Source organism: Pseudobdellovibrionaceae bacterium (assembly GCA_019637875.1).
In the GTDB taxonomy this organism is placed as follows: domain Bacteria; phylum Bdellovibrionota; class Bdellovibrionia; order Bdellovibrionales; family Bdellovibrionaceae; genus JAHBUW01.
In genome coordinates, this window is the sequence record JAHBUW010000001.1 from 168,382 (window position 1) to 224,458 (window position 56,077).

57 protein-coding genes (2 of these 57 running past the window's edge) are annotated in these 56,077 nt (G+C 59.9%); 32 read left to right on the plus strand and 25 right to left on the minus strand.

Annotated features, from left to right (window positions below):
- The 4 genes from KF767_00900 to KF767_00915 all read left to right on the plus strand — a co-directional run.
- A protein-coding gene (locus KF767_00900) for a helix-turn-helix domain-containing protein (GenBank protein ID MBX3016416.1) crosses the window boundary here: on the plus strand, positions 1-78 show its 3' portion. The gene continues 258 nt to the left of window position 1, outside the view; only the last 78 of its 336 coding nucleotides appear in the window; the start codon falls outside the window, past its left edge; it ends in the stop codon at positions 76-78.
- 208 nt (positions 79-286) lie between these two features.
- A complete protein-coding gene (locus KF767_00905; GenBank protein MBX3016417.1) occupies positions 287-2,932 on the plus strand; it encodes a hypothetical protein in 2,646 nt (881 codons plus the stop codon).
- Positions 2,923-3,801 (plus strand): hypothetical protein, encoded by an 879-nt coding sequence (locus KF767_00910; GenBank protein ID MBX3016418.1) that lies wholly within the window; start codon positions 2,923-2,925, stop codon positions 3,799-3,801. Before KF767_00905 ends, KF767_00910 begins: the two co-directional genes overlap by 10 nt.
- 52 nt (positions 3,802-3,853) lie before the next feature.
- A complete protein-coding gene (locus KF767_00915) occupies positions 3,854-4,981 on the plus strand; it encodes a YcaQ family DNA glycosylase (protein MBX3016419.1) in 1,128 nt (375 codons plus the stop codon).
- Here KF767_00915 and KF767_00920 read toward each other — a convergent pair.
- Positions 4,966-6,972 (minus strand): response regulator, encoded by a 2,007-nt coding sequence (locus tag KF767_00920; protein ID MBX3016420.1) that lies wholly within the window; start codon positions 6,970-6,972, stop codon positions 4,966-4,968. The genes KF767_00915 and KF767_00920 overlap by 16 nt on opposite strands.
- Before the next feature lie 49 nt (positions 6,973-7,021).
- Here KF767_00920 and KF767_00925 point away from each other — a divergent pair, with 49 nt between their 5' ends.
- Positions 7,022-7,699 (plus strand): glutathione S-transferase, encoded by a 678-nt coding sequence (locus KF767_00925; protein ID MBX3016421.1) that lies wholly within the window; start codon positions 7,022-7,024, stop codon positions 7,697-7,699.
- Positions 7,696-8,544, plus strand: a complete 849-nt coding sequence (locus KF767_00930; GenBank protein MBX3016422.1) for an EcsC family protein — start codon at positions 7,696-7,698, stop codon at positions 8,542-8,544. Before KF767_00925 ends, KF767_00930 begins: the two co-directional genes overlap by 4 nt.
- Before the next feature lie 23 nt (positions 8,545-8,567).
- On the opposite strand, the gene KF767_00935 is transcribed toward KF767_00930, so the two are convergent.
- The 4 genes from KF767_00935 to KF767_00950 form a co-directional block, all read right to left on the minus strand.
- Positions 8,568-9,821, minus strand: a complete 1,254-nt coding sequence (locus tag KF767_00935) for an FAD-binding oxidoreductase (protein ID MBX3016423.1) — start codon at positions 9,819-9,821, stop codon at positions 8,568-8,570.
- A gap of 2 nt (positions 9,822-9,823) precedes the next feature.
- Positions 9,824-10,441, minus strand: a complete 618-nt coding sequence (locus KF767_00940) for a type 1 glutamine amidotransferase (GenBank protein ID MBX3016424.1) — start codon at positions 10,439-10,441, stop codon at positions 9,824-9,826.
- Positions 10,442-10,509: 68 nt separating this feature from the next.
- Complete coding sequence (locus KF767_00945) at positions 10,510-10,968, minus strand: DUF4442 domain-containing protein (GenBank protein MBX3016425.1); 459 nt, start codon at positions 10,966-10,968, stop codon at positions 10,510-10,512.
- Between the two features lie 19 nt (positions 10,969-10,987).
- Positions 10,988-12,142, minus strand: coding sequence for a DUF2817 domain-containing protein (locus KF767_00950; GenBank protein ID MBX3016426.1), 1,155 nt, complete (start codon positions 12,140-12,142; stop codon positions 10,988-10,990).
- A gap of 110 nt (positions 12,143-12,252) precedes the next feature.
- On the opposite strand from KF767_00950, the gene KF767_00955 reads away from it, so the two are divergent.
- Complete coding sequence (locus KF767_00955; GenBank protein MBX3016427.1) at positions 12,253-13,218, plus strand: lytic murein transglycosylase; 966 nt, start codon at positions 12,253-12,255, stop codon at positions 13,216-13,218.
- A 17-nt stretch (positions 13,219-13,235) separates the two neighbouring features.
- Here the strand turns inward: KF767_00955 and KF767_00960 are convergent, their stop codons facing one another.
- The gene (locus tag KF767_00960) at positions 13,236-14,501 is read right to left on the minus strand and encodes an FAD-dependent oxidoreductase (protein MBX3016428.1); all 1,266 of its coding nucleotides are present in this window, start codon (positions 14,499-14,501) and stop codon (positions 13,236-13,238) included.
- Between the two features lie 46 nt (positions 14,502-14,547).
- On the opposite strand from KF767_00960, the gene KF767_00965 reads away from it, so the two are divergent.
- From KF767_00965 to KF767_00975, 3 genes are all read left to right on the plus strand, one after another.
- Complete coding sequence (locus KF767_00965) at positions 14,548-15,159, plus strand: glutathione S-transferase family protein (protein ID MBX3016429.1); 612 nt, start codon at positions 14,548-14,550, stop codon at positions 15,157-15,159.
- A 69-nt stretch (positions 15,160-15,228) separates the two neighbouring features.
- Entirely contained in the window at positions 15,229-15,606 is a 378-nt protein-coding gene (locus tag KF767_00970; GenBank protein ID MBX3016430.1) for a BlaI/MecI/CopY family transcriptional regulator, read from the plus strand.
- On the plus strand, positions 15,603-17,186 hold the full coding sequence (locus KF767_00975) for a transglycosylase SLT domain-containing protein (protein MBX3016431.1): 1,584 nt from the start codon (positions 15,603-15,605) through the stop codon (positions 17,184-17,186). Before KF767_00970 ends, KF767_00975 begins: the two co-directional genes overlap by 4 nt.
- Here the strand turns inward: KF767_00975 and KF767_00980 are convergent.
- The 3 genes from KF767_00980 to KF767_00990 are packed head-to-tail and all read right to left on the minus strand — an operon-like array spanning position 17,183 to position 18,493.
- Positions 17,183-17,701 carry a hypothetical protein gene (locus KF767_00980; GenBank protein MBX3016432.1) on the minus strand — a complete coding sequence of 173 codons (519 nt, stop codon included), beginning with the start codon at positions 17,699-17,701 and terminating at the stop codon, positions 17,183-17,185. The genes KF767_00975 and KF767_00980 overlap by 4 nt on opposite strands.
- A gap of 13 nt (positions 17,702-17,714) precedes the next feature.
- Positions 17,715-17,951: a helix-turn-helix transcriptional regulator gene (locus tag KF767_00985; GenBank protein MBX3016433.1), complete on the minus strand. Its 237-nt coding sequence runs from the start codon at positions 17,949-17,951 to the stop codon at positions 17,715-17,717.
- On the minus strand, positions 17,951-18,493 hold the full coding sequence (locus KF767_00990; GenBank protein ID MBX3016434.1) for a hypothetical protein: 543 nt from the start codon (positions 18,491-18,493) through the stop codon (positions 17,951-17,953). Before KF767_00990 ends, KF767_00985 begins: the two co-directional genes overlap by 1 nt.
- Before the next feature lie 165 nt (positions 18,494-18,658).
- On the opposite strand from KF767_00990, the gene KF767_00995 reads away from it, so the two are divergent.
- A complete protein-coding gene (locus KF767_00995) occupies positions 18,659-19,411 on the plus strand; it encodes a hypothetical protein (protein ID MBX3016435.1) in 753 nt (250 codons plus the stop codon).
- Between the two features lie 18 nt (positions 19,412-19,429).
- On the opposite strand, the gene KF767_01000 is transcribed toward KF767_00995, so the two are convergent.
- A complete protein-coding gene (locus tag KF767_01000) occupies positions 19,430-20,626 on the minus strand; it encodes a hypothetical protein (GenBank protein MBX3016436.1) in 1,197 nt (398 codons plus the stop codon).
- A 181-nt stretch (positions 20,627-20,807) separates the two neighbouring features.
- Between KF767_01000 and KF767_01005 the strand changes: the two genes are divergently transcribed.
- Positions 20,808-22,019 carry an EAL domain-containing protein gene (locus tag KF767_01005; protein ID MBX3016437.1) on the plus strand — a complete coding sequence of 404 codons (1,212 nt, stop codon included), beginning with the start codon at positions 20,808-20,810 and terminating at the stop codon, positions 22,017-22,019.
- Here KF767_01005 and KF767_01010 read toward each other — a convergent pair.
- From KF767_01010 to KF767_01030, 5 genes are all read right to left on the minus strand, one after another.
- On the minus strand, positions 22,016-22,705 hold the full coding sequence (locus KF767_01010) for an HTTM domain-containing protein (protein ID MBX3016438.1): 690 nt from the start codon (positions 22,703-22,705) through the stop codon (positions 22,016-22,018). The two genes, KF767_01005 and KF767_01010, sit on opposite strands and share 4 nt — an antisense overlap.
- Positions 22,702-23,106 carry a hypothetical protein gene (locus tag KF767_01015; GenBank protein MBX3016439.1) on the minus strand — a complete coding sequence of 135 codons (405 nt, stop codon included), beginning with the start codon at positions 23,104-23,106 and terminating at the stop codon, positions 22,702-22,704. Before KF767_01015 ends, KF767_01010 begins: the two co-directional genes overlap by 4 nt.
- Before the next feature lie 345 nt (positions 23,107-23,451).
- A complete protein-coding gene (locus KF767_01020; GenBank protein ID MBX3016440.1) occupies positions 23,452-24,369 on the minus strand; it encodes a pentapeptide repeat-containing protein in 918 nt (305 codons plus the stop codon).
- The gene (locus KF767_01025; protein ID MBX3016441.1) at positions 24,359-24,751 is read right to left on the minus strand and encodes a DUF2089 domain-containing protein; all 393 of its coding nucleotides are present in this window, start codon (positions 24,749-24,751) and stop codon (positions 24,359-24,361) included. The genes KF767_01020 and KF767_01025 overlap by 11 nt, the downstream gene beginning before the upstream one ends.
- A gap of 125 nt (positions 24,752-24,876) precedes the next feature.
- Positions 24,877-25,755 carry a hypothetical protein gene (locus tag KF767_01030; GenBank protein ID MBX3016442.1) on the minus strand — a complete coding sequence of 293 codons (879 nt, stop codon included), beginning with the start codon at positions 25,753-25,755 and terminating at the stop codon, positions 24,877-24,879.
- A gap of 154 nt (positions 25,756-25,909) precedes the next feature.
- On the opposite strand from KF767_01030, the gene KF767_01035 reads away from it, so the two are divergent.
- Complete coding sequence (locus tag KF767_01035) at positions 25,910-27,385, plus strand: hypothetical protein (protein ID MBX3016443.1); 1,476 nt, start codon at positions 25,910-25,912, stop codon at positions 27,383-27,385.
- 93 nt (positions 27,386-27,478) lie between these two features.
- Positions 27,479-28,504 (plus strand): S8 family serine peptidase, encoded by a 1,026-nt coding sequence (locus KF767_01040; protein ID MBX3016444.1) that lies wholly within the window; start codon positions 27,479-27,481, stop codon positions 28,502-28,504.
- Positions 28,505-28,514: 10 nt separating this feature from the next.
- Here KF767_01040 and KF767_01045 read toward each other — a convergent pair whose 3' ends face one another.
- The 3 genes from KF767_01045 to KF767_01055 form a co-directional block, all read right to left on the minus strand.
- Positions 28,515-29,177: a PilZ domain-containing protein gene (locus KF767_01045; protein ID MBX3016445.1), complete on the minus strand. Its 663-nt coding sequence runs from the start codon at positions 29,175-29,177 to the stop codon at positions 28,515-28,517.
- Between the two features lie 182 nt (positions 29,178-29,359).
- The gene (locus KF767_01050) at positions 29,360-29,542 is read right to left on the minus strand and encodes a DUF1328 domain-containing protein (protein MBX3016446.1); all 183 of its coding nucleotides are present in this window, start codon (positions 29,540-29,542) and stop codon (positions 29,360-29,362) included.
- A gap of 100 nt (positions 29,543-29,642) precedes the next feature.
- Entirely contained in the window at positions 29,643-31,436 is a 1,794-nt protein-coding gene (locus KF767_01055) for a DEAD/DEAH box helicase (GenBank protein ID MBX3016447.1), read from the minus strand.
- Between the two features lie 128 nt (positions 31,437-31,564).
- Here KF767_01055 and KF767_01060 point away from each other — a divergent pair, with 128 nt between their 5' ends.
- From KF767_01060 to KF767_01070, 3 genes are all read left to right on the plus strand, one after another.
- Complete coding sequence (locus KF767_01060; GenBank protein MBX3016448.1) at positions 31,565-31,810, plus strand: hypothetical protein; 246 nt, start codon at positions 31,565-31,567, stop codon at positions 31,808-31,810.
- The gene (locus KF767_01065; protein MBX3016449.1) at positions 31,807-32,478 is read left to right on the plus strand and encodes a hypothetical protein; all 672 of its coding nucleotides are present in this window, start codon (positions 31,807-31,809) and stop codon (positions 32,476-32,478) included. Before KF767_01060 ends, KF767_01065 begins: the two co-directional genes overlap by 4 nt.
- Before the next feature lie 114 nt (positions 32,479-32,592).
- Entirely contained in the window at positions 32,593-33,981 is a 1,389-nt protein-coding gene (locus KF767_01070) for a hypothetical protein (GenBank protein ID MBX3016450.1), read from the plus strand.
- Positions 33,982-34,059: 78 nt separating this feature from the next.
- On the opposite strand, the gene KF767_01075 is transcribed toward KF767_01070, so the two are convergent.
- The 3 genes from KF767_01075 to KF767_01085 all read right to left on the minus strand — a co-directional run bounded on the left by KF767_01075 (position 34,060) and on the right by KF767_01085 (position 36,211).
- Positions 34,060-34,599, minus strand: coding sequence for a hypothetical protein (locus KF767_01075; protein MBX3016451.1), 540 nt, complete (start codon positions 34,597-34,599; stop codon positions 34,060-34,062).
- A 94-nt stretch (positions 34,600-34,693) separates the two neighbouring features.
- A complete protein-coding gene (locus KF767_01080; protein ID MBX3016452.1) occupies positions 34,694-35,305 on the minus strand; it encodes a hypothetical protein in 612 nt (203 codons plus the stop codon).
- 24 nt (positions 35,306-35,329) lie between these two features.
- Positions 35,330-36,211: a pirin family protein gene (locus KF767_01085; protein MBX3016453.1), complete on the minus strand. Its 882-nt coding sequence runs from the start codon at positions 36,209-36,211 to the stop codon at positions 35,330-35,332.
- 79 nt (positions 36,212-36,290) lie between these two features.
- On the opposite strand from KF767_01085, the gene KF767_01090 reads away from it, so the two are divergent.
- From KF767_01090 to KF767_01110, 5 genes are all read left to right on the plus strand, one after another.
- Positions 36,291-37,880: a YndJ family transporter gene (locus KF767_01090; protein MBX3016454.1), complete on the plus strand. Its 1,590-nt coding sequence runs from the start codon at positions 36,291-36,293 to the stop codon at positions 37,878-37,880.
- On the plus strand, positions 37,877-39,853 hold the full coding sequence (locus KF767_01095; GenBank protein ID MBX3016455.1) for a thioredoxin family protein: 1,977 nt from the start codon (positions 37,877-37,879) through the stop codon (positions 39,851-39,853). Before KF767_01090 ends, KF767_01095 begins: the two co-directional genes overlap by 4 nt.
- 9 nt (positions 39,854-39,862) lie before the next feature.
- Positions 39,863-40,465 carry a thioredoxin family protein gene (locus tag KF767_01100; protein MBX3016456.1) on the plus strand — a complete coding sequence of 201 codons (603 nt, stop codon included), beginning with the start codon at positions 39,863-39,865 and terminating at the stop codon, positions 40,463-40,465.
- 75 nt (positions 40,466-40,540) lie between these two features.
- Positions 40,541-41,854: a DUF2914 domain-containing protein gene (locus KF767_01105; GenBank protein ID MBX3016457.1), complete on the plus strand. Its 1,314-nt coding sequence runs from the start codon at positions 40,541-40,543 to the stop codon at positions 41,852-41,854.
- Entirely contained in the window at positions 41,851-42,744 is an 894-nt protein-coding gene (locus KF767_01110) for a DMT family transporter (protein ID MBX3016458.1), read from the plus strand. The genes KF767_01105 and KF767_01110 overlap by 4 nt, the downstream gene beginning before the upstream one ends.
- Here the strand turns inward: KF767_01110 and KF767_01115 are convergent.
- The gene (locus tag KF767_01115; protein MBX3016459.1) at positions 42,734-44,053 is read right to left on the minus strand and encodes a lipase maturation factor family protein; all 1,320 of its coding nucleotides are present in this window, start codon (positions 44,051-44,053) and stop codon (positions 42,734-42,736) included. The genes KF767_01110 and KF767_01115 overlap by 11 nt on opposite strands.
- Positions 44,054-44,205: 152 nt before the next feature.
- On the opposite strand from KF767_01115, the gene fabA reads away from it, so the two are divergent.
- The 7 genes from fabA (at position 44,206) to KF767_01150 (ending at position 51,965) form a co-directional block, all read left to right on the plus strand.
- Positions 44,206-44,745, plus strand: coding sequence for a bifunctional 3-hydroxydecanoyl-ACP dehydratase/trans-2-decenoyl-ACP isomerase (gene fabA / locus KF767_01120; protein MBX3016460.1), 540 nt, complete (start codon positions 44,206-44,208; stop codon positions 44,743-44,745).
- The gene (fabB, locus tag KF767_01125) at positions 44,742-45,950 is read left to right on the plus strand and encodes a beta-ketoacyl-ACP synthase I (GenBank protein ID MBX3016461.1); all 1,209 of its coding nucleotides are present in this window, start codon (positions 44,742-44,744) and stop codon (positions 45,948-45,950) included. Before fabA ends, fabB begins: the two co-directional genes overlap by 4 nt.
- Positions 45,951-46,125: 175 nt before the next feature.
- Positions 46,126-47,994: a phosphoenolpyruvate carboxykinase (GTP) gene (locus KF767_01130; GenBank protein ID MBX3016462.1), complete on the plus strand. Its 1,869-nt coding sequence runs from the start codon at positions 46,126-46,128 to the stop codon at positions 47,992-47,994.
- Between the two features lie 46 nt (positions 47,995-48,040).
- Positions 48,041-48,418 carry a hypothetical protein gene (locus tag KF767_01135; GenBank protein ID MBX3016463.1) on the plus strand — a complete coding sequence of 126 codons (378 nt, stop codon included), beginning with the start codon at positions 48,041-48,043 and terminating at the stop codon, positions 48,416-48,418.
- Positions 48,419-48,522: 104 nt separating this feature from the next.
- Entirely contained in the window at positions 48,523-49,788 is a 1,266-nt protein-coding gene (locus KF767_01140; protein ID MBX3016464.1) for a hypothetical protein, read from the plus strand.
- A complete protein-coding gene (locus KF767_01145; GenBank protein MBX3016465.1) occupies positions 49,788-50,471 on the plus strand; it encodes a hypothetical protein in 684 nt (227 codons plus the stop codon). Before KF767_01140 ends, KF767_01145 begins: the two co-directional genes overlap by 1 nt.
- A gap of 33 nt (positions 50,472-50,504) precedes the next feature.
- Complete coding sequence (locus KF767_01150) at positions 50,505-51,965, plus strand: S1 RNA-binding domain-containing protein (GenBank protein MBX3016466.1); 1,461 nt, start codon at positions 50,505-50,507, stop codon at positions 51,963-51,965.
- Between the two features lie 111 nt (positions 51,966-52,076).
- Here KF767_01150 and KF767_01155 read toward each other — a convergent pair whose 3' ends face one another.
- The gene (locus KF767_01155; protein ID MBX3016467.1) at positions 52,077-52,616 is read right to left on the minus strand and encodes a hypothetical protein; all 540 of its coding nucleotides are present in this window, start codon (positions 52,614-52,616) and stop codon (positions 52,077-52,079) included.
- Positions 52,617-52,849: 233 nt separating this feature from the next.
- On the opposite strand from KF767_01155, the gene KF767_01160 reads away from it, so the two are divergent.
- From KF767_01160 to msrA, 3 genes are read left to right on the plus strand one after another with little or no spacing between them, the layout of a single operon-like run.
- Entirely contained in the window at positions 52,850-53,263 is a 414-nt protein-coding gene (locus KF767_01160; protein ID MBX3016468.1) for a DoxX family membrane protein, read from the plus strand.
- The gene (locus KF767_01165; protein ID MBX3016469.1) at positions 53,251-53,877 is read left to right on the plus strand and encodes a hypothetical protein; all 627 of its coding nucleotides are present in this window, start codon (positions 53,251-53,253) and stop codon (positions 53,875-53,877) included. The genes KF767_01160 and KF767_01165 overlap by 13 nt, the downstream gene beginning before the upstream one ends.
- On the plus strand, positions 53,874-54,377 hold the full coding sequence (gene msrA / locus KF767_01170; protein ID MBX3016470.1) for a peptide-methionine (S)-S-oxide reductase MsrA: 504 nt from the start codon (positions 53,874-53,876) through the stop codon (positions 54,375-54,377). Before KF767_01165 ends, msrA begins: the two co-directional genes overlap by 4 nt.
- Before the next feature lie 52 nt (positions 54,378-54,429).
- Here the strand turns inward: msrA and KF767_01175 are convergent, their stop codons facing one another.
- Both KF767_01175 and KF767_01180 read right to left on the minus strand, forming a co-directional pair.
- A complete protein-coding gene (locus KF767_01175; protein ID MBX3016471.1) occupies positions 54,430-55,383 on the minus strand; it encodes a hypothetical protein in 954 nt (317 codons plus the stop codon).
- Between the two features lie 86 nt (positions 55,384-55,469).
- On the minus strand, positions 55,470-56,077 hold the end of the coding sequence (locus tag KF767_01180; GenBank protein MBX3016472.1) for a hypothetical protein. Its footprint extends 1,015 nt past the window's final position; 608 of the gene's 1,623 nt are visible here — the last part of the coding sequence; the start codon falls outside the window, past its right edge; the stop codon is at positions 55,470-55,472.

Here is a 56,077-nt window from a genome sequence, read left to right on the forward strand (position 1 = left end):
CACCAGACGCGGGTGGAACGCAAAATCTCTCAGAAGTTCCAGGCCGCCAAGGCGGAGCTGGCCGGTCGCCGCCGCTAGGGGAGCCTCCGGGGCCGGTACCCTTTTGAAAAGACATCCCTCTTGTCTATATTCCCGACGCGCTCACCTCGAAAAATCGACGTGATCTCGAATTTATTCGTTCCCGGCGACCCCCGAGCTTTACCAAACGTTAAAGGGGGGCGCGGTTGTTTCGCGCCCGAAGCCAATGGTACAAACCCGGGGTTTGCACTTCATAAGGGAGGCTTCTTTGCGCGCACCGCAACTGATGATGTCCGGCTTGATGGTTTTGGCTTTGGCCGCGTGTTCAAACGATAAAGGGGACGGCGACAAAAAAGCTCAACCCCAAACTCCGGAAGAGGCCCTGCAAAGCCTGCCGGAATACCACCGCACCGCTTTTGAAAACTGGAAGAATCAAGTCGCGAAGTCCTGCGGGGCCGCGGACGCCCTCGGTCTTTCGAATGGCGGCGGCTCCATGGAGATCGGCATCGACGCGAAAGCGATCCTGGCGCGCAACGCGGGCTCGCTTGCGTTCACCAACGCCGAAGGCACGTTGTTCCTGACCGGCTTCAATAGCCTGAACGGGCAAGCGACCACCGAAACGGAAGCCAGCTCGGAAGTCGACGGCGTGTCGACCGTCGTGAAGGGCAGCACCAAACGTTCGGGTTCGTATTGCGAAGTCTATATTTACGGTCAAAAAGTTTACGAGACGACCCTGGCCCGCAGCTTTGTCGTGGGCGCCGAGCTTCGCGCCGACAAAAAAACCGCGGCGGTGAACACCCGCGCGCGCGTCGAGAACGTCGGCTCCATCGGTTCGGCGATCGCGTACGAGACCGGCGTCAGCGAAGCGCTGACCGAAGCGATGAAGCCCACCGCACCCTTGCGCGACGCTTTTGCTCGCGCCCTCGGTTTGACGGAGGATCTCGGTCCGCGTTTGCTGCAACTGAGTCCCTATCCGCAAGTGACTTTCGCGACCAAACTGCAAGGTGAGGTCTCGTCGGTGTGGACGCTCGGCGATTCGCGCTCGCTGGTGGCGAGCCGTGCGGTCCTGGGCAGCCTGTTCGCCGGTCAGAACCGCACGGTTTCGGTGAACTTACTGGTGAAACTTCCCGTCATGAAGTTCGCGGACGTTGAAAACGTCGCGGACAAGTCGAGCTTCAATGCGAACGCGCATCTGCTGCAAGAACGCAACGGTGCGGGCACGACGCTGCGTCTGGAACAAATGACCCTCGGTGGTCGCAAGGCCTTCAACGCCGAGGAGGCCCACGCCTGCTTGAACGAACGTCTGTCGGCGATCTTGGCGCCGCCGCAAGGGAAGAACGAAATTTCGCCCTCGCTGGGTGAAGCCGTCGGCCCTTGCCGTCTGCTGAACGCGGACCTGGAAGAAACGATGTACACTTCGGGTTTGATGAAGGATCTGCTGGCCACCGTCTATGCGGGCGTGCAGCCTTCGCCGGTCTTCCGTCACAACGGTTGGGAGTCGGTGCTTTCGCGTCTGGTGAAAGAGAACCTCGATGCGGGTCAAGACCTGGTCCGCGCCCTGGATCCCCAGAACCTCACGCGCGTGATTCCGCTTCTGCAGTCTTCCACCAGCGTCATTCGTGGCGAGCTGGGTCGCCTGCAAAACGGCGCGGCCTTGAAGACCTCGCTCGACGACATGGCGATCGGCTGGGCCCTCATCGGCCAGCAGGTCGAAATGAGCCGCATCGGTCACATCATCTATTCGGCGGATATCTCGGCGAATCCGTACCTGGTTTCGACGCAGCGGATGCTGGGTGATTTGTCGCGCGAACCCTATGCGCGCGACGCCGAGCTGCAGTTCGCGTTGACCATGGCTCCCGAGTACAAGGCGGAAGGCACCCAGGCCCTCGCGCTGGCGAAAGAACTCGACGAAAAACATTTCGAACGCGAGATCTTCAACCAGGTGATCCAAAAGCGCATCGCGCTGACGGATCTGCAAAGTTATACCCGCGCCCTCAATGTGGCGAAGACCGAGCTTGCGAAGTATCCGAACCTGGCGCCCCTGAAGTCGCAGTTGGCTTCGTTGACGACGACCTGGTTGAAAAATGGCGCGTTCACCGCGGGCGAAATCCCGTCGGTATACCAAGCGGTCAGCAACGTGATCGACGCTTTCCCGGCCAGCACGGCCGAAATGCTGAAGAGCTTCGATGCCGGTGGCAGCGAGGCGCGCTCGGCCTTGGCCTACGCACGCGAGCTGAACGCCGAGTTGAAGGCGCAATCCTTGAAGATCGCCGAAGACGCGAAAGCCGCTGGCCACGCTCAGTGGGGCGCGGAATTCCTGAACTCGATCCTGCAACGTCGTCCCGCTCCCGCGCAGATCCGCGCGTGGTCGTCGATGTGGTCGAGCATCAACGCGTTCGTCGCGCGCGAGACCCAGCGTCTGGCGGGCGAATCGGCGATCGGTGCCGAGTGGCGCCGTAAAGCGATCATCGAGCGCGCGATCAAGGAAACTTGGACCGAACTTGAATTCAACGGCTTGGAAGCGATCGCTCAGGTCGCGATCTATAAAACGATGTGCGAACGTCATAAAGACGTCGCGTCGCAAGTGGACTGCGCGGGCGGATCGCTCTTCAGCAAAGAGTCGAAGAAATTCTTCGATCCCGCCTTCCAGAACCGCTACACCGGATTGGCGGCGGATCTGCGCGGCGCGATTTCGCAGATGTCGGATTTCAAATGGGTGTCGATCAAAGGCGAACTGCTGCGCGAATTCTTCGGCAGCTTCGAGCCGATGTGGTCGCGTTGCGATAATGCGGCTTTCGCGCAGCGCTCGACCGAGTTGAAACTGACGCTCAATCAGGCTTTGTCGGAAACCGATAGTTTCCGCCGCTTCGATCACGAGCGCCGTATTCGTGAACTGGTTCGCAATTGCAACTGATCGCCTCGGCGCTCGCGCAACCGACCTGGGTCCGCAACGTTCGTGACGTCGCGGGCCGCGGGACCGAAGCTTGGTTCGCCTCTTTACCGAATTTGCTGGAAGCCCTCCGTGAAAACTGGGGGCTTTCGTCTTTGGCGGTCCGTCCGGGCCTGACTTACGGTTTGATTTTGTACGCCGAGCATCGTGGTCGCCCGGCCATCCTGAAGATTTTCGCGCCGGGAATGCCCTTTGCGGCCGAAGTCGCCTGGTACCGGGCGCAAGCGGCGGGCGTCCCCGAGGTCTGGGGCGTGGATGAAGCCCGCGGAGCGATTCTTCTAGAGTGCGTGCGACCGGGAACGGAAGTCGCCGAACTTGCGGACGATGTCGCGAACTTCACCATGGCGGCGGCGATTCGCGCGCTGGGCCAGGCACGTGAGTCGGACTTTCCTTTCAAACCCGTAACTGAACTCGCTTCGGCCCTCAATACGTTGGACGGGCGCGTGCCCGAAACGTTGCTGACCCGTGCGTGTGAAATTTTCCGCGGCCGTGGCGAGGGCGATCACGTTCTGCACGGGGACCTTCATCATCACAACGTCCTTCTTGCGAGTGAGGGTTCATTCCGCGTGATCGACCCCCATGGTTACCGTGGACCGCGCGCATTCGAGGTCGGATGTCTGTTCCACAACCCCGTGGGCTGGCGACCGGCGAACTTGTCTTCGGCGCTTGCCCGGCGGGTCGACATCATGACGTCGGAGCTGCCGTTCACACGTGACGAAATCCTGGATTGGGCCTTCGCCTACACGCTGATGTCCGTGGCTTGGAGTGCCGAGGACGGTCGCGAAATTCCCCCGTGGGACTTCGAGGTCGCACGGCTTCTGGATCGGCTTTAATTCGCCCGCATCCGGACTTGCCGTGAGCGGAGGCGAAGCGTAGACCCATCCCATGAAAGTGCGGGACGCAAGACGGCTTTGGATCGATGCGCAGAAACTGAACGTGCCGTCGCCCTTCGGGGAGGGCTCGGCGGCCGTCGCCAAGGCCATCCGCCATCTTGGCTTCGTCCAGATCGACACCATCAACGTGATCGAGCGCTGTCACCATCACGTTCTGTACAGTCGCATTCCCGGTTACCAGCGCTTGGATCTACGGGCCGCGCAGTCGCGTGAAAAAACCGTCTTCGAATATTTCACCCACGCCCTGGGTTATCTGCCGACCGAAAACTTTCGTTACTTCATGCCCGCGATGAAACGTACGAAGCTGACGCCGTCCCGCTACTTCGCGAAAGTGAAGGGCTCGGCCGAGTACCGTAAAGTCCACTGCTTGATCAAAGAAACCGGCGCGACTTCCATTCGGGATATTGATGACGATATCCTGCTGGAAAAGGCGCATCCGTGGGGCAGCCGGAAGCCGTCCAAAAAGGCGTTGGAGTGGGGCTTTTACGCCGGCGAGTTCACGGTCAGCGAGCGGATCGGCATGCTCAAGCGTTACGAATTGACGGACCGTCATTTCGGTTGGGAACGACGGCCCGACTCGGCGACCGAAACGGAAGTCGCCAATTACCGGATCGATCGCGCGCTCACCGCGCAGGGCTTCGTGAGCCTGGATTCGATTTGTTATATGCGGGCGAAAGCGAAACCCGATGTCGCCAAGGAACTGGCGAAACGGGTCGCACGCAAAGAGCTGGTCCCCATCAAAATCGATGGCGTCGTGAAACCCGAATTTTTCGTTCGCCCGGCGGATCTTGAGCGCAAAATCACCGAGCCGCATCTGGTGCACTTGCTTTCGCCTTACGATCCCTTGATCGTTCCGCGCAAACGCCTGCACGCCATTTTCGATTACGAACACATTTTTGAGGCCTACGTGACCGAGGCGAAACGCAAATTCGGTTATTTCGGTCTGCCCGTCCTAGCCGACGATCAAATCGTGGCCGTGATCGACCTCAAAGCGGACCGCGTGCTCGGTGAACTGAAAATCCAGCAGTGGACGTGGCTTAAAAAATTCAAATCGGCTTCGATGAAAAAACGCATCGAAGAGGCGCTCGATCCGTTCGCGAAATTTCAGTTCGGCGACTGATCGTCGCGCAGGGCGGGGGGCGGCAAAAGCCGCGCGATCGTCCGCAAGAGGTGCGGGGGATCGATCGGCTTCGTGATGATGGCGTTGCAGCCGGCGTCCAGGCAGCGGGCCTCGTCACCTTTCATCGCGTTGGCGGTGAAGGCGACGATGGGGCGATCAAAACCGCGTCGGCGCAGCTCCCGGGTCGCGTCGAAGCCGTTCATCACCGGCATCTGCATGTCCATCAGAATCAGGTCGACCTCGCGGCTCATGGCGGCCGCCACTCCGTCGCGGCCGTCGTTCGCGGTCGTGACTTCGACGCCTTCCTTCACCAAGAAAAGCTGGATGATCATCTGATTGTCGGGAGCATCGTCGACGACCAGCACGCGGCGTCCGCGCAGACGCTCGAAGTGGTCGGGACCCGATGCGGGCGGGGGCGACACCGTTTCGCCCGTGGGATGAAGGTGAACGTACAGCGCGAAGGTCGAGCCGAAACCGGGTCGGCTATCCTTGAGATGAACGTCGCCGCCCAGCTCGCGCGCGATGCCGAGCGAAAGGGCGAGGCCCAAACCGGCGCCTTCCTGACCGGGCATACGTTCGCCCGCGTGCTGGAAGCGTTGGAAAAGACGATCTTGAAATTCCGGGGCGATCCCAACGCCCGTATCCTGAACTTCGAAATGTAAACTTCCCTGCGCGACCCAGTAGCGAATCGTGACCTTGCCGTTTTCGGTGAATTTGAGGGCGTTGTTGATCAGGTTCACCAAAATCTGCAGCAACCGATCGCGGTCGGTCGCGATCGTGCGGGGAATTTCGCCGGTCTGTTGGAATTGAAGTTCGGTTTGACGACTTTCGGCTTTCAAAATCATCAGTCGCTGGATTTCGTCGACGAGCTCTTGAAAGTCGAAGCTCGTGATTCGGATATCGAGGTGGCCCGCTTCGACTTTCGAGATGTCCAGAATGTCGTTCACGATACGGTGAAGGGTTTTACCCGTGTGATCGACGGTTTCGAGGTATTTGCGCCGATCGGTTTCGTTGAGCTTAGGGTCTTTGAGCAGCTCGACGTAACCCATGATGACGCCCAAGGGAGTGCGCAATTCATGACTGACGTTCGCAAGGAATTTCGATTTCGTCTCGCTGGCCATTTCGGCTTCACGGCGTTGACCGATGTTGCGTTGGAGGTCGGCCGTCATGCGGTTCAGCGCCGCGGCCAGTTGCCCGAGCTCGTCTTGCGCGCGGACGGGCACGGTCCGCGAAAAATCCCCACGGCCAACGGCCTGCGCGGCTTCGGTCAGATCGACCAGCGAGCGGTTCAGGTTGCGACTGAAAGAGAAGGTCAGGATCAAACCCGTGCTTTCCACGGTCAGGACGGCGGCCAGCAGGATCAAAAAAAGAAGGTTTTCCAGCCAGCGCGAACCTTCACCGAGGGTTTTTGAGAATTCGATTTCGAGTTTAGTGAGTTCGACGTTGATGACCCCGATCCGGGCGAGCGCGGCGCTCAGGCGGTGTGGGTCGTCCGTGGATTCGACGGCTTGCCGCAGCTCTTCGGCGGCGACGATCAGCTCCTGCACGAGATCGTCGCCGGCCGTCCAGACTTCGACCGCGCGCGAGATGTAGCTGACGTTATGAAAACGCGTCAGCAGGTTGATGACTTTGTCGATGTCGTGCGGGTGGATGCCGCCTTGGACGAAGCCGTCGAACATGCGCTGACGGTCGGGACGGGGATTTTGCAACTCCATCCTTGCTTGGTGATCGCCCATCGGGACCGCGAGATTGTCCCGAAATTCCTGATAGTACTTGGGGTCCTGGGTCAACGCGTACTGGTGCAGCGAATGGATCGCGTTCTTTTGCGCCTTGGACCAAAGGGCCTCGCCTTCGACGAAGGCGCGCACGGCCGAAAGCGTGTTCATCGCGAAGTTCAAAGCCATAAGCTCTAACAGAATCAAAAGGGCCATGACGCCGAAAACGGCGTACAGCTTCTTTGAGACCGAGAGATTGCGCCACGACTTGAGCATTCCGCATTTCACCTTGCATGAAGGCGCCCGGCAACTTCATATTGTTCCCATGATCCGCTTGCACCATCTGAACAATTCCCGATCTCAGCGCGTTCTTTGGCTTTTGGAAGAGCTGGATCTTCCCTACGAGATCGTTTTCTATGAGCGTCATCCGCGTACGATGCTGGCGCCGGCGGAACTGAAGCGGATCCACCCCCTGGGGAAATCGCCCGTACTGGAAGACGAAGGCGTCATCGTGGCCGAGTCCGGCGCGATTCTCGAGTATCTGCTGGAAACCTATGGCCAAGGGCGTTTCCGGCCGGCCGTGGGGAGCGCGGATCGTCGTCGCTTCACTTACTTCATGCATTACGCTGAAGGATCCTTAATGTCGCCACTCCTGTTGGCTTTGATCTTCGGGAAGATGCCGAAAGAGCCGATGCCGTTTTTCGTGCGGCCGATCGTGAGGCAACTCAGTCAGAAGGTCTTCAGTTTTTTGATCACGCCGCAGATCAAAGCGCATGCCGAGTATCTTGAGAGCGAGCTTGAAGGACGTGATTGGTTCGCCGGCGAATTTTCGGCCGCCGATATCCAGATGAGTTTCCCGGTGCAGGCTCTGCTCGCGCGCGGCAATATCAAATCCGTGTGCCCGCGGTTGGTCGATTTCGTTCGCCGATTTGAAGCGCGTCCCGCGTACCAGCGCGCGCTCGCGAAAGGCGGAACCTTCGAGATTCCTGGAGATGAACGATGATCGAACCCGCCCTGAGCGCCATCGAATCGAAAACTTTGGACGAGGCCGCCGTTTTCTTTCAGGATCCGGGACTCGTGATTCAGGGGCTGAACTTCATCGGACATCCGATCGAGGCTCTGCAAAAGAAGCTGCCGCCGAAGGCGCAAGGGATGATTCAGAAGGCGAGCGAGGCGGCGATCCGTAAGGCGCTCGGCGTGGCGCTGACGACCCTTCCGAAAGAGACGGGACCGCTGACCACGGAGCGTGCGCGAACTTCGGATTGGCTGCATCGCGGTCTTGCCACGGTGACCGGCGCGGCGGGCGGAGCGTTCGGGCTGGCCGCGATTCCGGTGGAGCTGCCGATGACGACGGTTCTTCTTTTACGTGGCATCGCCGATCAAGCTCGGTTGGCGGGATTGGACCTCCGCGATCCGGAAATTCAACTCGAGTGCATCATGGTCTTCGCGATGGGTTCGCCCAGCGAAAAAGACGATGCCTTGAACTCTTCCTACTTCGCCAGTCGCTTGGCATTTTCGCAGTTGATTCAGCAAGCGGGCGCGGCGGCCGTGGGGCTTTCGGCGAAGGATCTGCTCACGGCCTTGGACAAAGGCTCCATGCCGGTCTTGGTGCGTTTGATCGCCAAGGTCGCCGAAACGTTCCAGATTCGCATTACGCAAAAGGCCGTCAGCGAGGCGATACCGGTCATCGGCGCGGTCGGCGGCGGCGCCCTGAACTACGCGTTCGCGCAGTATTTCGTCACGGCCGGAAAATTCCATTTCGCCATCCGCGCGATGGAAAAGAAGTACGGCACCCAGGCGGTGCAGGACGAGCTGCGTTTGCGGATGTCCCGGAGGGTGTCGGCATGACGAAACCCGTACTGGCGGCAACGCTATCGCTCCGCTGGTAGTTGAAAACGCGGTTGCGTGCGCGGAGTCTCAAGACGCGCGAACGAGAAGAGCTCCGCCGTGGGATGGGTTTTTCCACGCACGAGATCGGTCAGAATTTCGGCCGCGAGCAGGCTGAACGTCACCCCGTTTCCGCCATAACCTAAAGCGAAGTGGACGTTGCGAAGACCGGGCGGCGTTCCGATCAGCGGCATACCGTCGGGCGTTTCGCAGAAGGTACCCGCCCAACCGTAGCCGGGTTCAAGTTCGAGATCGGGGAAAAAGTCTTGGAGTTTTTTCGCCAACGCTTTTTGCTTCATGGGTAGAAGGCGATCGCGGAGTTCGGAATTTTTGAAGTCCTCATCGAGCCCACCGATCACCAATCGGCCGTCCATCGTTCCACGCACGTAGCAGTAAGGGTGGGAAGACTCCCAGATCAGGGAGCCCCGCAGAAATTTTTCGGCGTCGGCGAGCGGCTTGGTCGCCATGGCGAAAGTCGACTTCAGCGTCAGGAAATCGTCCGGCAAATAAGCGGCGGCCGCGTAACCGGTCGCCAAGATCAAGTGTCGGGCGTGGATTTGGTGCTCTCCATTGATTTTCGCGGTGATCCGCCCGCCGTCCTTGGGTAGATTCAAACCCGTCATTTCGGCGCGGTCGTAGGCCTTGAGGCCTTGAATGAGCGCGGCATCCAACAGCTGATAGCAAAAGACGTAGGGATCGATCTCGGCGGCCTTGGCGGATTTCAGCGCGAGGGGATTCGTGAAGCCATACCGCTCGCGTAAGGTGGCGGTTTCGAGCCGCTCGATCTCGAGGCCGATGGATTTACGGGCGAGGTATTCGCGTTCCAGCAGGTCGACGTCGTCCGGGGTCGAAGCTAAAAAGACGCTCTCACGCCAGCGGAAATCGCGATGTCCCACGTCCGCGGCCAAACGCGCGAAGGCGTCCACGGAACGAGCGGATTCCCGGTAGACGGCGCGGGCGACGTCTTCGCCACGCAGACGCGCAAGTTCCACCAGAGGAGTGTCCAGCTCGTACATCAAAAGCGCCGTGCTGGCCGAGGTTGAAGCCGCGGCGAAATCCCAGGCGTCGATCAACATCGTGTCGACGCCCACCCGTGTGAGAGCGTGCGCGGTCAAGAGGCCCGAGATGCCGCCGCCCACGATCAAAACTTCACATTCGGTATCGGCCTCGAATCGCGGCAGGCTCGCACCGAGTCCGTTCTTCAATCGCCAGAACGGTTGGGGGGATACGAGCTCCATACCTAAAGACGGCCGACGTTGAGCGACTCGCCGATCGAGGTTGAGCGTTGCGGCGGATGTTTTCCCTCGCCGAATTCTTCGATCATCTTTTGATTGAAGGCGGGCAGGTCGTCGGGTTTACGGCTGGTCACCCAGCCGTGATCGGTGACCACTTCGCGGTCGACCCAATTGGCGCCGGCATTTTGCAAATCGGTTTTCAGGGACGGCCAAGAGGTCATCTCGTGACCGCTCACGCAACCGGTTTCGATCAAGGTCCACGCCGCATGACAGATCGCCGCGATGGGCGTGCCGTTTTCGGCGATGCTTTTCACGAAGCTCACCACGTCGGCTTCGCCGCGCAGTTTGTCGGAGTTGATCACGCCGCCGGGGAGGACGAGTCCGTCATAGTCTTCGGGAGTCGCCTCTTGCACGACGCGATCGACGGCGATGGAAGAACCCCAATCGTTGTCTTTCCAGGCGCGGATTTTTCCCGCCTTGGGCGAGATAATTTCCACGTCCGCATCGGCGTCGCGCAGGGCTTTCAACGGCTCGAAGAGCTCGGATTCCTCGAAACCGTTCGTGGCGACGATCGCGATGCGTTTTCCTTTAAGAGATTTTGCGGATTTTTCGTTCCAGGCCATGTTCACCTCACCTGGCGGGAGATTGAGCATAGGCCATGCCCGCCGAGGATGGGGTAAAAGTCCCCTGCTCAGCCCTTCTTGAGGCTGACGTAGACCAAAATTTCGGCCTCGACGACGACCTCGTCGCGGGTGCTCAGAATTTTGACCGGAACGCGGTGATCGCCGGGTTCGGCGGTCAAGATTTGGGGGTAATCGCATACCGCGCGGATGTCGGTGTCGGCCTTTTTCAAGTAGCCGACGGTCATCCCTTTCGGAATCCAGCGGAGGTGCGCGGGGAGGCTCGCTTGCATCAAGAGTCCCATCGCGAGTTCAGCCGCGTTGCAGTTCGCGATCGCGTGAACGGTGCCGATGTGATTGTAAACACGACGACGCTTCTTCACGCCGATCACGCAGCGGTGGTCCGAAAGCTCCAGCACCGAAGGCCGGATGCTGTGGAAGTAGGGGGCGGTCTGGCACACGATTTTCGAAAACAACCACCGACCACCCGGCCAGCGAATCATCTTATCGTAGACTTTACGTGTATCCATGGCCGCTCCTGGTTCGATCTCAGTTGAGCGCGCCCGCCCGTCCGAAAACTTTCTGGAAAAGCGCGCGCGACGTCGCAATCACCATCATGCGCCAGTCGGCCGCCGCGGGGAAGAACTTCTCGAGGTAGTCGGCGCGGATCTTCGTGCCGAGTTCGTCGTTCGCGTAGCCGTAATGCGTGCCTTGGTGTTCGAGCAGCCACTGGTTCAGGCTGCGCACTTGATCGTCCAGTCCGTGCCCCAAGGTGCCGAACTCCATGGTCAATGCGCAAACGCGCTGACCGGGACGCGCCAGTTCGGGGAAGATGTTGTTGGTCGCGCCCAGGGTCTTGTAGAAACCCTCGGTGTCGGCGGACGTGTAATCGTAGATTGCGGCGTCTTCACTCGGCTTGAAGAGCTCATTGAAGAACGTGGGATCGACCGAACCTTCCACGTCGCCGGTCAAAAGATGCAGGCGTCCGCGTTCGCCGAGGCCGGTGTGCAAATCGAACAGCAGGACGTCCCGGTATTCCGGCATCCGTACGCGCAGCTCCGCGATGAGGTCCGCGATCTGGGGCTCGTTTTGAAATCCGCCGAATTCGAGTCCCGCGGCGTTTTCCCATTGGCCGATGCCCACGGCCTTGATGAAGTTGTCCATGGAGACGTCGTCGAAGTGGATGCGCCCGTCCCGTTGATTGCGTTTTTGCACCAGGCTGCAGGTCATCGAGTCGACCGCCGTGCGCGGAATGAAACGTTCGCTCATTTTGAGAGAGTCCGCATTGCGCTCGCGGTAAAGATCCGGGCGGGTCGAGCAGTTGCGGTTCAAATTCACATGATTTTCGGTATTGCGAAGATGGTTTTTGAAACCGAAAGGATTCAGCGAATGCACGAGCAGGACCCCGAACTTTCGCCGGTCCAGACGTGGTAAGATTTCGTTAATGAACATCGACTGGATCGCGCTGCCGGCGTAACCCTCCAGACCGTGCACTCCGGAAAGCATCACGAGCAGGTTCGCGCCCGGCGCGGTCGCCGGAAGATAAACGGAGTCGACGCTCAGATCGGTCTCGGTTCGACTGGGGACGCTCCAGCGCGCCCGCTGCGTATCCAGGGGCAAGCCGCGCGTACTTTCCAGGAAACGGCGGCGTCCCTCAAAATAATTTGAACTAAAGTAGGCGAGATCGTTCGTTAGAAGCTCCATACCTATTTCTAGCCCCGGGGCTCCGGACTGCCAAATTCTTTTTCACCGCCCGAAGTCCGGAAATGAGCCGCCGGTTTGGCGCTCCGGTCGATCGGATATAAAATATCGAAATGCGTCTAATCACTCGTCTTCTCCTCCTCGCGGTGTTGTCCGGCGTTTTCTTCTCGCAAGCGCAGGCCGCCAAAAAACAAATGAAACCCGATTTTTCGTGGGCCGAGGGGCAAATGAAGAAGAAGGGGTTGCCGCCGGCGTTCGTGCAAATGCTGAAGACGTCTTACGACAAAAAGTCGTTCGAGCGCGTGCTGACGCTGAATTTGCTGACGTTCATGCGCCCCCCGGCGCACATGAAGCTCGTGACCGACGATGCGGTCGCGAACAGCACGGCCTTCATCGCGAAAAACGCGACGGCTTTCGACGCCGTGGAAGAGCGCTACGGCGTACCGCGCGAGGTGATCTCGGGACTTCTGTGGATCGAGACCCGGCACGGTTCGTTGACCGGTTCGTTCCACGTTCCGAGCGTGTATTTGCATCTGCTGCAAGCGCACCGTCCGGAGAACCGCGCGGAGCTTCTGAAGATCGCCCTGGAGCGGAACACCGAAAAGAAGTATACGCGCAAGGAATTGATCGCGCAGATCAAACGTCGTTCGAAAAGCCGCTCCGACTGGGCGATGGAGCAGTTGCAGGCGCTGAATCACATCCGCACGCGGAAGATGAAAGACCTGGCCGAGCTGAAAGGTTCGTTCGCCGGAGCCTTCGGGATGCCGCAGTTCATTCCGTCGAGTTACAAGATCTGGGCGGCCACGAACCGGGCGGAAGCCGCGCCCAATCTTTTCGACGTCGAGGATGCGATTTTGAGCGTGGGTAACTATCTGCACGTTCACGGTTGGAAGACCGAAAAGGAAGACACGCACGTGAAAGCGCTGATGCGCTACAATCAAAGCCGTGACTACGCGGAAAGTATTCTCGAAATCGCGCGCCGGGTACGCGCGGATTCACCGGCGGCGCCCGCCGCGCGGGGGCTCGCTTCCGAGGGCGACATCTTCGAGCCGACCTCACCTAAAAAACCGAAAAATTGAGCGATCGGCGCCGACGCTTATTCGAAGCGTTCGGCGCGGAACGGGACCGGGTCCACGCAGGGCGTGCGGCCCTGGATCAGCTCGGCCGCGAGCTGCGCCGAACCGGGCGCGCTTTGCAGTCCCAGCATCTGGTGACCCATGTTGTAGAACAGGTTCGACGTCTTCGATGATTTGCCGATGACGGGTACGCCGTCGGGCGTGCAGGGACGCAGACCGCGCCAGATGTCGCTGACGTTGTCGCGGCTGTGGATCTTCAAATACTCTTCCGAGCCTTTTTGGATCGCGCGCACGCGGTGGGGCGAGATGCCGAAGTCTTGATTCACGAGCTCCAGCGTTCCCGCCAGACGGGTCGAGCCCGCGCGGGGCGTGACCGCGATTTTGCGCTCGACGATCATGATCGGGTACTTGGGTTTCACGTCGCCGTCGTGAAGTGACTGGTCTTCGAGGATCATCGAATAGCCTTTGCCGCCGAGGATCGGGACATTCAGGCCCAGTTGCTTCGCCAATGCGGGGGACCAGCTGCCCGCCGCCATGACGACGAGTTCGGGTTCGAAGTTTCCTTGCGTGGTGATGACCTGGGTGATGCGGTCGCCGGTGCGTACGAAATCGAAAACCTCGGTGTGCAGCATGCTTTCGCCGCCGAGGGCGAGGAACTCTTCATGCATTTCTTTGGTCGTCGCGAAGGGTTCGACTTGCGCCTCTTGGTCGAAGTAGACGCCGCCTTTCACGAGTGAACGCAAAGAAGGCTCGAACGCGAGCACTTCCTCTTGTCCCATCTTGCGGCCGGTGATGCCGTTCTGCTGCATCTGTTCGAGTTCCATCTCGGCGTGGTGCAGACCCGACTCGGTCCCGCTGACCATCAAAAGACCGCGGCGCTCGAACGCCATGTTGGGCCGACGTTTCGCGAGCTCTTCGTAATTGCGGATCGAGATTTTTGAAATCTCGGCCAGCACTTTGATCGAAGACTCCATCTTCTTTTGATTCGCGTTCAGGCCGAAGGTCATCAGCCATTTGAACAGGCCCCAGCTGAACTCGGGTTTGATGTAGAAGGGGCTCTCTTTGTCGAGCAGCCAGCCCATCGCTTTCATCATCATTCCGGGTTGGGGAAGCGGCATCGCGAAGCAGGGCGTGACCCAACCCGCGTTGCCGTAAGAGCTGCCGGCCGCGATGCCTCCGCGTTCGATCAAAAGGACCTTGCGGCCTTCGGATTGAAGCTGGCGCGCCAGACTGGTTCCAATGATACCGCCACCGATCAGCAAGACATCGACTTTACGATTGGACATGGCGACGGAGACTGCCACCCCGTCCGGGTTTGGTCAACATGCGGACATGAAACTCGTGATTGGCGATAAAGCCCTTTCCAGTTGGTCTTTGCGGCCCTGGTTGCTGATGAAGCACTTCGGGGTTGCGTTCCAGGAAGTCCGCATCCGGTTGGATCAACCCGGCACCCGCGACGAGATCTTGCGGTACTCGTCGGCCGCGCGCGTTCCCGTGCTTTTGACCGAAGGGCTAGCGATTTGGGATTCCTTGGCGATCATGGAGTATTTGAACGAACGTTTCCCCGAAAAGCGGATGTATCCTGCCGATCCCCAACGTCGCGCCGTCGCGCGTTCGCTGACGGCCGAGATGCACAGTGGATTCAGCGCCTTGCGCGAGCAGCTGCCGTTTCAGGCCAAGATGAAAATTCCCGGTCATGATCTAGAATCCGCGCGGGCGGATATCGAGCGTGTGCAAGAAATCTGGCGGGACGCTTTGGCCCAATCGGGGGGACCGTTTTTGATGGAGGACTTTTCCATCGTCGACGCGATGTACGCGCCGGTGGTTTGCCGCTTTGACACCTATGCGGTTCCGCTCGACGAAGCCTTGAGCGCATACGCCGCCCGCATTTTGAACCATCAGGCTCTGCGCGAATGGTATGACGGGGCCCGGGCCGAGCCGTAAGCTCACCCGGATCCAGTTCAACTAAGTTTTTAGTTGCAATCAACTAAGTTCTTAGTTGATGATCCTTGCATGGCTAAAAACGAACGTCTGCTGACCGAAACCGAACTCGAACTCATGACGATTCTCTGGCGCCGGGGCGAAGGGAGCGTGAACGACGTCCTCGCGGCACTGCCGGCGGGGCGGGACCTGGCCTACACCTCCGTTTCGACCATCTTGCGGATTTTGGAGCAAAAGGGCGCGGTGCGAACGCGCAAAGAAGGGCGGGGGCACGTTTACACCCCCGCGCTGAAAAAATCCGACTACGAAACCGAAGCCGTACGCCACGTCGTCGACAAAGTCTTCGATGGAACTCCGTTGGAACTCGTGAAGGCGTTGATCGATCGCGGGGGACTTTCGGCCCAAGAGATCGAAGAGATGCGCGAGCTTTTGCGCGGAGGCAAAACGTGAACGACTTCGGGCTTTGGCTTTTGTTGATGCACGTCGCTTTCGTGCCGGTCGCGTTCGCTTTGCGCGGACTGCGTGCGGGAAACGGGGCGGGCGGGGCGCTTCGTCGTTTCGGACTTTATTCCGTCGTCGCGACTTTGCTGCTGACTTGTTTCGCCGTCTTCGCGCCGCAGGACTTCGCGGTCGTCGAGGCGCCGCGCTTTGTGCGTGACGCCGCCGCGGTGAGCGCGCCGGTCATCAATTTGACTCCGGTGACGCCGACGTCACCTCCACCGCGCGCATTGCTCGCGTTTGATCCGTGGCGGCCTTTGTTGTGGGGGTTGATCGCGGTCAGCGCGTTCGGTTTCATGATGCGCCTTTGGCGACTGGTCGGCGAAGCTTCGCGGTTACGCCAACAGGCGAAGGATCATTACGGCTTCAAGCGGATGGGGCACGTGCACGTCGTCTTCTCGGACAGCGCGGACATCCCTTTCATTTACGCCGAAAGCTTGCGCGGCGTACGGATCGTATTGCCGCAAGAGCTGGCCGCGCGGCCGCGGGAACTGCGTTTAAGCCTTGCCCATGAACTGCAACACGCCCGTCATCGCGATCCATGGTGGCAGTGGGGGATCGCGCTTCTGGACGGCGTGTTCGCGCTGAATCCCGCTTACCGGCTCTGGCGCGCCGAGGTGATCGCCGCGCAAGAGTTCGCGTGCGATGAGGCGCTCCTCGATCGCGAAAGAATTGATGTCGTCAATTATGGACGCTGCCTCCTACAGGCGGCGGAACGGGCCTTGGGTCTTGAACGGAAACCGGAGTGCGCACCCGGCTTTCTGGGCGGGGCGCGGGAACCACAACTCAAACAAAGGATGAACAGGATGTTTCAACCACAAAGAACGAAAAAATGGATTTTTGTCGCGATGGGCGTGGCGCTCGCGGTCACTTTGGGTGCGACCTCATTGGTGGCGCGCGCGGGACTGAAGGACCGCCGCGTTTCACATGCCGAAGCGCGGGCCTGGGCCTCGTCGCTGGAGCTGACGCCGGGCTTTCGCGTGAACGTGAACGCCGCGGTCGTCGAGGAGCTCAACCGGGTGCTCGGCGATTCACGGCAACGCACGAAAATGCGCGAGACCCTTGAACGGATGCGCACCTATCAAGCGATGATCGAAAAAGAAGTGGTCGCCCGGCGCTTGCCGCCCGAGCTGATGGCCGTTCCCGTCGTGGAAAGCGGGTACCGCAATCTGAAACAAGCGCCGCGCGCTCCCGGCGTCGGCTTAGGGGCGGGGCTTTGGCAGTTCATTCCGCAAACGGCGCGGAACTTCGGTCTGCGGGTGGACGCCGCGGTCGACGAGCGACTGGATGAACGCAAACTGACCGATGCCGCTTTTCGCTACCTGACCGCGAATCATCAGCGCTTTCAGGATTGGGAACTCGCGCTGCTCGCGTACAACATTGGGGAAAGCCGCGTTCAGCAAGGGATCGAAAAGACCGGTTCGCGTGACGCGTGGACCTTGATCGACCGGGGTTACGAGGGCGACGTGCGCTACCTCGCGAAACTCACGGCGGCCGTCATGATTTTGGGCCGCCCCGAAGTTTTGGACTAGGCCCGTTTTTTACGCCGACGTCCCATTAACAAGTACGCGGCGGCGCCCACCAACAGCGCCGTCGCGGCCCCGATGTAAAGCCCGTAGTTTCGACGGGTGGCCGCATGGTCGTCGGCTTTCACTTGGCCGAGCTTTTCCATCATCCACGGCACCTTTTCCCAGAAGGGCTGTTTGCCCGCACCGGGATTCATCTGCACGCGGCCTTGCGTGATGGGCGAAACGATGCGCGCCTCGGTGACGACTTTGCCTTCGACCACCATCGCGAGGTCTTCGCCGACGTGATTCGTCGTGAGCTCCGCCAGTCGGGAAGCCGCTTCGTCGTGCAGGTTCATCGACAGATTCGGCTGATCGTACTGATTCATGGAAAGGTAGAACTCGGCCATGTCGGACTCTTGCAACGTCATTTTGACGTCGGGCTGCAGGCGCGTGATTCCGCCTTCGGCGGTGGGGAACTCGATGCAATCGGTGGTGGATCCGCAGGCCAGCATCAGGGTGATCGCGATAACGCTCGTCATTTCTTTTCTCCTTTTAGTCTTCGGTTTCGTCGTCGTCGTCCGGAGTCGCGCCGGGCACGTACTCCAACAGGTCGCCGGGTTGGCAGTCGAGCGCCCGGCAGATTTCTTCCAGCGTTGAAAAACGGATCGCCTTGGCTTTACCGGTCTTCAAAACCGAAAGGTTGTTCAGGGCGATGCCGGTTTTTTCTTCGAGGTCTTTGAGTTTCATCTCCTTCTGCGCGAGGAGCACCGCGAGTTTCACCTTGATCATCAAATCACCTCGGATTCGAAGTTCACCAGGCGCGCCATCTGCGTGTAAAGCACGTAGACCGTGATGGCGTAGATGAACGGCGTCAGCGTGTTCAGACCCATGAGTCCCAAACCGCTGACTTGCAAGGCGTCGCCGATCAGCTCGTTGTCCATGAACGAAAAGTTCGCCGAAAAGATCCAGTGGATCCACGAGGCGAAGCCGATCAGTCCGGTCAAGACGTAGCCGAAGCAAGTCATGTGCATCAGGCGGTCGTTGCGTTCGCGGTTCGCGGCGTTTTTCGTGCGGATCATCGAGAAGATGCCCGCCACCAGAAACGCCAGAAAGGCCTCGCTCAGCGTGCTGACCAAAGTTTTGAATTGGGGCAGCGGCGACATCTGTTCGAGCATCGCGCGTGCCGCCGCGCCCGCGATTCCGGTCGCGCTGGTCAATGAGTGGTATTGGTAAACGGTGACGACCACGCCCACGAGGGCGACCGCCACGGCGAAGGCACCGATCGCGACGAACAGGCGCTCCAGGCTTTTGAGTAAGGTGTTTTGTGACATGAAGTCCCTCCCTTTGGTTTCAACGATTCGCCGCTATAATTACATGATAATCATGTAATAATCAACGATCTTGGTGGAATTTCATACCCCTCCGCTAAGTCCAGGATTTGCGGGTCTTTTTGAAACTTCGCGCCGAATTCATGGAAGGTCGGACATGATAAAAGAATGATCGAACTTCTTTTCGCCTTCGTCGTTTCGGCTCCGGCCCAAAATATGGAACACTCCGCCTACGCGGATTGCTTCGGCTCTCTGGAAAGGTCGTTGGACACGCTTCGTAGCGCCGACGGGGAAAAGCCTTCTCGCCGGTTTCGTACGAATCTTCACGCTTCGGGGCAGATGGGAATACTGAGTCCCGTCCGTACGGAAGGTCGCGAAGACGTCGTCGATTTCTATCTCGTTGACTGGAAGAAGCGCCCCATCACGGGTGTGAAGACCGAGCTTCGTTTTCCCACCACGCGGGACATGAAAACCGGCGGGACGGCGGGGGCGAAGCTGGGATCGAACGTCTCGCATGAGATCGTGTTGCGCAATCAGCCGCAGCAGGAAGACTTCGATCAGCGCGTGAGTCTGCGCTTTTCGCGTTCGTCGGCCTTTGGTTTGATGCTTCAGGGGTTCGGATCGTCCTCGGGCGGAACGCAGACCACGAAGATCGGTCCGAACGAAACCGAACTCGACGCCGCGAAAATGAAACCTTTGAGCACGACCGAGATCGAAAAACTGATCGCGGATCAATTCGAGGATATGTCGAAACAAGTGCGGCAACCGATCGGGGCCGCGCGGCCGTGCTTCCGGATCGGAAGTCAGGCTTTCCGAGAGAGGCTTTCGGCGATCAACGCCAAATACTCGTCTGCGCCCGCGCCCGCGCCCTCTGCCGAACCTGCCGGTTCGCGGAGCGCGGTCGAAGAGGGCACCCGCTGATCGCGAGCGCCCCGTCGTTTACATCAAATCGTAACCGCGGCGGAACGCGTTCAATTCGTTGACGTAGGTGCGCGAAGGGCCTTGCGTGGACGAGGTCACGACGCACGAACCGCTCGAGCAGTCCTTCTTCATCTGGCACGATTGGAAATCGCACGTCATCGAAGTGCCGGTCACCGTCGAGAACGTCGCGGGCAAGACGTTGATGCCCAGCATGTGCTCGACGACTTTTTTGCGGCAGGACTGACGTTTCAGATCGTCGATAAACGCGGGACAGAACTCGTCGGCGACCATTTCGCTGAAGTCATTCAGCGAGGGTTTGCCGGTCACGCCCTTCACACCGATGGCGTGGATCAAGCCCTTCGCCATACGACGGTGACAGTCGTTCGTGCCCAAACCGCCGCAGAAGTATTTCATGAACGGCAGGGTGCCGCCGTAGCTGCCGTGGCGACCTTGGTAGTTGGAGTTCACGACCTTCAGGCGCATACAGCCGCCTTTGGCGATGCAGGTCTTCGTTTCGCTGAACGAGATCGGGTTCGTTTTCACCCAGCTGCCGCCCGTCGGGAAGCGACCGGCGTCATGGTAAAACCACTCGCCCGAGCTGTGCAGCTCTTGGATGTCGGAGTAAGTGAAGGTGCCGGCGGTCGGTACGTTCAGCGCGTTCGCCACCGCGGGCGCCAGGTACCAGCCGGTATTGCAGCCCATCAGACGCACGATCGCGTCCGCGGACATGCGGTGACGGATCTTCGCGAGCTCTTTCGCGTGCGTCAGGTAGAACCGGTTGTTGTAGTCCTCGAGCGCGAAGCCGAAGAACGCGCCGTTGTGCCCGACGAAGTCGATCGACTCGATCATGGAGGTGTTCGCGACCGCGAAGATCTGTCCCAGGACTTCGTTCCCGGTCATCGTGCGGTTGAAGGCCTTCACGTTGGTGTAGCCCCAATTTTTAACCAGGGTGGAGTAGTTGGCGTTTTCGATCGCCGAGATGATCTTGATCTGGCCCAGGCCGCGACGATCCTTGAAGATCATCGCTTGGGTGTGGGCGGCGCGCAGCCACTGGTCCCCGACCTCGAGGCCTTTACCGACCACGATCAGGTGGGTGCCGCGACCGGCCCCGGCGTTCGGATTCGGCACGTCGGCGGTGAAGAAGGCGGCTTTCGCCGAGGCACTGGCGGCGGCCATCAACGAGAAGGCGGCGGCGCGCAGAAGCGAGTGGTTCATTTTGTCCTCCTTGGGAGTGACGGACTCCCTTGAGCAAGATCGGCGCCAGGACTTTGGCCTTGGGTTGGAACCCATTCGCACCGGCCGAAGGGCCCTCTGCGTAGCTCTTAGTCATCTTTGTAAAGAGGTCCAGGTGGGATCCGGACTTAGGGAATTCTTCACGGAATCCGAAAACTTCAACATGCAACAGAGCAATATCCTATTCCGTGATTTCAAAGCCGGTGACGTGATCTTCCGCCAGGGTGAGGACGGCAACTGCGCCTACATCATCGAGGAAGGGCGCGTGCAGATTTCGCTCGAGAAAAACGGCGACAGCTTCCCCGTTTCGATCATGGGCGTCGGCGAGATTTTCGGAGAGATGGCGATCTTGGACGGCCTTCCGCGCGCGGGCACCGCGCGTTGCATGGAAGACACGCGTTTGTGCGTGGTCTCCAGCGATCAGCTTTACAACCGCATCCACCAGTCCGACTCGGTGGTGCGTTTGCTCGTTCTGCTTTTGATCAAACGCACGCGTTCGATGAACGCGAAGCTCGTTTCGTCGCTACAGTCGGCGGGTTCGGATACCGGCAGCGACGAGGGTGGTCAGCCCGGCGAAGGCAAAAGCGCGATCAATGAAGTGCGCTTCGAGATCGAGCTGCACAAAGCCTTCCAAGAGCGTGAGTTCCGTTTGCATTATCAGCCCATCGTCGACATGAAAAATTCCGAGATCCTGGGTTTCGAGGCGTTGATCCGTTGGAACTCGCCGACCCTGGGGCCGATGCGTCCCGATCTTTTCATGAAAGTGGCGGAAGAGTCGTCCTTGATCGTGCCTTTGGGTCGTTGGATTCAAGAGACCGCCATCGCCGATTTGAAGAAAATCGAAGCGGCGACCGGACGCTCCTTTTTCATGAGCGTGAACGTGTCGGGTCGTCAATTCATGGATCCCGCCTACTTGAAGAATCTGGAAGAAATCCGCCAGCGCTACGGTGCGACCACGGAGCAGCTCAAACTCGAGATCACCGAGCGGATCTTCATCGACGGAGCGCGCGCGATCGAAATGGTCGAGCAGTGCCGTCAGCTGGGTTACGGGATCTCGTTGGACGATTTCGGCACCGGCTATTCTTCGCTGTCGTACTTGAAAAATCTGAAAGTCAGCAATCTGAAGATCGATCAAAGCTTCACCCGGGGCGCGAACTCGGATCCGCGTTCGCACGCGCTGGTGAAGTGTATGGTGCAGCTGTGTAAGGACATGCGGATCGAATCCGTCGCGGAAGGCATCGAAACCGAAGAGATGGCGAAAGCGATGCGTGAGATGGGCTGCCAGTACGCGCAGGGTTATCTGTACGCACGTCCGCAGGCGCTCGACGATCTTTTGAAGTTCCTGGGCGCGGGCTCGCAGCAATCTGCGGCCTAAACGAGCCCCATCATTTTCGCTTGAAACCAGATCAGCGCGGGAAAAGCCGCGAGCCACGTCCAGACGAAGCGGTTGAGTCCCAAGATGAACGCGTTCGCGATATGGAACGTGAAGGCCAGTCCCAGCGCCACCAGTAGGGATTCGGGGCGTATCAGCGCCAACGGAAACAGCAGCTCGAAAGCCAAGGTTCCCCAGCCCAACGCGAACATCAGTCCCGGCCGGTCGCCCCAGGCGCGCCGCGAGTCGCTGACCGGATAGATCGAAGCGCGAAAGATGCGGGCCATGGCCTCACCGTTTCGCCATTGGGGATCGCGGATTTTCACGAGCCCCGCCATGAAGTACGACAAAACCAGTTGCAGGGCCAGGTAACCGAAAGCGACCTCGCGCACGAGGGGCCAAGTCGCGAGCTCGCCGATCAGCACCGTCCACAGCACGAGCAGTCCCATACGATCGCTGCCGCCGTTGTAGGGGCCGTCAAATTTGCGCAAACTCTCGATGCCGAAGATGAACAGCACCGCGGCCGCGACCGGCGCGAAGATTCCGCTCATCAGCCAGAGGCTCGTGAACGCGCGCGCGGCGAAAAAAGCGCGACCATCGCGCGGACGGTGCAGATGCTCCAGGCTTTGCAGGAAGAACGCGAAGCCCACCAAAATTCCGCACAGGCGTAGCGCCGATTCGAAGGTCATGACGTTTCCTTGTCGAAGCGTCGGGCTTCCGAGACGAAAAGCAGGTCGTCATCTTCACGATCGGTCAGACGAAAAATCAGGAAGGGCCGCTTCGGCGGGGGTGGGTCGTAGTCATGGATCCGCTCTTGAATGTCGTTGACCGCACGGGCGGACTCTTCGGTCAGCACCTTTTCGGCGCGACCGTACACGTATAGGCGTTCGTTACCGGCGGCATTGAGGAAGATGTGGCCCAGCGCCCGCAGCCCCGGCACGCGCGCGGGGCGGGGGCGATACTCGCGCCAAGCGCCCAGATGATCCGCGAGGGGGTGGGGCACCCACGCGTACTCCAAACGGATGCCGGTGCCGATGCGGTCGAAAAAACGCCAGGACGGAATAAGGACGGGGGCCAGCCAACGCTTCATGGATGTGGGATAGGCTCGCCGGTGATTCAAGGCGAGTCAATTTGTGTCTCATCGTGGGAACGGCCGCCAGTTCTGATCAGTCGAGGTTTGGGTGGGACCCGGGCAGAATGTATTCATAGGCAGCGAACTGGAAATAAAGAAGGAGACGAGCACTAGGATTCGGACCACCCACCCTGACGACCCACTTATACGACAGCTTTGTTTTCACAACTTTGACTCAACGATGAAGAAACAAAATGCCGGTGGCTCGAGTTCTAGTGATCGTGTTCTTAAACTGAAAGAAGGACCAAGTTAGTTAAAACATAATGCATCGACAACCTCCCCGAACGAAGCGTAAGCCCTCCCTTAACGGGGAGGGCTTTTTTTTGCCAAAAATTCCGAGAGCGCTTTGTTGCCGTCGATCTTCTGATTCGAGAAGTCGACGTCCTGCCACTTGAAGTCGGAAACTTCGATGTTCCGCAGCTCACAGTTCGTGAAATCGCAACCGCGGATCTGACCGTCGCTCAATTCGACGTCGGCCCAAGTCGCGTCCTGGAACTGACCGCCGTGGATCTGCATATCGGAAAGAACGCAGTTCCGCCATTCGGCGCGCGTCCACTGGCAGCCATGGAACTGCAGGTCCGAAATTTCGCAGCTTTTGAAGTTCGCGTTGCGCAAGTGGCAGCCGTGCAGCTGGGCATCGTTCAGCTGCGTCGAAGCGAACTCGCTTTTCAAAAGTTTGCAGCCTTGAAATTTCAGATCGGAAAACTCGGTGTCGTCCAAGGTGACCCCATCCCACGAGCTGCCATTCAACGTCGTATCGGTCATCATCGAGGCGCGCAGTCCGACATGGGCAAGGGTCGAAGCTTGTAGGCGGTTGTCGCTGAACTCGGAGCCTTCGCTCATTTTGAGTTCCGAGATCTCCGATAGATTGATGTCATTGTCGGTGAATTCAAAATCTTCCCCTTCGGGCATCGTGAACTTCGAGGCGTTCACGCGGTTTCCTGCGGCGCCATCGTCGCTGATTTTGATTTTTGCCGCACCAAACTTCCCGGCCATCGTTCCGATTTTCCCTTTCAGGGCGCCTTGAACGAGGTGTTCGATGAACTCGCCAAGCTTCTCGGTGGAAAACTCGGGGGATAAGTCTTGGGGATTGTGGGTATCTTTCGCGTCCGTCTTTTCCGCGAGGGGTTCGATCAGCGCGCTCAAAAGCTCGGCGGCTTGCTCTTGCGAGATCTTTCCGCTCGCCTGCATTTCAAGAATTTTCTGAATTTCAGCGCGCATCGGACTTTCCTTTCTTAAGAGATTTTAATGCGGTTTCGAAATCGACTTCGCCCTCGGCCAGTTGATCGAGGACGGTGCGTTCACGCGGCGGTGTCGAGGGCGGTGCGGTGGTCGGTGTGGCCGCGAGCTTCATATTGATCGCGGAAAGCCGCGCTTTCACGGTCGGGTAGCTGATGCCCAGGGCCTTCTCCATGTCGCGGATACTGCCTTCGCAGTGCAGGAACAGACGCACGAAGTGAAGCTCGTCGCCGTTCAGAAGCTGCAGAGGATCGGTTTGGAAGTGGGCTTCGACGCTGAGGCCGCAGTCGCCGCACTCCAGGCGGCGGACGGTCAGTGGTGTTCGGCAGTGGGGGCAATCGGACAGAAGCGGGATGCTTTTCATGCCCCCAAACTGCGGTCAGATATTAAATAATTCAATATTGAAGTTAAATAAATTAATTATTGAGGGGAAAAATATTGAATTCAACCCCATTTTCAAGGACTTGATGCGATCAAGCGTGAGGGGGCCTACGGCAGATTGTTGCGGTTCCGGTAGCAACGCAGGCCCATGTTCTTGAAGTGCTCGGTCCCCACGCGCACCGAAACGGTCGCCGCGGTATTACTGCGGAACAGGGCTTGGTCGCCCTTCAGCACGATGTAATTGCCGGTCGTCTTCGACGGATTGCCCGCCGTGATTTCGAGCTTGGGCTTCGGGCGGTTCTCGACCGCCGTGGTGATGACGTACTTGCCGATGGGGCCCATGCGATTGCGCATGATCCGCACGTGCACTTTGCGTTTCAAGTTCAGCTTGTCGCCGTACACAAACGCCTTGCCGGGCGCTTCGGCCGCCAAGCTGTCCGCGTGTTTTTGCACGAGGATCTCGACGATGGGTTGACTCGCCGGAGGGGCTTGGTCACCGGGCGCGTTCGTGCACAGGACGTCGTACATTCCCGACCGATTGACGTTCGACGATTTCAGATCCGAACCCTGCAAGAGTCTGGATTGCACGACGGCCGCATTGTAGGTCCGAGCTTCGAAGTAGGCGACGCCGTTCGCGCTTTTCCCGCGTGCGGGAGAACAGTCGTGACGTTCCCAAGACAGACCGGCCGTCGTGATGCGCACCATCGCCTGAATTTTTACGGAGGACCTCGTCGCGCCACCACAACCGTTGGTCTCATCGGCCAAGGCGTAGACGCCGAAAGATGTATCCGCGGGTCCCTTCGCTCCGGCGGCGCGATCAACATCGGAATCATCCGAGGGCGGAGGCGGCTCGACGGGAACGTCGATGCCTTGGTGGGGATCGCCATTGCCGACCGCCGTCTTCAAGGCGTTCGAGAATTGCTGCGAGCAGTTCTGAAATGCGGTCACCGAAAATAGAATGGATGCGATGACAAGTAGACGCTTCATCCGAAATCCCCCGGTCTACAAAGTCTGGCAGACGAAGCCGAATATTTCCAATTTTCCGCGAGGTTAGCGGGGATTCGTCCCGCCCTGAGACGCGAACTTTTTGACGTCGAAATTTTGTCTACCGTAGCTTCGAGCTGAGCGTTAGCCTTGAGGAATGTCGAAGACGCGGGACTGGTCCACCGAGCTGGAAGAACTCGACGCCCAAATTAAGGGCGGCCGGATCGCCGACGTGCAAAATGCCTTGCGCGACATCGAAGCGCCCACGGTTCCCGAAGTTCTGCGACACCGGTTCGCCAACTTGTGCCGCCGCGTGGGGCTTGCGCCGCTCGGATTACGGATCCTTTCCGAGAACGTGCTGCTGGACGGGGAGCTTCGTCGCGATGCGCTTGCGCAAGATCTGATCGAATACGGCGTCGGGCTTCAGCGCGTGGGCGCCGTGCGTGAAGCGATGGGCATTTTGGGCGGTATCGACGCGAAGGCGTATCCCGAAGCGGATTTGTATCTCGCCTTCGGGGCGATCGTCTCTTGGGATTACGATGCCGCTTTGGGGTGGATCGATTCTTTTCTCGCGCGCACGGAAGAAAATCCCGGCGATCCTTACCGTCGCTTGGTCGCGCGCCTGAATCGCCTGGAGTGTTTGTTGATCACGGGACAGCACGATCATCTGGAGGCCTCGGCGACTGCGCTCGAAGCGGAGCTGCGCGCGCAGGGGCACACGTTACTTCTAGGTAACGCATACGAGATCCAGGCGCAGAGTCGGGTGGCGAAAGGACAATTCAACGAAGCGCTCGAGTCCTTGGCCTCGGCGCGTGAGCTGATTCCCGAATCCAACTCGGCGGACTCGTTGTTTATCTCGAAGTGGCAGGCGATCGCGCGCGCGCGTCGGGATCACTCGATCGAGAATATCCAAGAGGCCCGGTCCGAAGCTTTACAACTTGGCCACTGGGAAACTTTGCGCGATCTCGATTCGCAAGCGCTGCGAATCGCGCCCACGCAAGAGCTCGCGTGCTGGGTTTATTTCGGCACGCCGTTCGCCAGTTACCGCCGCAATCTGGAGCGCAACTTACAGTGGACGCCGCCCGCGGAAACCTGGGTCACGACCGATGTCATCATGTCGCGGCCGGCGGCCGAGGGCTTGGACATCGTGCTGGAGGACATCGGCGACGGTCGCGCGGGGCTCGCGCACCGCTTGATCTTGCTGCTGGCGAGCGATTACTACCGTCCCTTCCGTGGCGGCGAGATCTTCGCGCGCATCTTCGCCGACGAGCGTTTCAATCCGCAAACCTCCATGAACCGCGTGCATCAGCAGATCGGCGAAGCCCGCCAGCTGATCACGGAACTGAAGTGGCCTTTCCGTATCGACGAGGACGGCGGCCGCTATTCCTTACGTTGGACGGCGCCGGGTCGCTTGTGGGTGCGCAATCAAGAGCTGAATCTGGATGCGGACGCCGTGCAGGTCGCTTTTTTACGGAAGCATTTCGAGGGCCGCGATTTCGCCACCGCCGAAGCCGCCACCGTCATGGCGAAATCGGCGTCGAGTGCGCGTAGCTGGCTGTCACGCGCCGTTGAAAAGAATTTGCTGGGCCGCTACGGTAGTGGCGCTTCCATTCGCTACAATTTTCTCGCATAGGCAAAAGTCGAGATTCGGCCCCGGCGCGCGGGTTTCCCTGCCCAGGCCTTCGCCCGGTGGTGAAGATAAAACTTCATCACCCCGGAGGTTCGTATGCGCTTCGCCGTCATTCTTACGTTGCTGGCATTACCTTGGTTCGCCCAAGCCGACAAATACGTGATCTACGACGATCCCGAACAACCCTTGAGCGAAGAGCTGCACGCGTACCTGCAAGGTGAATCGCGCATCCTGACGATGGATCTCACCGCGGAAGAAGCGGACGAGATGCGCGCCGAAGGGATGGTCATCGAGCGCGTCGTGCAATTCAAAGTCACCGGCTGGGTCGACGAAACGCCCCACGCGGACGCGACGTGGGCGTCGGGCGCGATGAAAGTTCCCGAAGCGCACAAGCTTTCGAACACGAAAGGCGCCGGCAAAAAAGTCTGCGTCGTGGATACCGGCATCGACCGCAATCACAGTTTGCTCAAAGGCAAAGTGCACAGCGCGACCAGCAAGGTGCCCGGTTCGAACGAGTACGATCGCCAAGGGCACGGCACCCACGTGGCCAGCCTGATCGCGGGTTCGACCGATATCGGTGCGAGTGCGACCTCGGCGAAAATCATTTCGGTCAAAGCTTTGGGTGATGACGGCGTCGGCGACTCGGATTGGATCGCGCAAGCGGTGGAGTCTTGCGTGAAACAAGGCGCGCACGTCATCAACATGAGCCTAGGTTCGGACTTTCCTTCGGAGGTCATGCGCCGCGCGGTTCGTGACGCGCGTTCGGCGGGCGTGATCGTCGTCGCCGCTTCGGGTAACGAGGGCGGCTCGATCAGTTATCCGGCCGCTTATCCCGGCGTCGTCTCGGTCGGCGCGACCACAAGTTCGAAACAGATCGCGAGCTTCTCGAATCGCGGCGCGGGTCTGGGTTACGTGGCGCCGGGACAGTCGATCCAGGGCGCGCGGGCGGGCGGAGGCACCGTCAATATGAGCGGCACCAGCATGGCGGCACCGTTCGCGGCGGGCATGATCGCGATGCGTTTGGCGAAAGGAACGAAGTCATTGGGCGTGAACGATTTGGGATTCTCTTCCAGTTTGCAGGGCGCGGGACAAGTCGACGCGCTGAAGACCGCGGGCAAATAGCCCGCGCGACTTATCCGGGGTTCTTCCCCAGAACCCACTTCCGCAAAAGATCCATGCGGTGACAGGTTTCGATGATCAGGCGTTGTTTCGCGACGCCGTTCGGAGAATCGACCACGCGGCACCGCATGACCAACTCCGTTTGATTATGGTTGAGCGTCACGATGACGATCGCGTCCGTCGGGAACGGCACGGGATCTTTGATCTTCATTCCCGCCAGCGAGATGTCGATCGTTTCGGTCCGGATGACTTTGCCTTTGAAATCGACGGTCGCGGGAATCCTCATCTGGAAACGCGGCAAGATCCGTCCGTCGCGGGTGAGCGAACGGGTGATCGTTTTCGTTTGGGTCTGCGTTTTTTCGCCGTGGGGGGCGGCTTTCGCGATCGGGATTGCGGGCTGCGTGTCTTCCTCGTAAGCCTCGGTCATCGGTTTCACGGGGATGGGCGGCAGGTTTTGCAGTTGGCCGGCGTTGTTGATGAACTCCACCAGATCGGGTAGCGGTGACCAGTCCTTCGCGCCTTCGTACCACACGAACCAATCTTCAAGGCCGGCGAGTGAAAAGCTGCGGACGAGCGCGTTCAACTGCACCAAGCGCAGTCCGTCGATACGGATCTGATCGGGGCCCTGGAACAAACTCCAGAAACCGTCTGCGGGTGAGATCTGTTGATCAGGCAAAGTTGAACCTCTCATCTCCAGCAGAAACGATTCGGCTTTCATTTTCAACCTGACCACGGACTTCCTCTCGACGTACGTCGGGCCACGAATGCAAAAGCCCCGTGTCGTACGACACGGGGCTTTCGGTTCCATCGGTCCGCCGTTACCGGCGCGTTAATGGAAGTTCTGATTTAAGCTGACCGTTACGGTAGAGATTTCGGCGAACGGCCCGAGATCAGACCGATACCGAAGCTGATGATCGCCAGGACCAGGAAGACGACCAGCAAAGTTTGTCCGATATCAACGGACAGACCGGCCAGGCCTGTGGCTCCCAGAACGTAAGCGACCAATGCCAAGATAAAGAATGCGAGTGCTGCGCGTACCATGATTTCCTCCAGTGTTTGTTCGTTTTCAAGAACGCCGACTGGAGGCTATTGCAAGGGCAGAACCAAGAGTTCCGCCCCCTTTTTCAGGAGAAATTCCCCACTACTCCGCGCTACGGCGGGGGAACTTGCGGCGTTGCTGGGACTCTTCACGAAGGCTGGGCCCTGCACCGCCACGTTTCACGGGACCATCGCCTTCGGTCCGGGCGCCATCGTTTTTACGGAAGGCTTTGCGGGGGCCGGCGGGTTTGGGCGCGTTCGCGTTCCAAGCGCCGGGCTTGCGGGGACGGCTGTCACCGTCATCGTCAAAGCGGCGCGGGGGACGGCTTTCGCCTTCATCGCGGCGGAAGTAGGGCTTGGATGCGGGACGCTCCGAGCGTTCACCAGCGGCACCTTCGCGACGGCGCCAGGGCGACGTGCGTTCCGCGGGAGCGTTGTCACCACGGTCGCGGCGAGCGTATCCGCCGCCACTGCCGCCGCTTCCGCGACTGTAGCGACCGGCCGACGGGCGACGTTCGTCGCGATCCGACGAATCGTCACGCGAGAATTTGCGCTTACCGAAGGGACGATCCGAAGCCGCCTCCGGAGTGGCGACGGGCGTGGCCTGCATCAGGTCGGGCGAGATCAGCGCGAGCAAGCGCGCCGCGATCTCTTCGCGGGTCATCTCTTTGATCGCTTCGCCCCAAACGGAGCTGACGCGCTCCAAACCTTCGGGATGAGTTTCCGCGGTTTGGAATTTCAAGAACAACTGCGCGAGTTTCTTTTCTTTGAGGATACGGTTCGAGGGAATCACACCCTCTTTCATCTTCACGCCCGTGCGCTTTTCGCAGCGGCTGATCAGCTGGCGCTGCGCCGGCGAGACGAGGCTCATCGCGATCCCGGGCTTCCCGTTCCGCGCGGTCCGTCCGATACGGTGGACGTAGTTTTCGGTCTCGCGGGGGATCGAGTAGTTCACGACGTGAGTGATGTCTTGCACGTCGATACCGCGCGCGGCGACGTCCGTGCAGACCAGGATCTGAAGCTTACGCTCACGGAACGAACGCAGCGTGCGCTCGCGCGCTTCTTGCGTTTTATCCCCGTGCAGACAATCGACTTTGTAACCGCTGTCGACCAGGCGTTGGGTCAAATCCGAAACTTGCACTTTCGTCTGACAGAAAATCAAACCGTAGAAGTCGCCCGCGTCTTCGATCAGTTTGCCGAGGACGTCGGGTTTATTCGACTCGCGGGTGACGTAGTAGATCTGTTGAAGCGCATCGGGAACTTTGTTTTTCTGAGTCAGCTCCACGCGCGCGGGCGTGGTCAGGTAGTTGTCGGCGATGCGACGGATTTCGGGCGACATGGTCGCCGAGAACAGCCACAAACGCGACTGACCTTCGGGGATCGCTTCCAGAATCGTTTCGATGTCTTCCTGGAAACCCATCGAGATCATCTCGTCCGCTTCGTCGAGGACGAGGGCCTTCAACGAGTCCAAACGCAGGTTGCCGCTGCGCAAATGATCCAGCAAACGGCCGGGAGTCCCGACGATGATCGGCACGCCCGAGCGCAGCGCGCGCAGCTGGTCCGAATAGCCCGAACCTCCGTAAACGGCGGCCGCGCGCAGACCCATGTCCTCGCCCAATTTGTTGATCTGAGTCGCGACCTGTAGGGCGAGTTCGCGCGTGGGGCAAAGGATCAAGGCTTGGAGGGCCTTCATTTTCGGATCGAGATTGTTCAGAAGCGGCAGCGAAAAGGCCGCGGTTTTGCCTGTCCCGGTCGGCGCCAAGCCGATGAAATCACGGTCGAAATCCTTCAGCAGCGGAATGGACTCCGCTTGGATGGGAGAGGGCTTTTCGAACCCGAGCTTGGACAAGGTCGCAAGAAGGCGTTCGTTCAGGTTGAAGTCAGCAAATGAATTCAAAAGGATTCTCGTTTCTTCGAAGAGTCAGGCTGGTTTAGCAGATTATGCTGCGTCGTGCTAACAATTCAGATTTGATGAAGGAAATACAGCCGTGACCACCGCGCGGGCTTTTGTTTGAATGCGGGCGCATGATCCATAGCACATTCGACGCCTTCGCGCAATTCCTGCACCGGAAATCCGAAGAAGCGAAACGCCACAGCCTGCGCCTCGTGGGTCCCCGGATGGGGCCTTGGCTCCATTCGACCTTGGTGGCGGTCGTCGTCCTTTTCGTGCTCTATCTTGTCCTGGTTCTGATCGATACGACGTTTGATCTCGGTCTGTTGCCCTTTCTGACCCGCGCGGTGGAAGCGGCCCCCCAAGGAGGTCCTCGATGAAGCCCCGGCTGCTGTTCGGACTCGCGCTCGTGGGACTGTGCGGGTTGGCCGCAGGCGCCTGGTGGGCGCAGCGGTCGGCCGGGATCAACCATGTCGTCATTGAAACTCCGGACGGCACACCCGCGGTAAGCGAAACGGAAGAACTCGCGGACGTTGCGGCCGCGCCCACGGGCGGCGCTCCTCTCACGCCGGAAGAAACGCAGCGCTTGGTTGAGCTGCGCGGCTGGCTTCGGGAAGAGGCCCGCGCGGTCAATCGGACCGGCGTCGATGAAAACGCGCGCCTGCGCGAGATTCAAAACAAACTGCGCAAGTTCACGCCGACCGAGTGGGGCGAGGTCGCCCGGCAAATCTTGGATACCGAAGGTCCCGCGAACGAGCGGGTGCTGTCCGCCTTCATGATGGGGTTGGGAGGCTTCTTCGATCTCGCCGCGGTGGAACGGGTGCTCGACGAAAAGCTGCCGGAAGGCCCCGCTCGTCCGCACAGCGAAGAGGAAGTGCGCCTGATGCGCGAGCGCAGCCTGCGGTTGATGGTCATCGACGGACTCATCAGCGAGGCGAAAAAAGATCCCTCGAAGCGGGACTTATTAGCGCAAGCGATTCGCCGTATTGACGATCCTTATTTGCGCGACTTGGCAAATCAACGCGCCCGGGCTGAAGGGCTCGAATAAGTGAGCTCTCGCTCGGAAAGCTGAATTTTCTAACAGAAAGATCTTGGCGGCGCGTGCGCACGGTGTTCGTATCTCCGTGCTTCACGTAACGCTTGATCTTATGAGGGGGAATTCATGATCAGGGATGGTCGTTTCGTATCTTTATTGTTCGTGCTGGTGGTCGGTTTCACGGCTCAAGCCCAGGCGCAAATCTCAATCAATCCGAACCCGGCGAAAGAGTGCATTCCGCAGAGTGAAATGGCGGCGATCGTCCGCGATTTCCCGCAGTTTCGCAATCTGGCGGGCGGCGACTACTGTCTGGACGGCTCGGAAACCGCGAACCTGATCGACAGTTTGATGTTCATGCGCAAAACGCGCTTCGAAAACAATATGCCCGTGAGTTCGGATGAGCTCTTCTCGGGCCGTTTCGCGAAGGACTGGTACGGTTACTTCGAACAGCGGATCACCGACATCAATATCCAAGGCTCCTGCCCCAAGGGCGTCGGCGCTTTCGTTTATATGTGGGGTTCGACGATGTACGTCTGCCCGATGATGTTGTCGGCGAATTTCACTTCGCTGGATCGCGCGAGCGTCATGATGCATGAGGCCCGTCACATCGACGGCTATCCGCACGTCACTTGCCGCAAAGGACCCCGTTCGGGCATCCAGGGCGCCTGCGACACGCGCATCAGCGACGGCGGATCTTACGCGGTCTCGGTCGAGACTTACGCGCAGATCGCACGTTACGCTCCCGACGTCCACCCCGCGCTGCGGGCTTACGCGAAGTCGTCGGCTATCACCTACGCGGACGAGGCTTTCGACACGACCGTGCGCGTGGGCCGCGATCCCAAATTCGTTCTCATGACGAAGAACAAAGAGTTCGTTTCTTTGGACGCGACTCAAGGTTACGCGACCACGGCGCTGGGCCAGGCTCCCGAGCTGGGCCGTTTGATCATGCGCGCGCAGCACATGATCCTTTTTCCCGAAGACAAATCGGGCCAAGCCCGTTACGTCTTCGCGCGCGGCGAAGGTGAAATCGCGCAACAGGCCGGCGATATCGCCGCCGATTACAACTCGCAGTCGCCCGCCGACCGCGCGAAGTGGGTCGACGTTCATATGTCGGCGCAGTGGACGGCGCGCGTGTTCGCGGATCGCGTGCGCTTCCAGTGCGATCCCCGTAGCGACGCAACTCGCGACGTGACGATCAACGGCGAACGTCCGAAAACTCTGGTCTACCCGAACGGTTACGACCGCGGCGCGACCAGCGTTCAACTGCAGATGGAAAGCGGCAAAGTTTACGACCTGACCTGCGAGCGTGGCTCGGGCGTCGTGCGGGCTTCGACCGTGACTCTGGACCGTGTGTTCAAACGTCTGTACCGCTCGGGCGCCGAGACCCTGGGGCTGGGCGACGACGGTAAGCTGTACCGGGTGGCGAACGGTCAATCGACCGCGATTTCGACGGCTTTCGACGGTCGCATTCACGACCTGGCTCCGTCGGCGGGTTATTCGTTCTTCGATAACTAAATTCGGACGACATTCGCGAAAGAAAAAAGGAGGGGAAACCCTCCTTTTTCTTTTCGGCACGATCGATCTTTCTCGCGCCTATTGCAGGCCGTAACGTTCGCCGTGCATGAGGCGGATCTGACTGAACTCCTCCCAGGCGGCTTCGTTGTCGTCCATCTGCAGGGCCGCGATCACGCGATCGAGCTGGTCCTCCATGGTGGCGAGTTCGCCGCGGAATTCATTCACGACCATGGTGCGGTCGCTGCCGGTCAATCCCGCCGCCGCGGGGGGCGTTTGCCGATTCAAAATCTGCAATCGCATGGACATGTCGCGGATCAGGCCTTCCGAGTTCATATTCATCTCGGGTTCGGTGATCTGTTGTCCCAAACGGATGTAGTTTTCGCGTACGGCGGTCCACTCGCTGTTCAACGCGGCCAACGTGGCGGCGTCGATCGGCGTGGTCACGCTTCCGGTCGGATTCGACAGAGGCAAGCCCATTCCCGAGTTGAAATCGTTCATCGGAATCGATCGATTGGAATCGATGGTTCCCACCGCCGACATGGCGGTTGTGCCGATCGCGGCCATTCCCAGGCAGAGGGAGCCAGCGATCATCAGTTGTTTGCGACTTAGGTTACTCACTTGACACCTCCTTCTCTCCGCACATCAACGAAGCAAAGGCGGGTCCTCGAATTGGCAGCCAAAACTCCCCAATTGACGCCGCAAAATCCGACGGTCAGCGACGACGAATGAAGCGGTAGGTGAGGCGGCCTTGCTGGTGAAACTCTTTTTCCACAGCGACCGCCGCATTTGTCCCGTCCAGTTCGTACCACGAGCGATCTTGGCCGTTGCGTGAGCGCGAATGGAAGGCGTCGACCCCTTGTTTTTGGTCCAGCTGCACGGGATCACGATAGGGCGTCGAGCGGGCGTGCGGATCGCAGTTGAATTTTTCCTCGAACGCGAGCGGGTGCTGAATTCCCCCGGAGATCCACTTCGCTTGTTTCTGATCCCAGTAAAGAAGTTCGATGGACCACGGCTGCGGTGACGCGGGATTCGCGTGCGCTTTCAGGCAGCGCGCGAGATCCGCGATCAATCGGTGGTGCGGCGTTTCGGGAATGGGCTCCCCCGCGGCGTTTCCGTAGGTCGAGGCCATTTCAAATTCCACGATGTTTCCACGAATGGCGATTACGCGGTAGCGCTCGGAAGAATAGGGCGCGCCCGAAGCTTCGCTGTAATCCCAGATCCATTCTTGCCCGATGCGGAAGCTCGAAGCCGTGACGGTCGGCAGCGGATTGGTGGCGGGCACGGGGGCGGCGAGGGCGGTGGACAGCAAAAACGAGAAAAGCACGGAAACTCCTTTGTCCGTGAAGGGCTAGCGGGGCAGCGGGATGATATCGGTTTCACCGGGAACTTGCGGGAAGCTGCCGTCCGCCCACGCGGCTTTGGCGGCATCGATGAGCGCGCGGCTGGAGGCGACGAAGTTCCACTCGATGAATCGTTCTTCCGGGAACGCTTCACCGCCGAAGAGCACCACGTGCGCGGGGGCTTGGGCTTTCAATGTCGTCGAGCCGGTCTCACCTAAAAAGTAACACTCTCCCGCGGTGGCGGTGATCGTGCCGCGCGGGCTTTCGAAGGACACTTCTCCGTCCAAGACGTAGAAGGCGCTTTCGTGCCCGGGCACTTGCGCGGGGGCGCTGCCGCCCGCTTCGATTTTCACGTCCACGAAATGCAGGGGCGAGTACGCTTTGACGGGCGAACGCGTCCCTTGAAATTCACCCGCCACGACCCGCAGGTGCGCGCCGGGAATTTTCATTTCGGGAATGGTGTTCGCCGGATGGTGGGTGAAGGAAGGTTCGACCTTTTCGTGCGCGACGGGCAGCGCAACCCAGAACTGCAAAAGATGCAGATGGTAGGCGCGGTCGCGGAGTTCTTCGGGAGTCTTCTCGGAGTGGGCGATGCCGCGTCCGGCGGTCATCCAGTTCACATCCCCGGGGCGCAGCACTTGTTTGTAACCGAGCGAGTCGTGGTGCAGGACCGCGCCTTCGAGCAGATAGCTCAAAGTCGAAAGCCCGATGTGCGGATGCGAGCGCACGTTGAAGCCGTCACCGGCCGCGAAGGGCGTCGACGGAAAATGATCCAAAAAAATGAAGGGGCCGACGGTGCGCTTTTGCGACCACGGAAGAACGCGTTTGATCTGCGGTCCGCCGACGTGGGCGGTGCGCGGCGGAATGGCATAGGGGATTTCGTTATTCATGCGGGATAAGCTAGGCGCCCCGCTTTCACGCGGTCAAAGGTCTTGATCGCTGGGCCAGGACGCAGCAAAAAGAAGGTCGATGGATTTACCGCTCTTCTTTCTGTTGGTGCTGGGCTGCGCGTTGATGGTGTGGGTGCCGCTTGTGCTCGCGCAGATCGACGCGTCACTGCGTCCCGGAGGCGGACTGCGATTTTGGCTTTTGCGGGTGGCGTCACTGACGGCGATCCTGAGTCTCCTCTTCCCGGCGGGCTCGGCGATTTCGGGAGCGCTCGCGCTCGGTTGGGGACTTCTCGGTCTTTACGCGGCATTTGCGGGGGTACGCCGCCTTCTTTTCTGGGGCGTGATCGGTGGCGCGCGCACGGCGGTGGGTTACGGACTGCTCGGACTTGCCGGGGGCGTCGTGTGGTTCGGGGCCGCGCGCACCGAAGCCGCCTTTCTGGGATTCGATGAGCCTTGGAAAACCCTGACCGCGATTCATTTTCATTACGCGGCGGCGATCCTTCCGCTGGGCTACGCCTTGATGGTCGCGCGGATCGAGGACTTGGGGCGAGCGGGCCCGGCGCGGGCGGGGGCCCTCGCGCTTTTTGTTTGGTTCGTTGGTTTTGCGGCCGTCGCTCGCGGCATCAACGGCTCTCCCACGCTCGAAAAGATCGGCGCCGTGCTGATGGCGTGCGCGGGCGCGATCTTGCTGGTGACGAGCCTTCGAGTTCACCGCGAACTCGCACGGGGAGTGATTTCCAAACTTCTTTTAGGAACCTCGGTTCTTGCGGGAGCCGTCGCGTTGACGCTCGCGGTGCTTTACGCCTTTCGCACGGGGAAGCTCGCCGAGTTTTCCGCCATGGCGAAGACTCACGGGGTGCTGAACGCTTTCGTGTGGCCGCCCGCGCTTCTTTTTTTGGCGGTTTGGAACGGTTGGAGTCTGTCGGAACCTCGCGAACGTCTGCCTTTCGCGCGCTGGTCCGCCGGTCGCAAAGTCGGCGCGGCGTTTTTCGATCCCCACGTGATCGCGGGACACGCGCGCGGATTGACGGATCGTTTCGCGGAGCTCGCGCGCGCGGAGTTCGATCCCGCTCAAGTCGATCCCGGCGTTCGCGACTTTTACGAGCGGACCGCGGACTTCGAGCTGGACGTCACGGCGACCTCGGCGCCGGCCTTCGCGTGGCTCTGGCGCAAAATGGTGGGGCCTTGGTTCGGACGGCGCGAGCAGTTGCACTTGCCTGACCGTGACAAAAAAATCGCGGGACGTATCGTGACGCTGGACGAATCCCGTGACGGACGCGCGCGTCCGCGCGGTTGGATCCGGACCGACGTGGCGACGGGAAAAGCGGTTTACGTCGCGGCCTACGCCGTTCACGCGCGCGAGGGCGCGAGCTATATGAATATCGCCTTCCCTTTGCCTTTCGGAAATATGACGAGCATCCTGTTACCGGTTCATCATCCGGTGAGATCCGGCGGTTTGCGGCTGACCACGCTGAGCGGGGCGCGGCCTTCGGGCGATCAAGGCGTCTTCGCGGTCGTCCGCGGTCACGGGTTGCGTTTGCCGTTGAACGAGACGATCGACGTTTGGCGCGAAGGTGAAATCTTGTTGGCGGAGCATCGCATGTGGTTCTTCGGCTGGCCTTATTTGACCTTGAACTACCGGATGCGCACGGGAAAGGAAAAGGCATGAGGCGTTTGATTTTCGGTCTGGCGATTCTTTGGAGTCTCACGATCCACGCGCAAACCGAAATCAAAGGCGAGCACTCGGCCCTGCGCGTGTTCGCTTTGCAGTCGCAAATTCTCGACGGCGATGAGGTCGACCTTGCGCTGGATTTTAAATTGGATCCCGAGTGGCACATCTACTGGCAAAACCCGGGGGACTCGGGCGCGTCGCCGAAAGTGAATGCCGTCGGCGCCGAAATCCGCAGTTGGGCTTGGCCCGCTCCGGAGCGGATCCCGATCCCACCGCTGACCAACTACGGTTACAACGAGCGCGTGCTGTTCCCGCTGAAAGTGAAGCCCGCGGCGGGGGCACGCGAGATCGTCCTGGAGCTGGAGTGGCTCGTCTGCAAGGTCGAATGCATTCCGGTCTTCGGCACGATTCGCTGGCCGTTGAACGTCGGCACCGCGCGCGCAGAGATGGCCGCGGATCATCCGGACCGCCGACTTTGGAACGAGTTCGCGGCGCGCGTTCCCGCCGCGAGCGGCGGCCCCGCGTTCACGGTCGTCCGCGCGAATGAATCGGAAATCGTCTATCGCGTCACCGGCATCGAGGGCGCGCGCGAGATCTTCGTCTTCCCGAACGCGCCGCAAATTTTCACGACCCGCGCGCCTCAGGTCACGGCCGCCGACGGAGGTTTCGAAATCGCGCTGCCGTTCGCGATGAACCGGGACGCGGGTCTTGAGCGGACGAAGCTCACGGTCGTTTTGCAGGACGGGACCGCGTCCCGCGCCTACGAGACCGAGGTGTCGCTGAGGTCTCCGCCACTCGCGCTCGCGCGCATTCTGCTGTTCGCGTTTTTGGGCGGCTTGATTTTGAACCTGATGCCGTGCGTGTTCCCCGTGTTGGCGCTGAAGGTGTTCAGCATCGTGCGCGAGCCGGATCGCGCGGCGGTTCGACGCTCAGGTTGGCAGTACACGGCGGGCGTCTTGCTGTCGTTCCTCGCGCTTGGCGGAGGGTTGATGATCCTGCGCGCGGGGGGCGAGGCCCTGGGCTGGGGTTTTCAACTGCAGTTCCCGGGCTTCGTGCTCGCGATGCTGATTCTTTTCGTGTTGATGGCCTTGAACTTCGCGGGGCTATTCGAACTCGGGACCGGCGTCATGAATTTCGCGGGCCGGTTCGCGGGGGGCACGGGTTCGTTCGGCACCGGCGTGCTGGCCGTCTTCGTGGCGTCACCCTGCACGGCGCCTTTCATGGGGTCGGCGCTCGGCGCGACTTTGCTTTTGCCCGTGCCGGCCGCGCTTTCGGTTTTTTTAACTTTGGGATTGGGCCTCGCCTTCCCGGTGCTGTTGTTCGGTGAAGTCCCGGCGTTGGGTCGACGTTTACCGAGGGCGGGCGCGTGGATGGAGACCTTCAAACAGTTCATGGCTTTCCCGATGCTCGCGACCGCCGCGTGGCTGCTGTGGGTGCTGCAGTTCCAAACGGGCCCGAACTTCATGTTGCAGGTTCTTTTCGCGCTGATCTTGATCACCTTCGCGATCTGGTGGGCGGGGCGCGCGCCGCGCACCGGGGTGAAGCTGGCCGCGACGATCGTGGCGTTGGGCGCCGTCGTCTGGGTCGGCGCGGGCGTGCGCACGGCACGTCCCGTGAGATCGGCAAGTTCCGCGACGGACGCACGGGCGAAGTACTCGGCCCAAGCCGTGACCGAGGCGAAGGGAAAAACTCCCGTCTTCGTCGACTTCACCGCTTCGTGGTGCATCACCTGCCAGGTCAACAAGCTCAACGTTTTGAATACCGACTCGATTCAACAACTTTTCCACACTCATAATGTCAAACTGCTGAAAGCGGACTGGACCGACCGCGATCCCGAAATCACGAAGGCCCTTGCCGCGTTCGGACGGAACTCCGTCCCGCTGTACGTCTATTATTCAACCTCGGGTGAAGTGAAAGTCTTGCCTGAGATTCTGACCCACGACATGATCAACGAACTTTTCGCCCCCTAAGGAGGACACATGAAGACACTCGTTACCTTGTTGGCCCTGACGCTCGCGATTCCCGCCTTCGCCCAAACGGAAATCAAAGTCGATAGCCCCGCTCCCGCGTTCTCGGTGAAGGATGCGAGCGGCAAAGCCCACAGCTTGGCCGACGCGAAAGGCAAGTGGGTCGTTCTGGAGTGGTACAACAAAGATTGCCCCTACGTCCGCAAGCACTACGATTCTAAAAACATGCAGGGCCTGCAGACCAAATACATGGCTCAAGGCGTGACTTGGTACACGGTGATTTCGTCGGCGACCGGCAAGCAGGGTTTCCTGGCGAATGCGGAAGTCGCGCCGAACTTCACTAAAGAAGGCGCGAAGCCGACCGCGGTCCTGATCGACACCGACGGCGCGATGGGTAAGGCGTACGGCGCGAAAACCACGCCCCACATGTACGTGATCAACCCCGAAGGCAAAGTCGTCTACGCGGGCGCGATCGACGACAACAACTCGGCGAACCCCAAGGTCATCCCCACGTCGAAGAACTTCGTCGCGGCGGCACTGGAAGCCGGCATGGCGGGCAAACCCGTCGAAACGAAGGCGACCGCGGCTTACGGTTGCGCCGTGAAGTACAACTAGTTCGAATAAAGTGAGGGGCTCGGTCCACCGTGCCAACGCTGTACGGGACGGGGACCGCGCCTTAAGCTGGACTCGATGATCCAATTTCTAAAAGACAAACTCGCGCATCGTCCGAAAACCTCTGCCCAAAGCTGGGCGCAGTACTACGCCGCGAACGAAGCCCTGTTCGGCTCGTTGATCTTCATCGGCGGTTTCGTTTTCGATATTTTCACGCTCTCCGATTACGATGATCCCTTCGCGCTGATTCAGCAGAGCGTGTATCTCGTATTGATCGGGCTCTTCATCTATCTCGAGACGCTCGATAACCGACAGTCCCTGACGCTGCCGCCGTGGGCGCAAAAGGCGTGGGTCCTGCGCGAAATCGGGATGCATTTCCTGCTCGGAAGTTTGCTAAGTCTGTATTCGCTGTTCTTCTTCAAGTCCGCATCGCTCGCGACCGCGCTGATTTTCATGATCGCCATGGCCGCGCTGCTCGTCGCGAACGAGTTCCCGCAGCTGCAACGGCGGGGACCGATCATCCGGTGGGCCCTCTGGACCTTGTGTTTGATGTGTTTCCTGCAAATCCTGATGCCGATTCTGTTCACCTACGTCGGTTTGATCCCGTTCTTGTTCGCATGGACGATTTCGGGACTGGTGCTTGCTTGCGTCGCTTGGCTGTTGACCCGCGCGTTCACCTCGCAGTTGCGTGAAACGCGTTCGCTGTTGTGGCCCTCGGCCGCGGCGCTCGTGGTTTTCTTGGTTTTGTACATCTTCAAGGCCGTGCCGCCGGTGCCGATCGTGCTGAAGGACATCGGGATCTTCCATAAAGTCGAAAAAGTGGGCGACGCCTACATCCTGACGGAAGAGCGTCCATGGTGGAAATTCTGGCATCGCGGCGACCAGGACTTTCAGGCGAAACCCGGCGATCTGATCTACGCCTACTTCGCGATCGCGAGTCCGGGACGCATTCAAGACCAGATCAAGCTGCGCTGGATGTTCAAGGATCCGCGCGCGGGTTGGACGTCGATGGATGCGCAGAACATCGCGATCCGTGGCGGTCGCGGCGACGGTTACCGCGGCTTCGCTTTCAAGAAGAACTATCAAGAGGGGAAATGGCGCGTGCAGGTCGAAACCTCCGACGATCGCGAGATCGGGCGGCTGTCTTTCGAAGTGACGAAAGTTCCCGCGCCACCTGCGGGCGAAGCGCCGGCCACGCACTCGCGTTCCGCGCCGGGAACGGGCGATCAGGCGCCCGCCGTTTCGCTCCCCGGCTTGGCCGAGCCGCCCGCGCCGCCTCCGCCTCCGCCTTCGACCGAGACCGAGACCGAGGACGCGCCCGTGCCCGAGGCTCCGTCCGCGGGGGATGACGTGGATCCGCTTCCTCCTTCGGTTGAAGAGGTCACGGAGTGATCACGAGCACCCGTCGTCTCGGTTTTCTGCAAGTCGCGCTGTCCGGCGTGTTCTTCGGCAGCCTTTCGCTTTTCGGAAAGACCGCGTTCGAGGCGGGCGTCCTGCCGGGCGAGTTCCTCGCGCTGCGGTTTCTGGGCGCGGGGATTTTGTTGTTTTTGTGGATCCTGCTGACCGGCGGAAAACTGCGTTTGAGCGCCAAACACATCGCGATCTGCGCGGGCCTCGGCATCGTCGGCTACGCGCTTTTTTCGTTTCTTTTCTTCCGTTCGCTGGTGGATTTGTCGTCGGCGTTGTCGGTGCTTCTGCTGTACCAGTATCCGTGGATCGTCGCGGTCGCGGCCTCGCTTTTTCTCGGTGAAAAGATTCAACCGCGGCAATGGCTGCTGTTTCCGCTTCTTGTTGTGGGTTTGGGGCTGGTGATCGGTTTTGATTACGAGATGCGGTCACCCGTGGGACTGCTTTACGGGTTCGGGGCGGCGGTTTTTTATTCCGTCTACATTTTGCTCGCGCGTTTCTCGCTGAAAAGCGTTCCGGCTTTGTCGGCGGTCGCGTGGATCCAGCTTTTCGCGGGCCTGGTGCTGTTCGCCATTCACTTTCGCTCGGAAGAGCGGGTCGTGGAGGTGATGACCGTTTCGGCGTGGCCGCTCGCGCTGACCATCGTGTTTCCGACCGTGCTGGCGATGTCGCTTTTCATCTCGGGCTTGCAGAAGTTGAAAAGCTGGGAGGTCTCGATCGTGTCGACGCTCGAGCCGCTGACGACCATCGTGCTGGGCGCGTGGTTTTTGCGTGAATCCCTGGCGCCCTTGCAAAGCTTGGGTTGCGTGGTGCTGATGCTCGCGATGCTGGGACTTGCGCTGACCGAGCGGAGCGCCCCTAAAATCAGCGGATAAATTTCTTCAGGCTGTCGGGCGTGAACGGGGCCAGCAGCACGCGAGGTTCGCCCGTGTTCCAGCAGGCGTCGCTCCCCGGAGTGAACTCGCGCGCGTGAACGCGGAGAAGCCGCGGCGGTTCCTCCCCGAACGGAGATTCACGCAGCAGCGCCATCACGGCGGGCCGCCCTTCGCCGATGCCGTCCAGAAGGTGCATGAACCAAGGACTGTAGTTCAACCAATCCGCGCTCCGTACCGAGAGCGAAAGAAACCACATCTGCCAGTCGAGTCGCGGTTGGTGGGGCGCGATCCAAGATCCGCAGTCTTCAGTGCGATCGGGCTTCCATTTGAAGCGGTAAGGTTGCCAGTGGATGCCGTCGCGGGTGCCCTCGATAGAAACTTCAACCCGTTCGGTCGTCATGACGGCGAACAATCCGTAGCTCGAGTTCACCCGCGTTTCGATGAACGTCATCAGCACCGGGTCCAAGCGCGTGAAGGCGTCGCTCGCGAAAGGACGTAGGCACCACAGCAGCGATACGACGATCAAAACTCCGCCGGCAGTGCGTGCGAAGAGCGGTGCGATCTCGCCGCGGGGGCGTTCACGACCGGTTTCCATGAAAGCGAAAAGGGCGAGCGTGGCGCTCAGCAGATTGAAGAAAGCGTAGTTGCCGGTCAGCGCGATCACGACTTGCAGAAGGATGAAGGAGCCGGCGGCGGTCTGACGGGCGCGTCGACCCAGGAACAGCATGAAGCCTCCGCCGATCTCGAGCGCGAGGGTCGATACGGTCATGAACTTCTTCACGATGTCCGGAAGCATCTCGAAGAAAGGCGCGAGCGGGGTCGGCAAAGGTTGCGTCCAAAAGTGATAGTGCAGGGCCGTCAGGTCCGCCCAGGTCGGATCGCCGCTTTGCAATTTCACGCAGCCCGAAAGGAACATGAGTTTGAAAAGCGCGACGCGTCCGGCCCAAACGGGAAACGCGGAATCCAGGCCCCACCGATCAAGCAGCGCGGCGAGAACGAGCACTTCCAGAAGCAGCGTGTCCCATTGGAAAGACAGAAAGGGCCCGCCTCCGTTCATCAGGATCAACGCGAGTGGATAAAAAAGCAGCCAGGCGAAGAAACGAACTCGGGGCAGGAAGGACGCTAGACTTAAACCCACGAGAGTCCACGACAAAGCCCCGACTCCCGCCCCGGGCGTGAGTCCGAAGATCTCCGGGTAACGTAATGGAGACAGCCCGCCCGAGCCCCAAAGCCCCGGCGCTTGCAGCGCGGCAGAAAGCGCGAAGAAGAAAAGCGAAGCCGAAACTCCGGCGTAAAACAGGCGGCGCATATTCGCTTTCAAGCGTAACGGAATCGGCGCGGAAACTCCTCCATTTTCAACTCGAGCAAGACGTCAATTTTTGCCCAAATTGTCGTGACATTTCGCCGCCTGATCCCCAAGTTAGGGGCTCAATTTTTCTGCTCCCGAAAGGACGCCAATCGATGGAAATGACCCCGATGATGAAGGACCATTTTTCGAAAGAAGATCTTTTGGAGTGCGGGCACGGACGGATGTTCGGCCCCGGAAACGCGAAGCTGCCGCTGCCCCCGATGTTGATGGTCGACCGCATCACCAAGATTTCGAAAGAGGGCGGCGCGCACGGCAAGGGCTACCTCGAAGCCGAAATGGATCTGCATCCCGACCTTTGGTTCTTCAAATGTCACTTCGAAGGCGATCCCGTCATGCCCGGTTGCTTGGGCCTCGATGCCCTTTGGCAGATGGTCGGCTTCTACATGGGCTGGCTGGGACATCCCGGTGTCGGTCGCGCGCTCGGCGCGGGCGAAATCAAGTTCACGAACCAGGCGTTGCCGCACAACAAAAAGATCACTTACCGTATCGACTTTAAACGCATCCGTTCGGGCGCGCTCACGATGGGAATCGGCGACGGCACCATGCACATCGATGGCAAACCCGCGTACGTCTGTAACGATTTGAAAGTCGGACTGTTCAAACTTGAAGAACTTCAAGGAGGCCAAGCGTGAGACGCGTCGTCGTCACCGGGATCGGCATCATCTCGCCGATCGGCAATGGTAAAAAAGATGTGACCGAATCGCTCAAAGCGATGAAGTCGGGAGTCGTGAAATCCGAAACCTACGCGCAGATGGGTATGCGTTCGCAGATCCACGCGCCGATCCACGTCGACTGGGAAAACCTGATCGACCGTAAACTCCGCCGCTTCATGGGCCCCGGGATCGCTTACGGCTATCTCGCGGCGAAAGAGGCGATCGAGGATGCGGGACTCACTCCGGAAATGATCTCGAATCCCCGCACCGGCGTGATCGTCGGCTCGGGCGGTCCTTCGACTTCGAATCTCGTCGAGGCTTGGGACACGGCTCGCCAACAGAGCGTGAAAAAGATCGGCCCCTTCGCGGTGCCGAAAGCGATGTCCAGCGGAATTTCCGCGAACCTCGCGACCGCGTTCGAGATCAAAGGCTACAACTACTCGATCTCGTCGGCGTGTTCGACGAGCGCGCACTGTATCGGCAACGCGGCCGAAATCATTCAGCTGGGAAAACAGGACATCATGATCGCCGGCGGCTCGGAGGAAGAGCACTGGACGATGTCCTCGCTGTTCGATGCGATGGGCGCGATGTCCTCGAAGTACAACGACGCGCCGGCGACCGCGTCGCGTCCGTTCGACCGCACCCGTGACGGTTTCGTCATTTCGGGCGGCGGCGGGATGGTCATTCTGGAAGAGTACGAGCACGCGAAAAAGCGGGGCGCCACGATCTACGCCGAGCTCGCCGGTTACGGCGCGACGTCGGACGGTTACGACATGGTCGCACCGTCGGGGGAAGGCGCGATTCGCTGCATGAAGATGGCGATCGCGACGGCGACGAAGCCCGTTCAGTATCTGAACGCGCACGGCACGGCGACTCCGGTCGGCGACATCCAAGAGCTGAAAGCGATCCGCGAGGTCTTCGGTCGTGAACTTCCGTTCGTGAGCTCCACCAAGTCGATGACCGGCCACGCGCTCGGCGCGGCAGGCGCGAACGAAGCGATCTACACGCTGCTGATGATGAAGGAAGGCTTCCTGACCGGAACGCTGAACCTGAACGATCCCGAGGACGAAGTGAAGGACATGCCGCTGCTCCGTCAAACCGAGCAGAAACGCATCGAAGCCGCGCTGTCGAACAGCTTCGGCTTCGGCGGCACGAACTGCTCGCTCGTTTTCCAAACGATCTAACTCGGGAATCCTTTCACGGTGAACGACGTCCGGGCCTGCGGGCTCCGGGCGTAACCCATTGTAAACGCTCCGCTTGGAGTCTTTACCGGAGCTTAGGATAGCCAAGGCCGGGGAGGTGTCCGGTGGGGAATTTTTGTTTGCCACCCCTTTGATCGGGCGGCTAAAAAGCCGAGCCATGACTCTACTTCAAAAATCGTCGATCGAGTTTCCGTCCTATTATGCCAACGCAAAACTGAAATCCTGGATCGAAGAGGTCGTCGCCCTGACGGAGCCTTCCGCGATCCATTTCTGTGACGGCTCGGAAGAAGAGTACGTCCAGCTGTGCGAGATGATGGTTGGCACCGGCACGTTCATCCGCCTGAACCCCGAGAAGCGCCCGAATTCGTTCCTGGCGCTGTCGGATCCGTCGGACGTCGCGCGCGTTGAAGAGCGCACGTTCATCTGCTCGAAAAATCCCGACGACGCGGGCCCCACCAACAACTGGTCCGAACCTCTCGCGATGAAAGAGACTTTGCGGGGTCTGTTCAAAGGCGCGATGCGCGGCCGGACGCTTTACGTCGTGCCGTTCAGCATGGGGCCTGTGGGATCGCCGCTCGCACAGATCGGCGTCGAGCTCAGTGATTCGCCCTACGTTGCGGTGAACATGAAGATCATGACCCGTATGGGGCGCAAAGTGGTCGAGACTCTCGGCAACGGCGACTTCGTGCCTTGCCTGCACAGCGTGGGCGCGCCACTCGAAGAGGGACAGGCCGACGTGAAGTGGCCTTGCAATAAAAACGAAAAGTACATCGTCCACTTCCCCGAAGAGCGCGCCATCTGGTCCTTCGGTTCGGGTTACGGCGGCAATGCGCTTCTGGGTAAGAAGTGCTTCGCACTGCGGATCGCGAGCACCATGGCCCGCGACGAAGGTTGGCTCGCCGAGCACATGCTGATCCTGGGCGTGGAAAACCCCCAAGGCGAAAAGATCTACGTCACGGCGGCCTTCCCCAGCGCCTGCGGCAAAACGAACTTCGCGATGCTGGTCCCGCCGAAGGCGATGGATGGCTGGAAGGTCACGACCGTCGGCGACGACATCGCTTGGCTGAAGCCGGGCGCGGACGGACGTCTGCACGCGATCAACCCCGAGGCCGGTTATTTCGGCGTGGCTCCAGGCACCTCTTATAAAACGAACCCCAACGCGATGGCATCGGTCGAGAAGAACACCATCTTCACGAACGTGGCCCTCACCGAAGACCTCGATGTCTGGTGGGAAGGCATGACGGACGAAGTTCCCGCGACCCTGACCGATTGGACGGGGCAAGCGTGGACTCCGGATTGCGGTCGTAAAGCCGCGCACCCGAACGCGCGCTTCACCGCTCCCGCTAGCCAGTGCCCTTCGCTCGACCCCGAATGGGAATCGACCGCAGGTGTTCCGATCAGCGCGGTCATCTTCGGCGGCCGTCGCGGTTCGGTGATTCCGCTCGTCTACGAAGCCTTCGACTGGAATTTCGGCGTTTATCTGGGCGCGACCGTCGGTTCGGAAACGACCGCCGCGGCCGTCGGCCAAGTCGGCGTCGTCCGCAACGATCCCATGGCGATGCTACCCTTCGCGGGCTACCACATGGGCGAGTACTTCGCGCATTGGATGAAGGTCGGCGCGGGTTTGACGAATCCTCCGAAAATCTTCGGCGTGAACTGGTTCCGCAAAGGCGCGGACGGCAAATTCATGTGGCCGGGCTACGGCGAAAACATGCGCGTCTTGCGCTGGATGATGGAGCGCGTGCAGGACAAAGCGCCCGCGATCACCACGCCCATCGGTCGCGTGCCCGAGTACAAAGACCTCGACTGGCGCGGCCTCGAAGAGTTCTCGAAAACGAAGTACGACCAGGTCATGACGATCGACGCCGACGAGTGGGAGAACGAGGTGCGCGGGCACATCGGTTTCTTCGACAAGTTGATGTCGCGTCTGCCGGCGCAACTTCTGAAGGTTCGCGACGAGCTGCTTTCGAACTTCCGTTTCGAAAAGTCGCGTCACGCGCCGAAGCGCCCCGATATCCAAGCCTAAGTCGGCGGACTTTGACTGCGCGGTAGGCCCTCCGTAAGCTGGGAGCATGCTGCTGCTGTTGAACCTCGCCATCGTCCAAGCCGCTTTTCTGAACCCTTTCGGAAGCGGCGATCTCAATTGGAATTTGTGGAAGCACTATTCGCCCGCGACGAGCTCGCTCGTTCTGTGCGGCGTTTTTCTGGGGCAGATGATCCTGACCCAGGCGTGGCCGAAAGCCGTGCGGGTCTTGCTTTTCACGGCTTTCGTGACGGCCATGGCGGCGCTGGGACCCTGGGTTCAGCGGGCCTTCGATGTCCGCGGCTCGGGCGCGGCCTCGGTGGCCTTCTTCCAGCAGACCATCGAGGCGGTGGGGAGTAACCGCTTTTGGATGCTGGTGGCGGGGATTGCGGTCATGACCTTCCTCCGTTCACTGCGCTTTCGCTAATTCGGTAATGCCTATGAAATGAACAGTTTTCAAGGCGGTTTGCCTTATGCGTCAATTTTCGTTATGGGTGCCTGCGTCATCAATCACTGACGAAGGGAAACCGAATGCGAATTCATGTGTTAGCAACTTTGCTCCTGCTCGCTTCCACTTCGGCTCAAGCCGCCGTCTGGAATAACCGCAACAACTGGAACTCGTCCTGGGAAGAGCGTTACGTGAGCTGGGTGCGTAGCTCATGGACCGTGAATGCCCTGACCCAATCGACACTGTCGAACGGCGAGGCGAATCCCTTCAAAGGCATGCGCGCGGATTGCGCGGACACCGTCTACACCATGCGCTTCGTTTTCGCGTACATGAACAAACTCCCTTTCGCGATCAAAGATCCCACCGGTAGCGGCGTGCTTTCGAACGCCATGTCCCGCTGGGACGGTCAAAGCGAGCCCGCGAAAGCGCGCGCGTTTTTGAACCTCATCTATAATGTCGGTTCGACCCGTTCGCTGCCGAACGACTCCTTCCCCGTGGCGCTCAGCCGCTCTTACGTCAAACCCGGCATCATGCTGCTGGCGACGCAGAAGAACCACCACTCGTGGACGCTGCAGAACATGCTGTCCATCGGCGTGCCCCACCTCGTCTTCAACTCGACGATCGGCGCGACTTCGGGCTCGAAGCTGCAAGAGCGGACCTCGTGGCCGAATCCGGGCTGGGTCTTTGAAGGCGATCAGACGCCGTCCGGACATGCGGGCTTCCGCGCGTTCCGTCCGCTGGCTTACCTGGGTCGCCCTGTGTGGGACGTTCCCGGTTACAGCGAAGAGCAGTACCGCATTCCCTTGAGCCAATGGACCTCGCGCGCGACCGGCAAACTCGCGACGCAAAAAGAGGGCGACCAAGCGAAGATGGATCGTCTGATGAAGGCCGCGTGCGACGCCTTCAAACAGCGCGTGAGTTCGGTCAACGAAGGCGTGCAGGCTCGCGCGAGCATCGGTCGTTGCATGACCTACGCGGAGTACGACACCTACTCGACACCTTCCCGTGACGAGCGTTTGTTCGACGATCTGATGGCTTTGCGCTCAGGATTCAAGAGCGCCTCGAAGATGGATCAGAAGACTCTGCGCCGTCTGCGCAAGATCTTCCCGGCCGTCCAAAGTGGTGCCCGCGCGGAAAACCAGGCGATGCGCGCTCAAGGCGTGACCGCGGATTCGTTCTGCGTGGTTGAGTACCGTCGCGGCGTCAGCATGGACCTCTCCGAGATGAAGCGCCGTCTGTTCGCGGGCGCGGTCTCGAATAACCCGAACGACGACATCCAAGCGCGCTGGGGTGAACGCCGTGGCTCGAATTCGTGCCAGTCGTGGGGCGAGTGGGCTCCGAATCTTTAATGAAACTCTCGCGTGCGATCCTTGGTCTGATCTTTTTCTGTGGGCTGGCGTTCTTCATTTATAAGAACGTGAAAACGAACCCACCCCAAAACCCAGACCTTCCCCAAGACACCAGCTTGGTCATGGCCAAGGACTCGCACGATACTTCCGACGACGGCGTGGACGATGAAAACCTGCCCACGCTCGTCGCGGCTACCCCGGCGGCGGCTTTGGATTTGCCGCAAGCTTTTCAAGAATCGCTGAAGACCTGCGCGCCCGAGCGCGAATCTTCGAGTCTTCCGAGTCTGCTGACCTCTCTCGAATCCGAAAGTGAAGGCCGCAAGGCGACCGAATGGCGGACCTATACGCTCACCTGGAGCGACGGCAGCGAGCGTCGGGTGATGGTCACCCCGAAGGACGGGGCGAACACGAAATACGCCTGGGAGGTCAAACTCTTCAGCGTGGACGAGGAGGACCTTCCCGTCGTGGAGGAGCTCCCCGAAAACGTTGAAGGCCCCCAGGATTTGGCCCGCCTTTTAAGCATGGGCGAGGTCCGTGGCTCCTCGGAGGCTTATCAATTGGCGCTCAGTCCCGGCGAAATCCTGATGGTCGAAAAGAAGGACGGGAAAATCTCTGAATTCCAATGGCGGCGCGGGACGAAAAGCATGCTGTGCTCGGTCGAGCGCTGCAAATGCCTACAGTAGACAAGCGCGGGCCGAAGGCCTAAATCCTAGGCCATGAAAAACCTGTTTGAAGAAGACGATAACGGCCAGTCCGGTTCCGCGGATTTCGGCAAGATGTTCGAAAGCTCCCTCAAAGGCGTCGGCGCCGTTTTGAAGGCGGGCGACAAAATCAAAGGCGAGATCCTTTCCATCGGCAAAGAAGAAGCTTTCGTGTCGACGGGCACCGTGAACGACGGTGTGATGGCGCGCGCGGATCTGCCGAAGGACGACAACGGCCATCTGACCGTGAAAGTCGGCGACACCTTGGATCTCTTCGTCGTGCAGGTGAAGGGCTCGGAAGTCCGCGTTTCGACCAAACCCACGGCGAAAAATCTGGCCGACGATCTGGAAGACGCGTTCGACATGATGTTGCCGGTCGAGGGGAAAGTCTCGGAGGTCATCAACGGCGGTTACCGCGTCGTTTTGATGGGGAAGACCGCGTTCTGCCCCTTCAGCCAAATCGATCTGCGTAAAACCGATTCGCCCGAGGCGCACCTCAACAAAAAGTATTCGTTCCTGATCACGAAGTTCGAAGGCGGCGGTCGCAATATCACCGTGTCGCGCCGGAAGCTCCTGGAAGAAGAGCAGGGCGCCAGCGCCGCGGCCTTCAAAGAGGACGTCAAAGTCGGCGACATCGTGAAGGGCACGGTCACGCGCCTGGAGGCCTTCGGCGCGTTCGTCGAACTGAGCCCCGGTCTGGACGGTTTGGTGCACGTCTCGGAAATCGCGTGGAGCCGCGTTTCGAATCCCGCGGACGCTCTGAAGCCGGGTCAGTCGGTGCAGGCGAAAGTTCTGCGCATCGAAGAGAATGACGGCCGCATGCGGATCTCGCTTTCGATCAAACAAGCGGGCGAGCAGCCCTGGGACTCGATCAATACTTTGCGCGTGGGTGAGGTCGTCTCGGGCCGCGTGACTCGTTGTATGAAGTTCGGCTGCTTCGTGGAAGTGAAGCCCGGTATCGAGGGTTTGGTCCCGCTGGGCGAGATGTCCTACACCAAACGTGTCACGAAGTCCGACGAGCTCATGAAGGAAGGCGAAACCGTCACCGTCATGATCAAAGAGATCAACGAAGAGGATCAGAAGATCCTGCTCTCACTGAAAGATGCGGGCGGCGATCCGTGGTCGCTCGTGCCGATGAAGATGCCCGTGGGCGCGATCCTGAACGGCAAGGTCACGCGTCGTGAACCTTACGGCATCTTCGTGGAAGTCGCTCCCGGCGTCGTGGGCCTGATGCCTCGCGCCCGTGCTTCGGACGTCCCGGACTATCCCTTCGAAAAACTCAAGATCGGCGATGCGACCACGGTCCAAGTCGCCGAACTCAACATCGAAGATCGCAAGATGTCTCTGGCCCCTCCCGCCGATCCCGACGCCGAAGCCTGGAAGGACGTGGTCATGCCGACCTCCAAAGCCTCCATGGGCACGCTGGCCGACCAATTCAAGCTAGCCCTCGAAAAAGGCGCCTCCAAGAAAAAGTAAGCCAAAAAAAACCCGCCTCCCGGCGGGTTTTTCATTCCAAAGCTAGCATCTACTTCGGGAGGTACCACGTACCGCGTGCGGTAGATGGTACCGCACGCGGTACGTGGTACCTTACGGGCGGGTGTGGGATTGCAGGATGATGGTCATGTAGGTGCCGTTCAGGCTCTGGTCGTGGCCTTTGACGGCCCAGGGGGCTGTTGCCGCCGCGAACCAGGAGCTGGTCAGCAGGCCGCCTTTGGCGGGGAAGTTCATGCGGCAGGCTTCGATGGTGCCCATGGGTGTTTCCACGGAGTCTTTGGCCGTGGTCGTCATGATGGTGGGGACGTGCGAGGGGAAGCTTTCGCCGCAACGGGTGGCGAGAGTCGGGATGAGTTGGTTCTCGATCGCCGCGTAGTAGGCCTCGGGGACCTGCGTGGTTTCGTGGAGCGAGCCGAGGGGCGCGCCCTCCGCGCTTTGCTCGAAAATCTGCAGCACGGTGTATTCGCGTTTTACGGAGTCGTAAGCCTCCACGCGGATGGTTTTTTTGATGTCGTAAAGGCCGTCAGCCATGAGCGCTTGGCCCACATAGACGACTTGCTCACCGACGACGGGAAGGGCGAAAGCCGCGGTGGGAGCCGTAATCAGGGCGAACAGCAGGGACAGGATTTTCATCGAAACCTCGTGGTTTTTTAGATTGTCGAGAACTGAGCGACAACCAAAACCAGAAGGATGAAGAACACAAGCAAAACGCGGTTTGAATCCAGGGACCGGGAAAACATCTCAAGGCTCCGATTTGGTGTGAAAAAGCGGGCGAGAGTTAACACTGGGTTAGGGTTCCGGCAAGGGCCTCATTGCCGCCCGCGTAAACCCGTTGCCACAGGCGCTTTCGGGGCCTACCAAGAGTCATGGGGTTTTGGCTTCCCGACGGGTTTATTTTGAGCTGGGGAAATGTGGAGCGACTGCTCGAGTGGGGCGTCGGCCTGTTCTTCGTTTATTACGCTTTGAACGGCTTTTTCGGCTGGCAGAAGATCCCCCCGCAGTCCCCACGTTTCGAGAAGTTTATTCAGTCGCTTCACGCCACGGGCTTTCTGATGCCGGTCGTGAAGTTTCTCGAACTCGTGGCGGGCCTACTTTTGATTCTGGATTGGACCCCTTTGATCGCCACCGCGATTCTCGCGCCGATCGTTTTCGTGATCGTGAGCGCGCACTTCTTCCTCAACTTCATGCGAGGCTGGCGGATCGCGGCCGCGACCTTCTTCCCCTACGCGCTCTTGGTGTTCTGCCAACTCGATCGTTGGAAATTTCTGTGGAGCCGCTAGTCCATCGCGCCTTTCATCAGCCCCAACTGCTGCCACCGGATCCGCGCGCCGCCGCCTTCCTCGAGGGCGCGGGACCCTTCGATCTCGAGATCGGCTGCGGCGTCGGTCTGCACCCCATCCGCTACGCCCTCGCGAACCCCGAGCGCAAACTCGTCGCCATCGAACATACGCGCGAGAAATTCGAGAAGTTCGCGCGTCGTTATCAGAATAACGGCGAACCCGCGCAACTTTTGCCCGTGCATGCGAACGCCGTCAGCTGGGTCCATCAGTTCGCCTCGAATCACCTCTTCGAGCGCATCCATCTTTTGTACCCGAATCCCGAGGTGAAGAACCCGGCGAAACGTTGGATCCGCATGCCGTTCTTCGGACGTCTGCTGGAGACGTTGAAGCCCGGGGGCGAGGTGATTTTCGCCACGAATCTGCGGGATTATGCCGAGGAGATCCGCGACCACGCCACGCGCGCCTGGAATCTGGACGTCGTCGAGTTCCGCGCGTTCACTTTGCCGGACGTCGTCTTGACGAAGCGGGAACCCCGCACACATTTTGAGATGAAGTATCTGCAGCGGGGCGAGACCTGTTTCGACGTACGGCTGCGGAAGAAAGGCGAATCATGAGCATCAAATTGGTGACGATCGCGGGCGGTTGTTTCTGGGGCATGGAAGAGATCATCCGGACTTTGCCCGGAGTCGTCGAGACGACGGTGGGCTACGCCGGCGGCACGACGGAAAATCCGACGTACAAGGAAGTTTCGCAAGGAACGACCGGCCACGCGGAAAGTATCCAAATGAAAGTCGAGACCGCGCAATTCGACTTCCGTGATTTCCTGACGAATTGGTTTTTCAAGATGCACAATCCGACGACGCCCAATCAACAGGGGAACGATCGCGGCTCGCAGTACCGCTCGGTGATTTTTTATCACGACGGCGAACAACGCCAAACGGCGGAAGAGGTCATCGCCCAGATCAACGCGGAAAAATTCTGGAAGAAGCCCATCGTGACTGAAGTACGCGAGTACAGAGGCTTCACGCCCGCCGAAGATTATCATCAGGATTATCTGCGCAAGAACCCGGGCGGCTACACCTGTCACTTCATGCGGACTGCGCCCGAGACGTAAAAAAGGCGGCGACCCCGGGGAGAGCCGCCGCCCTTAGACTTACGGCATTCAATTATTGGACGAAGCGACGCCTCTCGTAGGAACCGCAGCTTTGGTAGTGCGACCAGGGGTGAACTCCGGCGAGCAGGACATCCGGTTGCTCCGCCAGGTACTGGTCGATGTTGAAGATCCTCCGGATCGCGGCCCAGTTGCGATTCAGATCGCGACCTTCCACGTTTCCGAATTGATGCCAGTGCGCTTCGAGCTGCGCGACATTGCCGCGCGTGTAGGCGAGGACGTCGGCGTTACCGGGCACTTCTCCGTACAAACGGAAATCGAAGTTCTTCAAACACTCTTTCGAAACGGTTTCGGCCGTTCCCCAGGTGAAAGTGCGCGGTTGGACGCCACGGCAATTGAGTGCCTTGATTTCGGTTTTGCGTCCGGCCGCCACGAGCTGCGGAAACAGCTGCGCGTAGTTGTTGACGTAGCGAACGCGCGCCTGCGCTCCGGCGTGGCAGTACGACTTTTGCGAATTGAAATTGGTTTTGCCGATCGCGCAGCAGCCCGCGTTCTTACTTTCGCAGTAGGCGCGGCATTGCGCTTCGGCGGCGGCGCCCGAATTCAACACGATCCCTGTACCGCCCGCGCACATATGGCCCGCTTCGAAATCGGCCGTGCAGCTACCACCCGACGGCGTGGTGGAGGATTCGGTCACCACGACGGGCGGCGGGGTCTGCGGAGTTTCGTAGGGGGCATTCGAGTTTCCGGAGTTCGACTCGGAGTTCGGATTCGTGCTGGAGCCGCCGTTCGATGAGCCCGGTGTCTTCGGGTTCGACGGCGGCGTCACAACATTGGGCGCGCGGGTCAATGTGGTTTCCGAATTGGCGACCGTGACGTTCCCTTGCCCCAGTTCCGCGCTCTCTTGGGCTTGGACGATTTCGCCGTCGAGGACGCGGAATTCGGTGGCCGCGCAACCGGTGGTCAGAAGAATCAGCGTCGCACCGATCATGGTTTTCAAGTTGTTCATTTTTCCCCCTTGTTCTTTTCCAGAATGCCTCGGGGAAGGTGGAGTCGCGACTGACATCCGTGAAGCGATCGCCTCAGTTTGGGATGTCAGGGCGAAATGAACAGGGGATAACCCAACGAGCGCGCCCGTAGCGGAGTTTCCTTGAAGGCGGGGCTCAGGACTTCGGCTCCCACCGTCAAGGCGGGGGTCGTGAGCGTGGGGGACAGCGTGATCGAAACGTCGTCATCGTTGCGCACGCAACCCGTGCAGAGCGACGGACTCTCGGGGTGCAGGCGGACCAAGACTTCGTTCAATGAGTTTTCGACACGCGTGAAATCCGAATTGACGAGCGAGCCCCAGAGCGCGCCGTCGTTCGTCAGCAGCGCTTTCTTCCAGCGTGCCGAGAAACCCGGTTTGAACTTGGCATGATCGAGCAAAGAACCGTCCGAGCCAAGGCGGTAGTAGGTTGCGGTCCGTCCCGAACGATCCGCGAACCCGAGCGCGTAGAATCCACCACCGGGTCGGGCGACAAGCGAGGCGATGACGGCAAGGCCGGATTCGTTCGCCGTGCCGTAGCTGCGCGACCACGAAAGATCCCCGGCGCTATCCAGACGTAGCACGAGGGCCTGACTGCGTCCGGTAGAGGAAAACTCGGTGGAGCCGGCCACGATGAACCCGCCATCGTCGGTCGCGAGGACGGATTCACTTTGCATCG

What these genes read in the sequence shown, in the direction of transcription:
- KF767_00915 (MBX3016419.1), top strand. Translation starts at nt 3,854, where the DNA reads ATGAAAGTGCGGGACGCAAGACGGCTTTGGATCGATGCGCAGAAACTG.
- KF767_00920 (MBX3016420.1), bottom strand. Translation starts at nt 6,972, where the DNA reads ATGCTCAAGTCGTGGCGCAATCTCTCGGTCTCAAAGAAGCTGTACGCC.
- KF767_00925 (MBX3016421.1), top strand. Translation starts at nt 7,022, where the DNA reads ATGATCCGCTTGCACCATCTGAACAATTCCCGATCTCAGCGCGTTCTT.
- KF767_00930 (MBX3016422.1), top strand. Translation starts at nt 7,696, where the DNA reads ATGATCGAACCCGCCCTGAGCGCCATCGAATCGAAAACTTTGGACGAG.
- KF767_00935 (MBX3016423.1), bottom strand. Translation starts at nt 9,821, where the DNA reads ATGGAGCTCGTATCCCCCCAACCGTTCTGGCGATTGAAGAACGGACTC.
- KF767_00940 (MBX3016424.1), bottom strand. Translation starts at nt 10,441, where the DNA reads ATGGCCTGGAACGAAAAATCCGCAAAATCTCTTAAAGGAAAACGCATC.
- KF767_00945 (MBX3016425.1), bottom strand. Translation starts at nt 10,968, where the DNA reads ATGGATACACGTAAAGTCTACGATAAGATGATTCGCTGGCCGGGTGGT.
- KF767_00950 (MBX3016426.1), bottom strand. Translation starts at nt 12,142, where the DNA reads ATGGAGCTTCTAACGAACGATCTCGCCTACTTTAGTTCAAATTATTTT.
- KF767_00955 (MBX3016427.1), top strand. Translation starts at nt 12,253, where the DNA reads ATGCGTCTAATCACTCGTCTTCTCCTCCTCGCGGTGTTGTCCGGCGTT.
- KF767_00960 (MBX3016428.1), bottom strand. Translation starts at nt 14,501, where the DNA reads ATGTCCAATCGTAAAGTCGATGTCTTGCTGATCGGTGGCGGTATCATT.
- KF767_00965 (MBX3016429.1), top strand. Translation starts at nt 14,548, where the DNA reads ATGAAACTCGTGATTGGCGATAAAGCCCTTTCCAGTTGGTCTTTGCGG.
- KF767_00970 (MBX3016430.1), top strand. Translation starts at nt 15,229, where the DNA reads ATGGCTAAAAACGAACGTCTGCTGACCGAAACCGAACTCGAACTCATG.
- KF767_00980 (MBX3016432.1), bottom strand. Translation starts at nt 17,701, where the DNA reads ATGACGAGCGTTATCGCGATCACCCTGATGCTGGCCTGCGGATCCACC.
- KF767_00985 (MBX3016433.1), bottom strand. Translation starts at nt 17,951, where the DNA reads ATGATCAAGGTGAAACTCGCGGTGCTCCTCGCGCAGAAGGAGATGAAA.
- KF767_00990 (MBX3016434.1), bottom strand. Translation starts at nt 18,493, where the DNA reads ATGTCACAAAACACCTTACTCAAAAGCCTGGAGCGCCTGTTCGTCGCG.
- KF767_00995 (MBX3016435.1), top strand. Translation starts at nt 18,659, where the DNA reads ATGATCGAACTTCTTTTCGCCTTCGTCGTTTCGGCTCCGGCCCAAAAT.
- KF767_01000 (MBX3016436.1), bottom strand. Translation starts at nt 20,626, where the DNA reads ATGAACCACTCGCTTCTGCGCGCCGCCGCCTTCTCGTTGATGGCCGCC.
- KF767_01005 (MBX3016437.1), top strand. Translation starts at nt 20,808, where the DNA reads ATGCAACAGAGCAATATCCTATTCCGTGATTTCAAAGCCGGTGACGTG.
- KF767_01010 (MBX3016438.1), bottom strand. Translation starts at nt 22,705, where the DNA reads ATGACCTTCGAATCGGCGCTACGCCTGTGCGGAATTTTGGTGGGCTTC.
- KF767_01015 (MBX3016439.1), bottom strand. Translation starts at nt 23,106, where the DNA reads ATGAAGCGTTGGCTGGCCCCCGTCCTTATTCCGTCCTGGCGTTTTTTC.
- KF767_01020 (MBX3016440.1), bottom strand. Translation starts at nt 24,369, where the DNA reads ATGCGCGCTGAAATTCAGAAAATTCTTGAAATGCAGGCGAGCGGAAAG.
- KF767_01025 (MBX3016441.1), bottom strand. Translation starts at nt 24,751, where the DNA reads ATGAAAAGCATCCCGCTTCTGTCCGATTGCCCCCACTGCCGAACACCA.
- KF767_01030 (MBX3016442.1), bottom strand. Translation starts at nt 25,755, where the DNA reads ATGAAGCGTCTACTTGTCATCGCATCCATTCTATTTTCGGTGACCGCA.
- KF767_01035 (MBX3016443.1), top strand. Translation starts at nt 25,910, where the DNA reads ATGTCGAAGACGCGGGACTGGTCCACCGAGCTGGAAGAACTCGACGCC.
- KF767_01040 (MBX3016444.1), top strand. Translation starts at nt 27,479, where the DNA reads ATGCGCTTCGCCGTCATTCTTACGTTGCTGGCATTACCTTGGTTCGCC.
- KF767_01050 (MBX3016446.1), bottom strand. Translation starts at nt 29,542, where the DNA reads ATGGTACGCGCAGCACTCGCATTCTTTATCTTGGCATTGGTCGCTTAC.
- KF767_01060 (MBX3016448.1), top strand. Translation starts at nt 31,565, where the DNA reads ATGATCCATAGCACATTCGACGCCTTCGCGCAATTCCTGCACCGGAAA.
- KF767_01065 (MBX3016449.1), top strand. Translation starts at nt 31,807, where the DNA reads ATGAAGCCCCGGCTGCTGTTCGGACTCGCGCTCGTGGGACTGTGCGGG.
- KF767_01070 (MBX3016450.1), top strand. Translation starts at nt 32,593, where the DNA reads ATGATCAGGGATGGTCGTTTCGTATCTTTATTGTTCGTGCTGGTGGTC.
- KF767_01085 (MBX3016453.1), bottom strand. Translation starts at nt 36,211, where the DNA reads ATGAATAACGAAATCCCCTATGCCATTCCGCCGCGCACCGCCCACGTC.
- KF767_01090 (MBX3016454.1), top strand. Translation starts at nt 36,291, where the DNA reads ATGGATTTACCGCTCTTCTTTCTGTTGGTGCTGGGCTGCGCGTTGATG.
- KF767_01095 (MBX3016455.1), top strand. Translation starts at nt 37,877, where the DNA reads ATGAGGCGTTTGATTTTCGGTCTGGCGATTCTTTGGAGTCTCACGATC.
- KF767_01100 (MBX3016456.1), top strand. Translation starts at nt 39,863, where the DNA reads ATGAAGACACTCGTTACCTTGTTGGCCCTGACGCTCGCGATTCCCGCC.
- KF767_01105 (MBX3016457.1), top strand. Translation starts at nt 40,541, where the DNA reads ATGATCCAATTTCTAAAAGACAAACTCGCGCATCGTCCGAAAACCTCT.
- KF767_01115 (MBX3016459.1), bottom strand. Translation starts at nt 44,053, where the DNA reads ATGCGCCGCCTGTTTTACGCCGGAGTTTCGGCTTCGCTTTTCTTCTTC.
- fabA (MBX3016460.1), top strand. Translation starts at nt 44,206, where the DNA reads ATGGAAATGACCCCGATGATGAAGGACCATTTTTCGAAAGAAGATCTT.
- KF767_01130 (MBX3016462.1), top strand. Translation starts at nt 46,126, where the DNA reads ATGACTCTACTTCAAAAATCGTCGATCGAGTTTCCGTCCTATTATGCC.
- KF767_01135 (MBX3016463.1), top strand. Translation starts at nt 48,041, where the DNA reads ATGCTGCTGCTGTTGAACCTCGCCATCGTCCAAGCCGCTTTTCTGAAC.
- KF767_01140 (MBX3016464.1), top strand. Translation starts at nt 48,523, where the DNA reads ATGCGAATTCATGTGTTAGCAACTTTGCTCCTGCTCGCTTCCACTTCG.
- KF767_01145 (MBX3016465.1), top strand. Translation starts at nt 49,788, where the DNA reads ATGAAACTCTCGCGTGCGATCCTTGGTCTGATCTTTTTCTGTGGGCTG.
- KF767_01150 (MBX3016466.1), top strand. Translation starts at nt 50,505, where the DNA reads ATGAAAAACCTGTTTGAAGAAGACGATAACGGCCAGTCCGGTTCCGCG.
- KF767_01155 (MBX3016467.1), bottom strand. Translation starts at nt 52,616, where the DNA reads ATGAAAATCCTGTCCCTGCTGTTCGCCCTGATTACGGCTCCCACCGCG.
- KF767_01160 (MBX3016468.1), top strand. Translation starts at nt 52,850, where the DNA reads ATGGGGTTTTGGCTTCCCGACGGGTTTATTTTGAGCTGGGGAAATGTG.
- msrA (MBX3016470.1), top strand. Translation starts at nt 53,874, where the DNA reads ATGAGCATCAAATTGGTGACGATCGCGGGCGGTTGTTTCTGGGGCATG.
- KF767_01175 (MBX3016471.1), bottom strand. Translation starts at nt 55,383, where the DNA reads ATGAACAACTTGAAAACCATGATCGGTGCGACGCTGATTCTTCTGACC.